At 64.0% G+C, this 53,451-nt stretch carries 60 protein-coding genes (2 of these 60 running past the window's edge); 30 read left to right on the top strand and 30 right to left on the bottom strand.

Features of this window, described 5'->3' with window-relative positions:
• From AB0N72_RS15285 to AB0N72_RS15270, 4 genes are all read left to right on the top strand, one after another.
• On the top strand, nt 1-60 hold the 3' end of the coding sequence (locus AB0N72_RS15285) for a DNA starvation/stationary phase protection protein (protein WP_014920468.1). It extends 420 nt beyond the left edge of the window; 60 of the gene's 480 nt are visible here — the last part of the coding sequence; its start codon lies beyond the left edge, outside the window; it ends in the stop codon at nt 58-60.
• A gap of 36 nt (nt 61-96) precedes the next feature.
• On the top strand, nt 97-1,059 hold the full coding sequence (locus AB0N72_RS15280) for a DNA topoisomerase IB (protein WP_363931217.1): 963 nt from the start codon (nt 97-99) through the stop codon (nt 1,057-1,059).
• 69 nt (nt 1,060-1,128) lie between these two features.
• Nucleotides 1,129-1,686, top strand: a complete 558-nt coding sequence (locus tag AB0N72_RS15275; RefSeq protein ID WP_363931215.1) for a hypothetical protein — start codon at nt 1,129-1,131, stop codon at nt 1,684-1,686.
• 5 nt (nt 1,687-1,691) lie between these two features.
• Complete coding sequence (locus AB0N72_RS15270) at nt 1,692-2,306, top strand: TetR family transcriptional regulator C-terminal domain-containing protein (RefSeq protein WP_363931214.1); 615 nt, start codon at nt 1,692-1,694, stop codon at nt 2,304-2,306.
• Nucleotides 2,307-2,363: 57 nt separating this feature from the next.
• On the opposite strand, the gene AB0N72_RS15265 is transcribed toward AB0N72_RS15270, so the two are convergent.
• The 5 genes from AB0N72_RS15265 to AB0N72_RS15245 form a co-directional block, all read right to left on the bottom strand.
• Nucleotides 2,364-2,642, bottom strand: a complete 279-nt coding sequence (locus tag AB0N72_RS15265) for an HPr family phosphocarrier protein (RefSeq protein ID WP_363931213.1) — start codon at nt 2,640-2,642, stop codon at nt 2,364-2,366.
• A 39-nt stretch (nt 2,643-2,681) separates the two neighbouring features.
• Entirely contained in the window at nt 2,682-4,730 is a 2,049-nt protein-coding gene (locus tag AB0N72_RS15260; RefSeq protein WP_363931212.1) for a fructose-specific PTS transporter subunit EIIC, read from the bottom strand.
• A gap of 2 nt (nt 4,731-4,732) precedes the next feature.
• A complete protein-coding gene (locus tag AB0N72_RS15255) occupies nt 4,733-5,719 on the bottom strand; it encodes a hexose kinase (RefSeq protein WP_363931211.1) in 987 nt (328 codons plus the stop codon).
• On the bottom strand, nt 5,716-6,507 hold the full coding sequence (locus AB0N72_RS15250) for a DeoR/GlpR family DNA-binding transcription regulator (protein WP_363931210.1): 792 nt from the start codon (nt 6,505-6,507) through the stop codon (nt 5,716-5,718). Before AB0N72_RS15250 ends, AB0N72_RS15255 begins: the two co-directional genes overlap by 4 nt.
• A gap of 717 nt (nt 6,508-7,224) precedes the next feature.
• Nucleotides 7,225-7,557, bottom strand: coding sequence for a hypothetical protein (locus AB0N72_RS15245; RefSeq protein ID WP_363931209.1), 333 nt, complete (start codon nt 7,555-7,557; stop codon nt 7,225-7,227).
• Between the two features lie 279 nt (nt 7,558-7,836).
• Here AB0N72_RS15245 and AB0N72_RS15240 point away from each other — a divergent pair, with 279 nt between their 5' ends.
• The 3 genes from AB0N72_RS15240 (at nt 7,837) to AB0N72_RS15230 (ending at nt 10,452) form a co-directional block, all read left to right on the top strand.
• A complete protein-coding gene (locus AB0N72_RS15240; protein ID WP_363931208.1) occupies nt 7,837-8,610 on the top strand; it encodes a GAF and ANTAR domain-containing protein in 774 nt (257 codons plus the stop codon).
• Nucleotides 8,611-8,826: 216 nt separating this feature from the next.
• On the top strand, nt 8,827-9,276 hold the full coding sequence (locus tag AB0N72_RS15235) for a hypothetical protein (RefSeq protein ID WP_363931207.1): 450 nt from the start codon (nt 8,827-8,829) through the stop codon (nt 9,274-9,276).
• A 33-nt stretch (nt 9,277-9,309) separates the two neighbouring features.
• Nucleotides 9,310-10,452: a glutamate--cysteine ligase gene (locus AB0N72_RS15230; protein ID WP_363931206.1), complete on the top strand. Its 1,143-nt coding sequence runs from the start codon at nt 9,310-9,312 to the stop codon at nt 10,450-10,452.
• A gap of 67 nt (nt 10,453-10,519) precedes the next feature.
• On the opposite strand, the gene AB0N72_RS15225 is transcribed toward AB0N72_RS15230, so the two are convergent.
• Entirely contained in the window at nt 10,520-10,921 is a 402-nt protein-coding gene (locus AB0N72_RS15225; protein ID WP_363931205.1) for a VOC family protein, read from the bottom strand.
• Between the two features lie 48 nt (nt 10,922-10,969).
• Complete coding sequence (locus AB0N72_RS15220; RefSeq protein ID WP_363931204.1) at nt 10,970-11,392, bottom strand: helix-turn-helix transcriptional regulator; 423 nt, start codon at nt 11,390-11,392, stop codon at nt 10,970-10,972.
• A 26-nt stretch (nt 11,393-11,418) separates the two neighbouring features.
• Between AB0N72_RS15220 and AB0N72_RS15215 the strand changes: the two genes are divergently transcribed.
• The 4 genes from AB0N72_RS15215 to AB0N72_RS15200 all read left to right on the top strand — a co-directional run bounded on the left by AB0N72_RS15215 (nt 11,419) and on the right by AB0N72_RS15200 (nt 16,372).
• Nucleotides 11,419-12,036 carry a dienelactone hydrolase family protein gene (locus tag AB0N72_RS15215; RefSeq protein ID WP_363931202.1) on the top strand — a complete coding sequence of 206 codons (618 nt, stop codon included), beginning with the start codon at nt 11,419-11,421 and terminating at the stop codon, nt 12,034-12,036.
• A gap of 205 nt (nt 12,037-12,241) precedes the next feature.
• Nucleotides 12,242-13,243, top strand: a complete 1,002-nt coding sequence (locus AB0N72_RS15210; protein ID WP_363931201.1) for a LacI family DNA-binding transcriptional regulator — start codon at nt 12,242-12,244, stop codon at nt 13,241-13,243.
• An 8-nt stretch (nt 13,244-13,251) separates the two neighbouring features.
• Entirely contained in the window at nt 13,252-13,983 is a 732-nt protein-coding gene (locus tag AB0N72_RS15205; RefSeq protein ID WP_363931200.1) for an HAD-IA family hydrolase, read from the top strand.
• Between the two features lie 31 nt (nt 13,984-14,014).
• The gene (locus AB0N72_RS15200; RefSeq protein WP_363931199.1) at nt 14,015-16,372 is read left to right on the top strand and encodes a glycosyl hydrolase family 65 protein; all 2,358 of its coding nucleotides are present in this window, start codon (nt 14,015-14,017) and stop codon (nt 16,370-16,372) included.
• A 3-nt stretch (nt 16,373-16,375) separates the two neighbouring features.
• Here the strand turns inward: AB0N72_RS15200 and AB0N72_RS15195 are convergent, their stop codons facing one another.
• The 4 genes from AB0N72_RS15195 to AB0N72_RS15180 form a co-directional block, all read right to left on the bottom strand.
• On the bottom strand, nt 16,376-16,567 hold the full coding sequence (locus AB0N72_RS15195) for a hypothetical protein (protein ID WP_363931198.1): 192 nt from the start codon (nt 16,565-16,567) through the stop codon (nt 16,376-16,378).
• A complete protein-coding gene (locus AB0N72_RS15190; RefSeq protein ID WP_363931197.1) occupies nt 16,568-16,951 on the bottom strand; it encodes a hypothetical protein in 384 nt (127 codons plus the stop codon).
• A gap of 79 nt (nt 16,952-17,030) precedes the next feature.
• A complete protein-coding gene (locus AB0N72_RS15185; RefSeq protein WP_363931250.1) occupies nt 17,031-18,464 on the bottom strand; it encodes an HNH endonuclease in 1,434 nt (477 codons plus the stop codon).
• Between the two features lie 105 nt (nt 18,465-18,569).
• Nucleotides 18,570-19,358 (bottom strand): tryptophan-rich sensory protein, encoded by a 789-nt coding sequence (locus AB0N72_RS15180; protein ID WP_363931196.1) that lies wholly within the window; start codon nt 19,356-19,358, stop codon nt 18,570-18,572.
• A 111-nt stretch (nt 19,359-19,469) separates the two neighbouring features.
• Here AB0N72_RS15180 and AB0N72_RS15175 point away from each other — a divergent pair, with 111 nt between their 5' ends.
• Nucleotides 19,470-19,991: a MarR family transcriptional regulator gene (locus AB0N72_RS15175; protein ID WP_363931195.1), complete on the top strand. Its 522-nt coding sequence runs from the start codon at nt 19,470-19,472 to the stop codon at nt 19,989-19,991.
• On the opposite strand, the gene AB0N72_RS15170 is transcribed toward AB0N72_RS15175, so the two are convergent.
• From AB0N72_RS15170 to idi, 6 genes are read right to left on the bottom strand one after another with little or no spacing between them, the layout of a single operon-like run.
• Nucleotides 19,986-21,203 carry a prenyltransferase gene (locus AB0N72_RS15170; RefSeq protein ID WP_363931194.1) on the bottom strand — a complete coding sequence of 406 codons (1,218 nt, stop codon included), beginning with the start codon at nt 21,201-21,203 and terminating at the stop codon, nt 19,986-19,988. The genes AB0N72_RS15175 and AB0N72_RS15170 overlap by 6 nt on opposite strands.
• A complete protein-coding gene (locus AB0N72_RS15165; RefSeq protein ID WP_363931193.1) occupies nt 21,200-21,550 on the bottom strand; it encodes a lycopene cyclase domain-containing protein in 351 nt (116 codons plus the stop codon). The genes AB0N72_RS15170 and AB0N72_RS15165 overlap by 4 nt, the downstream gene beginning before the upstream one ends.
• Entirely contained in the window at nt 21,550-23,202 is a 1,653-nt protein-coding gene (crtI, locus tag AB0N72_RS15160; RefSeq protein ID WP_363931192.1) for a phytoene desaturase family protein, read from the bottom strand. Before crtI ends, AB0N72_RS15165 begins: the two co-directional genes overlap by 1 nt.
• Nucleotides 23,199-24,104, bottom strand: coding sequence for a squalene/phytoene synthase family protein (locus tag AB0N72_RS15155; RefSeq protein ID WP_363931191.1), 906 nt, complete (start codon nt 24,102-24,104; stop codon nt 23,199-23,201). The genes crtI and AB0N72_RS15155 overlap by 4 nt, the downstream gene beginning before the upstream one ends.
• Entirely contained in the window at nt 24,101-25,246 is a 1,146-nt protein-coding gene (locus tag AB0N72_RS15150; RefSeq protein ID WP_363931190.1) for a polyprenyl synthetase family protein, read from the bottom strand. The genes AB0N72_RS15155 and AB0N72_RS15150 overlap by 4 nt, the downstream gene beginning before the upstream one ends.
• Nucleotides 25,243-25,797, bottom strand: coding sequence for an isopentenyl-diphosphate Delta-isomerase (idi, locus tag AB0N72_RS15145; protein WP_363931189.1), 555 nt, complete (start codon nt 25,795-25,797; stop codon nt 25,243-25,245). Before idi ends, AB0N72_RS15150 begins: the two co-directional genes overlap by 4 nt.
• Before the next feature lie 119 nt (nt 25,798-25,916).
• On the opposite strand from idi, the gene AB0N72_RS15140 reads away from it, so the two are divergent.
• Nucleotides 25,917-26,504: a MarR family transcriptional regulator gene (locus AB0N72_RS15140; protein ID WP_363931188.1), complete on the top strand. Its 588-nt coding sequence runs from the start codon at nt 25,917-25,919 to the stop codon at nt 26,502-26,504.
• A 135-nt stretch (nt 26,505-26,639) separates the two neighbouring features.
• A complete protein-coding gene (locus AB0N72_RS15135) occupies nt 26,640-27,746 on the top strand; it encodes an EAL domain-containing protein (protein ID WP_363931187.1) in 1,107 nt (368 codons plus the stop codon).
• Nucleotides 27,747-27,809: 63 nt separating this feature from the next.
• Here the strand turns inward: AB0N72_RS15135 and AB0N72_RS15130 are convergent, their stop codons facing one another.
• A complete protein-coding gene (locus AB0N72_RS15130; RefSeq protein WP_363931186.1) occupies nt 27,810-28,691 on the bottom strand; it encodes an SGNH/GDSL hydrolase family protein in 882 nt (293 codons plus the stop codon).
• 59 nt (nt 28,692-28,750) lie between these two features.
• Nucleotides 28,751-29,587 (bottom strand): helix-turn-helix transcriptional regulator, encoded by an 837-nt coding sequence (locus tag AB0N72_RS15125; protein ID WP_363931185.1) that lies wholly within the window; start codon nt 29,585-29,587, stop codon nt 28,751-28,753.
• A gap of 86 nt (nt 29,588-29,673) precedes the next feature.
• Here AB0N72_RS15125 and ilvD point away from each other — a divergent pair, with 86 nt between their 5' ends.
• Entirely contained in the window at nt 29,674-31,536 is a 1,863-nt protein-coding gene (ilvD, locus tag AB0N72_RS15120) for a dihydroxy-acid dehydratase (protein ID WP_363931184.1), read from the top strand.
• Nucleotides 31,537-31,626: 90 nt separating this feature from the next.
• On the opposite strand, the gene AB0N72_RS15115 is transcribed toward ilvD, so the two are convergent.
• From AB0N72_RS15115 to AB0N72_RS15105, 3 genes are read right to left on the bottom strand one after another with little or no spacing between them, the layout of a single operon-like run.
• Complete coding sequence (locus tag AB0N72_RS15115; RefSeq protein ID WP_363931183.1) at nt 31,627-33,438, bottom strand: thiamine pyrophosphate-requiring protein; 1,812 nt, start codon at nt 33,436-33,438, stop codon at nt 31,627-31,629.
• Complete coding sequence (locus AB0N72_RS15110) at nt 33,435-34,271, bottom strand: TIM barrel protein (protein ID WP_363931182.1); 837 nt, start codon at nt 34,269-34,271, stop codon at nt 33,435-33,437. Before AB0N72_RS15110 ends, AB0N72_RS15115 begins: the two co-directional genes overlap by 4 nt.
• A complete protein-coding gene (locus AB0N72_RS15105) occupies nt 34,268-35,419 on the bottom strand; it encodes a Gfo/Idh/MocA family oxidoreductase (protein WP_363931181.1) in 1,152 nt (383 codons plus the stop codon). Before AB0N72_RS15105 ends, AB0N72_RS15110 begins: the two co-directional genes overlap by 4 nt.
• Nucleotides 35,420-35,898: 479 nt before the next feature.
• Here AB0N72_RS15105 and AB0N72_RS15100 point away from each other — a divergent pair, with 479 nt between their 5' ends.
• The gene (locus AB0N72_RS15100; RefSeq protein WP_363931180.1) at nt 35,899-36,885 is read left to right on the top strand and encodes a LacI family DNA-binding transcriptional regulator; all 987 of its coding nucleotides are present in this window, start codon (nt 35,899-35,901) and stop codon (nt 36,883-36,885) included.
• A 15-nt stretch (nt 36,886-36,900) separates the two neighbouring features.
• Here the strand turns inward: AB0N72_RS15100 and AB0N72_RS15095 are convergent, their stop codons facing one another.
• Nucleotides 36,901-37,065 carry a hypothetical protein gene (locus tag AB0N72_RS15095; RefSeq protein WP_363931179.1) on the bottom strand — a complete coding sequence of 55 codons (165 nt, stop codon included), beginning with the start codon at nt 37,063-37,065 and terminating at the stop codon, nt 36,901-36,903.
• 133 nt (nt 37,066-37,198) lie between these two features.
• Between AB0N72_RS15095 and AB0N72_RS15090 the strand changes: the two genes are divergently transcribed.
• Genes AB0N72_RS15090 through AB0N72_RS15080 form a run of 3 tightly spaced genes read left to right on the top strand, consistent with a single transcriptional unit; the run spans nt 37,199 to nt 39,566 of the window.
• On the top strand, nt 37,199-38,017 hold the full coding sequence (locus AB0N72_RS15090) for a hypothetical protein (RefSeq protein ID WP_363931178.1): 819 nt from the start codon (nt 37,199-37,201) through the stop codon (nt 38,015-38,017).
• Nucleotides 38,001-38,750, top strand: coding sequence for a 5-oxoprolinase subunit PxpA (locus tag AB0N72_RS15085; protein WP_363931177.1), 750 nt, complete (start codon nt 38,001-38,003; stop codon nt 38,748-38,750). The genes AB0N72_RS15090 and AB0N72_RS15085 overlap by 17 nt, the downstream gene beginning before the upstream one ends.
• Before the next feature lie 39 nt (nt 38,751-38,789).
• Nucleotides 38,790-39,566: a biotin-dependent carboxyltransferase family protein gene (locus AB0N72_RS15080; RefSeq protein WP_363931176.1), complete on the top strand. Its 777-nt coding sequence runs from the start codon at nt 38,790-38,792 to the stop codon at nt 39,564-39,566.
• 12 nt (nt 39,567-39,578) lie between these two features.
• Here the strand turns inward: AB0N72_RS15080 and AB0N72_RS15075 are convergent, their stop codons facing one another.
• Entirely contained in the window at nt 39,579-40,016 is a 438-nt protein-coding gene (locus AB0N72_RS15075) for a VOC family protein (protein WP_363931175.1), read from the bottom strand.
• A 48-nt stretch (nt 40,017-40,064) separates the two neighbouring features.
• Nucleotides 40,065-41,420, bottom strand: coding sequence for a DUF445 family protein (locus AB0N72_RS15070; RefSeq protein WP_363931174.1), 1,356 nt, complete (start codon nt 41,418-41,420; stop codon nt 40,065-40,067).
• A gap of 50 nt (nt 41,421-41,470) precedes the next feature.
• Between AB0N72_RS15070 and AB0N72_RS15065 the strand changes: the two genes are divergently transcribed.
• From AB0N72_RS15065 to AB0N72_RS15050, 4 genes are read left to right on the top strand one after another with little or no spacing between them, the layout of a single operon-like run.
• Nucleotides 41,471-42,358, top strand: a complete 888-nt coding sequence (locus tag AB0N72_RS15065) for a glycerophosphodiester phosphodiesterase family protein (RefSeq protein ID WP_363931173.1) — start codon at nt 41,471-41,473, stop codon at nt 42,356-42,358.
• Between the two features lie 46 nt (nt 42,359-42,404).
• On the top strand, nt 42,405-42,836 hold the full coding sequence (locus AB0N72_RS15060; protein WP_363931172.1) for a hypothetical protein: 432 nt from the start codon (nt 42,405-42,407) through the stop codon (nt 42,834-42,836).
• Nucleotides 42,833-43,591, top strand: coding sequence for an AzlC family ABC transporter permease (locus AB0N72_RS15055; RefSeq protein ID WP_363931171.1), 759 nt, complete (start codon nt 42,833-42,835; stop codon nt 43,589-43,591). Before AB0N72_RS15060 ends, AB0N72_RS15055 begins: the two co-directional genes overlap by 4 nt.
• Nucleotides 43,588-43,899 (top strand): AzlD domain-containing protein, encoded by a 312-nt coding sequence (locus AB0N72_RS15050; protein ID WP_363931170.1) that lies wholly within the window; start codon nt 43,588-43,590, stop codon nt 43,897-43,899. The genes AB0N72_RS15055 and AB0N72_RS15050 overlap by 4 nt, the downstream gene beginning before the upstream one ends.
• 47 nt (nt 43,900-43,946) lie before the next feature.
• Here the strand turns inward: AB0N72_RS15050 and AB0N72_RS15045 are convergent, their stop codons facing one another.
• Nucleotides 43,947-44,576 (bottom strand): helix-turn-helix domain-containing protein, encoded by a 630-nt coding sequence (locus AB0N72_RS15045; RefSeq protein WP_363931169.1) that lies wholly within the window; start codon nt 44,574-44,576, stop codon nt 43,947-43,949.
• A gap of 91 nt (nt 44,577-44,667) precedes the next feature.
• Between AB0N72_RS15045 and AB0N72_RS15040 the strand changes: the two genes are divergently transcribed.
• Genes AB0N72_RS15040 through AB0N72_RS15030 form a run of 3 tightly spaced genes read left to right on the top strand, consistent with a single transcriptional unit; the run spans nt 44,668 to nt 46,216 of the window.
• Nucleotides 44,668-45,000 (top strand): thiamine-binding protein, encoded by a 333-nt coding sequence (locus tag AB0N72_RS15040; protein WP_363931168.1) that lies wholly within the window; start codon nt 44,668-44,670, stop codon nt 44,998-45,000.
• Nucleotides 45,001-45,040: 40 nt separating this feature from the next.
• On the top strand, nt 45,041-45,712 hold the full coding sequence (locus AB0N72_RS15035) for an O-methyltransferase (protein WP_363931167.1): 672 nt from the start codon (nt 45,041-45,043) through the stop codon (nt 45,710-45,712).
• A gap of 45 nt (nt 45,713-45,757) precedes the next feature.
• Nucleotides 45,758-46,216 (top strand): GNAT family N-acetyltransferase, encoded by a 459-nt coding sequence (locus AB0N72_RS15030; RefSeq protein WP_363931166.1) that lies wholly within the window; start codon nt 45,758-45,760, stop codon nt 46,214-46,216.
• 1 nt (nt 46,217) lies between these two features.
• Here AB0N72_RS15030 and AB0N72_RS15025 read toward each other — a convergent pair whose 3' ends face one another.
• Complete coding sequence (locus AB0N72_RS15025; RefSeq protein WP_363931165.1) at nt 46,218-46,370, bottom strand: hypothetical protein; 153 nt, start codon at nt 46,368-46,370, stop codon at nt 46,218-46,220.
• A 118-nt stretch (nt 46,371-46,488) separates the two neighbouring features.
• Here AB0N72_RS15025 and AB0N72_RS15020 point away from each other — a divergent pair, with 118 nt between their 5' ends.
• Nucleotides 46,489-47,367: a fused MFS/spermidine synthase gene (locus AB0N72_RS15020; RefSeq protein ID WP_363931164.1), complete on the top strand. Its 879-nt coding sequence runs from the start codon at nt 46,489-46,491 to the stop codon at nt 47,365-47,367.
• An 88-nt stretch (nt 47,368-47,455) separates the two neighbouring features.
• On the opposite strand, the gene AB0N72_RS15015 is transcribed toward AB0N72_RS15020, so the two are convergent.
• On the bottom strand, nt 47,456-48,352 hold the full coding sequence (locus tag AB0N72_RS15015; RefSeq protein WP_363931163.1) for a LysR family transcriptional regulator: 897 nt from the start codon (nt 48,350-48,352) through the stop codon (nt 47,456-47,458).
• 137 nt (nt 48,353-48,489) lie between these two features.
• Here AB0N72_RS15015 and AB0N72_RS15010 point away from each other — a divergent pair, with 137 nt between their 5' ends.
• Nucleotides 48,490-49,875 carry an MFS transporter gene (locus AB0N72_RS15010; RefSeq protein WP_363931162.1) on the top strand — a complete coding sequence of 462 codons (1,386 nt, stop codon included), beginning with the start codon at nt 48,490-48,492 and terminating at the stop codon, nt 49,873-49,875.
• A 4-nt stretch (nt 49,876-49,879) separates the two neighbouring features.
• Nucleotides 49,880-50,629, top strand: coding sequence for a 3-hydroxybutyrate dehydrogenase (locus AB0N72_RS15005; RefSeq protein WP_363931161.1), 750 nt, complete (start codon nt 49,880-49,882; stop codon nt 50,627-50,629).
• A gap of 81 nt (nt 50,630-50,710) precedes the next feature.
• Here AB0N72_RS15005 and AB0N72_RS15000 read toward each other — a convergent pair whose 3' ends face one another.
• Nucleotides 50,711-51,088 carry a helix-turn-helix domain-containing protein gene (locus tag AB0N72_RS15000; RefSeq protein WP_363931160.1) on the bottom strand — a complete coding sequence of 126 codons (378 nt, stop codon included), beginning with the start codon at nt 51,086-51,088 and terminating at the stop codon, nt 50,711-50,713.
• 105 nt (nt 51,089-51,193) lie between these two features.
• On the opposite strand from AB0N72_RS15000, the gene AB0N72_RS14995 reads away from it, so the two are divergent.
• Nucleotides 51,194-52,057: an SDR family oxidoreductase gene (locus AB0N72_RS14995; protein WP_363931159.1), complete on the top strand. Its 864-nt coding sequence runs from the start codon at nt 51,194-51,196 to the stop codon at nt 52,055-52,057.
• Nucleotides 52,058-52,135: 78 nt separating this feature from the next.
• Here the strand turns inward: AB0N72_RS14995 and AB0N72_RS14990 are convergent, their stop codons facing one another.
• Nucleotides 52,136-53,451, bottom strand: partial view of an amino acid permease gene (locus AB0N72_RS14990; RefSeq protein ID WP_363931158.1) — the 3' portion only. Its footprint extends 121 nt past the window's final position; 1,316 of the gene's 1,437 nt are visible here — the last part of the coding sequence; the start codon falls outside the window, past its right edge; its stop codon occupies nt 52,136-52,138.

The raw sequence follows: 53,451 nt of genomic DNA, 5'->3' as shown, positions 1-53,451 counted from the left end.
ATGATCAACGCCGAGATCATGAATGCCGGTGCTGCCGTGACGGACCCGGACGAGGCCTGACAGGCAACGGACCGCTGATCAGGGACAAGGCAGCCCGTGCCACGGCTGAAGAGAAGTGACCTTTCCGGTCCCGGCATCGTCCGCCGGAAGGTAGGGACGGGATTCAGCTACCGCCACCCTGACGGGAGCCTGGTCGGCAAAGAGGATCGCCAGCGCATCAATGCGCTGGCGATCCCGCCTGCGTGGACCGATGTGTGGATCAGTCCTTACGAGCACGGACACATCCTGGCTACCGGTATCGACGGCGCCGGCCGCAGCCAGTACATTTACCATCCCCGCTGGCGGGAGCGGAAGGACACTGAAAAGTTCATCCGGGCCGCCCAACTGGGCCTTGTGCTGCCCACTGTTCGCCGGAATGTGACGGTCCACCTCCAGGACCAGGCGGACCCGAAGCAACAGACCTTGGCAGCAGCGGTCCGGCTTATGGACCTGGGTGCGCTTCGCGTGGGTTCCGAGATCTACATGAAGCAAAACGGCTCTTACGGGCTGACGACCCTTAGATGCCGCCACGCCCGTGTCGAGGGGCCGGACGTATTCCTGAAGTTTCCCGGCAAGAGTGGACACCTGTGGGACATGTCCATCCATGATCCCAGCCTGGCCGCCTTCCTTGAACCGCTGGCGAAACGACCCGGCAAGGAGCGCCTGTTGGCGTACCAGGCCAATGGCACCTGGGTAAACGTGGACGCTTCGATGATCAACGAATACCTCAGGGGCATCGCCGGGGAGGCCTACACCTCCAAGGATTTCCGCACCTGGAAGGGTACTGCGGCCGCAGCCATCTGCCTCATCAAGTCAGGCCACAAGGGCACTCCAAGGCAGGCCATCACGAGGGCCATCAAGGAAGCTTCGGAACTGCTTGGAAACACTCCGTCAGTGGCTCGTTCCTCCTACGTGGATCCCCGTATCATCGAGGCCTACCTCTCGGATGACTTGAAGGAGGTGAAGCCCACCGAGGCGTCAGTGGCCGCTTACCTGAACGGGGAATTGCCGAAAGCCTAGATGCACCATGCTCTTTTATGAGTACACTCGTACTAACAAAATACAGGCGAGGCGTCTTGGGGGAAGCGCATGGTTCTGGCTGCGATTGTGGCGTGCGAAGTGGCGTTCTGGGTGGCGATTCTCAGCGGCCTGGCTGCGCGGTATCTCCTGCGGCGCCCCCGGCTTGGAGGAGCGCTCCTGATCCTGGCGCCCGTGATCGATGTGGTCTTGCTTGCCTTGGTCTCCGTCGACCTGCTTGGCGGGGGAACGGCCTCGTGGCAGCATGGGCTGGCCGCCGTCTACATCGGCATCTCTGTCGCCTACGGCAAGCGCATGGTTGCCTGGGCTGACGTCCGCTTCAAGCACCGATTTGCGGGCGGCCCCGAACCGGAACGGCTTACGGGCACTCCTTACACCCTCAAGTGTTGGCAGGATGTGCTCCGTACTGCACTGGCAATGGTTCTCGCAGCTGCGACCCTGGGGGCCATCATCGTGCTCGTCAACGATGCCGACCGCACTTCAGCCCTCTCGGACTTCTTCCCCACCCTGGGGATAATCTTCGCCATCGACTTCCTTTGGGCCGTAAGTTACACAATCTGGCCGAAAAAGGCCCGCCAAGTCCTGCCCGCCGCTACTCCTTCGCGCTGATCGACATGCCCAGGAAAATCGACTCAGAGCAACGCACCGCCGAGATTGCCAAAGCTGCTTTGCGGGTGCTCGAACGGGACGGGCTCCCAGGCCTGTCGGTACGGGGCGTTGCGGCGGAAGCAGGTATTGCTGCTGCCTCGCTGCGACGGGCGTTCACCACGCAGCATGCCCTCAGGGAGTACTGCCTCCAACTCATCGAGGACCGAGTGACAGCCAGGGTCAACGCACTGGAACTCACAGGGCGTGCGCTCGTTGATGAGTTGCTTCGGCAGTTGCTTCCCCTCGACATGGAGCGGCGCCTGGAACTGGTCGCTCAAGTCCAGCTGGGCGTTCTCTCGCTCACCGACAGCGGACTTCGTGCCGCCGCGACCAGGCTCAGCGCCGCCGTCGACCGGGCGTGTGAGGTGGCCATCCGGATACTGAAGGAGGAGGGCCACTTTCACGCCGCCCGTGATCCCGCCTATGAAGCGCAGCGGCTGCGTGCGCTCCTGGATGGAATTGCGATGCACGGACTGTGGAACGGGGAGTTGCCGGAGTCGGATCCGATGCTGGACATGCTCGGGCGCCACTTGGACGAGCTCTCCGGCGAAGCTAAGACGGACACGCAAAGAGCCTGGTGACACCCACATCCGGGTGTCACCAGGCTCTTTTGGTGGCGCTGAGGGGTTTGCGTGTCCCTACTCGGCGTCGTGGTCCGTTTCAAGGATCTTCACCAGGGTGTCCAGTGCTTCGTCCGCACCTTCACCTTCAGCGCGCAGCACCACTACGTCGCCGTGGGAAGCACCCAGGCTCATGAGGGACAGGATGCTCGCGGCATCCATGGCGTCATCGGCGGGTTCTCCCTGGCGGGCGATGGTGACATCGATGTCCAGGTCTCCAGCGGCTTCGGCGAAGATGGCAGCCGGGCGGGCGTGGAGGCCGACGCGGCTTGCGATGGTGGCTGTACGTTCAGGCATTGGTGCTCCTTTGTGGTGGTGGGTGGCTTTGTGGGAAGTCTAGACGCTGACGGTGGCCGGGGTGGCTTCTGCTTCAACCGGCTTCTTGACTGCCCAACGCTTGAGGGCGATGACGAGCAGGGCCGTAATGACTACGCCCACCGCGATGGACAGGAAGAACAGCACGAAGTTGTCGATCGCGAAGAAGACGAACAGACCTCCGTGCGGTGCCTTGGACGTAACGCCGAAGGCCATCGACAGGGCACCGGTCACTGCGCCACCCACCATGCTGGCGGGAATCACGCGAAGAGGATCGGCGGCAGCGAAGGGGATGGCGCCTTCGGAGATGAACGAAGCACCCAGGAGCCAGGCTGCCTTGCCGTTCTCGCGCTCGGCCAGGGAGAACAGCTTCTTGTCCAGCACTGTTGCCAGGGCCATGGCCAGCGGCGGAACCATGCCTGCTGCCATGACGGCGGCCATGATCTGCCAGGGTGCCTGGTTGGTGACGCTGGCAGCGCCGAGGCCTGCGACGGCGAATGCGTAGGCGACCTTGTTGACCGGACCGCCGAGGTCGAAGCACATCATGAGGCCGAGGATGATGCCGAGGACAACTGCGCCGGCGCCTGTGAGGCTGGACAGTCCTGCGTTGAGGGCGTTGGTCAGCTCCACGATCGGGCGGCCCAGGATGAGGAACATCAAGCCGGACGCCACCAAGGAGGCGAGCAACGGAATGATGACCACCGGCATGAGGCCACGGAGCCAGCGTGGGACATCGAGCTTGCCGATCTGGTAGGCGATGTAGCCGGCCAGCAGACCGCCAACGATGCCGCCGAGGAAGCCCGCACCCATGAAGCCGGAGACAGCGCCGGCTACGAAACCGGGGGCGATGCCGGGGCGGTCAGCGATGGCGTAAGCGATGTAGCCTGCCAGCGCCGGGACCAGGAATCCGAGGGACAGGGCGCCGATCTTGAACAGGACGGCACCAATGTAAGCGCCGAGCGGTCCCCAGGCGTTGTCCGGGAAGGCTGTGGGCAGGTTGAAGATGCTGTTCTCGACAACGATCTTGTCCGCAAAGCCCGTGATCAGGTAGCCGCCCATCAAGAACCCGAGGGCGATCAGCAGACCACCACCGGCCACGAACGGAATCATGTAGGAGACACCGGTGAGGAGCGCGCGCTTCAGCTTCTGGCCGATGTGCTCGCCCTTTTCCTCCTCGGCACGTTCGGCCTGCTCCTCCGCACCGAAGTGCGGGACGCGGCGTGCGTGGGGATCGTCAGCGGCAGCGAGGGCTTCCTGGACCATCTTGGTGGGCTCATCGATGCCACGCTTGACGGGCGCGTTGATGACCGGCTTGCCGGCGAAGCGCTCCTTGCCCCGAACATCGACGTCGACGGCGAAAATCACCGCGTCAGCCGCAGCAATCACTGCCGGATCCAGCGGCTTGGCGCCGGAGGAACCCTGAGTCTCGACCTGCAGGTCAACACCCATTTCCTGGGCCGCAGCAACCAGGGAGTCAGCTGCCATGTACGTGTGGGCGATGCCGGTTGGGCAAGCGGTCACTGCCACGATGCGCTTGGGTGCGGCAGCCGCCGTCGTGCTTTCCGAACCTGCCGCGGCAGGTGCGGGTGCCGCAGCAGCGGCAGAGTGGGCCGCAGGCTTGTCTGCCAAAGCACCGTCGACGAGGTCCACGATCTCCTGGTCTGAGGATGCCGCACGCAGGGCCGCCGTGAAGTCTTTCTTGATCAGCGAGCGGGCCAGCTTGGAGAGCAGCTTCAGGTGTTCCTGGTCGGCGCCGTCCGGGGCTGCGATGAAGAATATGAGGTCGGCCGGGCCGTCCTTGGCGCCGAAGTCCACCTTGTGGGACAGCCGGGCCATGGCAAGGGCGGGTTCCTTGACCGCTGCCGAACGGCAGTGCGGAATGGCAATGCCGCCGGGGACGCCGGTTGCGGTCTTCTGCTCGCGGGCGAAGGCATCAGCGAACAGGCCTTCGACCTCGGTGGCACGGCCAGCGGCGGCAACTTTGCCGGCCAGGACGCGGATGACGTCGGCGGGGGAGTCGCCCAGGTTCTGGTCGAGGGTGACCAATTGGGGTGTGATCAGCTGGGTCACTGTTAGTCCTTCTGGAGGGCCGTGATGGTTACGGCGTCGGGGGTTGTCTGGTGGACTGCCGGGACAGTGGAGCCCGGCAGTGAAGCGGCAGCGGCACCGTGTGCCACGGCTTGACGGAGGCAGTCCTGTGCGGAACCGCCCTGGGTTGCGGCCAGCAGGTAGCCGGCCAGGGAGGAATCCCCGGCGCCTACGGTGCTGACTGCCTTGATCGGCGGATGCGTGGCGAGCCACGCACCGTCTGCGGTCACCAGGACTGCGCCTTTGGACCCGAGTGTTGCTAGAACGGCACCTACACCGCTGGCGACGACGGCGGCAGCAGCTTGGGCGGCTTTGGCCGGGTCTGCTTCCAGTTCGTCAGCTGTGGAGACGTTGGCGAAACCGGCGGCGGCAGCAAGCTCTGCAAGCTCTTCCGCGTTCGGCTTGAGGAGGTCCGGTTTTCCGGCGGCGTCGCCCACCAGGGCTGCCGCAAGCGGGGCCCCGGAGGAGTCGATGGCGATGCCGGGGGCTGCCGTTCCATCCGCGTTCGACCGGAGCCGACGCGCGATTGTGGCGTAAAAGTCCGCAGGCACTCCTGGTGGGAGCGAGCCTGCGAGTACCACCCAGCTCGCGCCACGGGAGCGCTCCAGCAGCAGCCCGATCAGGGCTTCCTGCTGTTCCTCGCTCAGCTCCGGGCCGGGTTCGTTGATTTTGGTGGTGACGCCGTCCGGTTCGGTGAGCGTGACGTTGCTGCGCAGAGCCTGGCCGATGGGCATGGCCGCAAACGGCACGCCGCCGTCGTGCAGTCCGGAAAGGACGGGGTCTGAATCCGCGCCAGGAAGTACGGCCAGCGTTTCGAGGCCGGAGGCGACGAGCGCCCGCGAAACGTTGACGCCCTTTCCACCGGATTCCTGATGGACTGCGACGGCGCGCTGGACCTCGCCGCGGGCAAGGGCTCCCGGCAGTTCCACCGTGCGGTCCAGGCTGGGATTGGCGGTGAGCGTGACGATCATGCCACCACCACGTCCACGCCGGCGTCGGCCAAGGCCGCCGCGAGTTCAGCCGAAGGCTGCTGGTCGGTAATCAAGGTGTCAACATCCTTCAAAGTGGCGAACTGGACCAGGGTTTCGGCATCCAGCTTGGACGAGTCGGCAAGGGCAACAACACGGCGGGCAGACTTGACGAAGGCGGCTTTTACCGCGGCTTCCTCGGGGTCCGGCGTGCTTAGCCCGAAGACGGAGTGGATCCCGTTGGCTCCCACGAACGCGATGTCCGGGCGGAGCCTGTAGGCGGCTTCCACGGTGGACTGCCCGACGGCGGCCTGCGTCAGTCCGCGGACGCGGCCACCCAGGATTTGGAGCGCGACGCCCTGCGTTGAGGAGAGCTTGCCAGCGATCGGGATGGCGTGGGTGATCACCACGAGTTCGTCGGTGCCGTTGGCCGGCGGGGTCCGCTGGGCCAGCAGATCTGCGAGGGTCTCAGTGGTGGAGCCTGCGTCCAGGAGGATGCTGCCCGTGGTGAGTTCGGGGATCAGTGCCAAGGCTGCGTTGGCGATACGGAGTTTTTCGCCCTGGCGCTGCACCGCGCGCTCAAGGATGCTTTCCTCGCGGGTGCTGAGGCGGTCGGATGGGACGGCACCACCGTGCACCCGGCGGAGGTTTCCGGAGACCTCAAGGGCTGCGAGGTCGCGGCGGATGGTTTCAGTGGTGATGCTGAAACGATCGGCGAGGTCGGTGACGCTCACCCGTCCGCGCTCTGCGACGAGTGCGGAGATCAGTTGTTGGCGTTCTTCTGCGAACACTTACCCTCCATTGCGGTAAAGCCCAGGTTTTGGTGCAGGCACTTGCGTGACTGCTGTCACAACGATGTGGAATTGCTTGACTCTATCTTTGTTTATGTTGGTAAGTCAATAGAAACCAACATAAACACAGATCGGTCCAGTTGTGCGGACTCCGGGCACGACTAAAGGGCATGCCGCGCTCCCTGTAGCGCGACATGCCCTTCTATCGGATCCTGACTGGGGAATCTGCCAGGACCCGGTCCATGGGTGGGACCCGCCGCTACATGGGCGGCGGGTTGTCTGGCCCGGGAAGCGGTGGGATCGCTGGGCCGGGGGTGGGACTTGGGCCGGGGGTGGGCTCCGGGACGGGTGGTGGGCCCGGTTCCGGCAATGGAACGGGCTCAGGCGTGGGCCCGGGCTCCCGGGTCGGATCGGGCTGTGCTGGATCGGAGGGAACGTCGCTCATCATCGGGCGCTCTTTCTCCGGGACAAGGGGCTCGGGCGAAGGCTTTCCGGGACGCTGGAGGGATATCGGCTGGAATCCCATCCCGAGCCCGGATAGTCAATGGGCAGGTTGTCGGGGTCCGGCGGATCCGGCAGTTTGTGCTGGCCGGACTGGCCGTGCTTGCCCAGGCCCCGGCCGGCGGTTGAAAACTCCCTCTTCTGTGATTCTGCGTGCATGCTATCCCTTCCGGTAGCTCCAGAATTGCTGCTGCTCCTCATGGCTGAGCCGTCATTTCAGTCCGGAATCTCCATCCGGAAGCCGCAATGACAGCCAAGAATCCGTGTGTTGATGAGAACCTCGTACATCCGCAGCTGGCCCCCCGGTTTCAGCACCAGGGGCGCTTGTATCCTCCGGAGCTCGCAGCTGCTCGTCTTCATGGGTTCGCCGCAGTGAAGATACTGACCGCCGAACTGAAGTACGCCTTGGGAAATGCCGGGCCGGTTGAGTACCGCGGCTACCCGCTGGACAGAGGCAATCTGCTGGTAGGAATACCTGCAGACGTGGCATTCATAGGCCACATCCACCATGTTGGGTGCCGGGGGATAGTGGGACTGGATCGAGTTCACCAGGAGATGTTTGTCCGTATTGCACCGGGTACACCAAAGAGGCTCATCGGGAGGTTGGTGTGCTTCGTCCGGGACTCTGGACGCTGGCTGGGCCGGCATGGGTCTGTACCTCGGCATCAAAAAAATGCGGGTCGCCCGTCTGCATGAGCTGTAAAGCCTGGTCCCGGTAATCCGGGACTGTAGCTAGATTGTGCACATAGGTGCACCGCATATGCAAGGATTCTGTTGTCATTCCTCAAAGGGGTGACGGGGAGTGTCCCCACGATCGTAAACTAAGGCATGGACGAAATGAACGTTGGATTGGCGCTGCCCGACGCCGCCTCGGCGCCCGACGAAGTTTCGGTGCCTGAACGGCTGCAGGACCTTGTTATTGACAGCGAAGACGTAGGTGGATTCCTCGGAGATCTCGCTGTGTTTTCGGCGGCAGCCGTGTCCAAGGCGCTCGGCATGAACGTGCATTGTGGCATCACGCTGAGCCGTAGGAGGCGAACCGCCACCGTTGCGGGCAGCACCCACGAAGCGAGGCTGATCGACGAAGTCCAGCAGGCCTTCGGTGACGGTCCCTGCCTGGAAGCAATGCGGAGCCACGGCACCGTGCATGTACCTGACACGTCCACGGAAGGGCGTTGGCCCGAGTACTGCAAGGTCATCGCGGACCGCGGCCACTTTTCGGCTCTGTGCGTTCCCCTTGAATTGGACGAAGGCGCTACCGCGGCCCTCAATTTCTTCGCTCCGCAGAGGGATGCCTTTGACGAAGCCACCATCCAGAGCTGTGAGCTGTACGCCAGCCAGGCCGAACGCTCCCTGCGCCTCGCAGTCCGGATCGGCGTGAAACAGCAGCACGCCGAAGACCTCCAGGATGCCATGCAATCCCGGACCGTGATCGACCTCGCCTGCGGCATCATCATGGGGCAAAACCGCTGTAGCCAGGAGGAGGCCTTCCAAATCCTCAAAAAGGCCTCAAGTGCCAGGAACCAGAAGCTGCGCGACGTCGCAGAGACGTTGGTCAAGGGCGTGGCGAAGGAGTCGCCCGTGGCCCATTTCGAGCCGTAATCTGTTTCCTGCCTGGTGCCCGCAGCTGTCCGATGACTTGTGACGCCCGCCACTGGTGCACTACATTTTAGGTGGGTTAAGCAGATAGCCCTTGGAGCCTCATGACGTGGTGCCATCCCGGATGGTCCAAGAACTGCACTTTCAGCCGTGGCCTCTATCGGCCGGCCCGCAGCGTCAACTCATGCTGGTTCCTTGGAGTACCAAAGGAGAATGGCAATGACGCTTGGATCCCTTCCCGTCCCGAAACCTTCGCAGGAGCCGACCCCTGCCCAAGCCGAAGCGCGGCCGTGGTGCACCGTGTGTGGGACCGATTCCTACGTTTTCGTGGAGACGGTCGTGGAGGCAGAGCCACACCAATCGGAAGTCGTTGACGTCAGCTACACCTGCAGCGAATGCGATACGTTCTACGCCCACCCCGTGCGCCTGGCGACGTTGGTGCCGGAAATCCAACAGGAATTCCTTTCCACTGCTGCGGCGGGACTCTGGTTCAGCTGCACCCATTGCGGCGATCCCATGACACTGGGTCGGCCCACTGAACGTGTAATTGAGGCTCCCCGGAGCACCGAGGATCCTGAGAGCCCCAATCTTCTTGAGGTGTACTTGCAGACCCAGGTGCTGCACTGCCGTTGCGGTTTCCAAATGGAGGTCCCGCGCCACGTCGGTTAACCGCCGTCTCTGAATAAATCCATGGTGGGAGGGGTGGCTGTGCGAACGTTTGGCGTGGAGGAGGAACTTCTGATTGCCGATCCTTCGGACGGCACGCCCCTGGCTCTTGCCTCGGACATCCTGGATGTGGCGGTTGCCCACAGCGGGGAGGCGACGCCCGATGCCGCTTCACTGAAGTCGGAGTTCAAGCAGGAACAGATCGAAGTCAACTCCCGCCCCTGCCGCACAGCCGACGAGCTTCGGACGGAAATCCGCGCCGGCCGCCTTTTGTCGGACAAAGCAGCAAGGACGGTGGGCGCAAGGGTAGCCGCCCTGGCTACACCACCGGTTTTCCACGCGACACCCACCTTGGGAAACCGGCGGTACGCCGCCATGGGTACGGAATTTGGCCTGATTTCGCGCGAGCAGCTCACGTGCGGCTTCCACGTCCATGTGTCCATCGAGTCGCCGGAGGAGGGCGTCGGAGTCCTGGACCGTATGCGTCATTGGCTCCCCGTCCTGCTGGCCCTGAGTGCCAATTCTCCTTTCTGGATGGGAGCGGACACTGGTTTCGCGAGCTACCGAACGCAGATCTGGAACCGGTGGCCAACGGCAGGTCCCATGGATGTCTTTGGTTCGGCCGACGGATATCGCACGGTCCTGGAGGCTTTGCTGGGTACCGGAGTTCCGATGGACGAGGGCATGATCTACTTCGACGCCCGCCTGTCCCGGGGCCACCCAACTGTGGAGCTTCGGATCGCGGACGTTTGCCTTTACGCAGAAGACGCCCTCACCCTGGCAGTGATCGCGCGTGCCCTGGTGGAGACATCGGCGAGTGAATGGCGGCGCGGCGAGCCGCCGTCGAGCGCTTTGACGCAGGTCATTCGCATGGCCAATTGGAAAGCAAGCCGCTTTGGCATCAACCGCGAACTGCTGCACCCCCTGGAGCAAAGTCCTGCTGCCGCCCCGGAGGTTGCCGGCGCCCTGTTGCGGCACATCAAGCCCGCCCTGGCCAGGTCCGGGGACCTGGCCCTGGCCCGCGCGGGGGTGGCCACCATACTTCGCCGCGGCTCAGGCGAGCGGCTGCAGCGCCAGGCGTATGCGCGTCGCCGGCGACTGTCCGACGTCGTGGCCGCTGCCATCGCATCCACGCACCATGACGGTGAACTTTCCGATGCCGGCTTGCTAAGCCTCTGACAGCAAAAGGTTCGACGACGGCGGGCGGGGCCGTCGTCGTCGAACCTTTTGCTTGTTGTCAGGACAGTCAGCCCTGGTTGATGCGGATCATGTTGCCGGAGGGGTCGCGGAACGCGCAGTCCCGCGGTCCCCACGGCTGGTCGATGGGTTCCTGGAGCACCTCGGCGCCGGAAGCACGGAGCTTTTCGAAAGTGGTGTCGAGATCGTCCGTGCTGAACACGAGCATCGGCATGACGCCCTTGGTGAGGAGCTCCTGGATGGCGTCGCCGTCGGCCTGGGAGCGACCGGCGTGCGGCGGGGAGAGGACCAGCTCGAGGTCGGGCTGGGCGTCGCTGCCCAGGGTTACCCAGCGCTGGCCGTCGGAGCCGACATCGTTGCGGACCTCAAGGCCGAGGGCGTCGCGGTAGAAGGCGAGCGACTCATCGACATCGTTGACAGTGACGTGTGCGTACTTCAATGAAATGTTCATGAATCCCACGCTATTGGAGGCGCGGAACATGCGCTTCTCCAATCCTGCTCAGCTTGTTGTGGCCCTTGCTCCAGGGTTTCTGTCAGGGCGCGTTTGCTGTTTGGCGATGCAATTCGGCATGGCCTTGACCGCGTGATGCTCCCGGGAGCGGTACTCGCTGGGCGTGATTCCCACGATTTCGGTGAAACGGCTGCTGAAGGACCCCAAGGAGGTACAACCAACCTCCATGCAGGCATCGGTGACGCTGGTGCCAGCGCGGAGGAGCGCCATTGCCCGCTCTATCCGACGGGTCATGAGGTAGTTGTAGGGGGACTCACCGTAAGCTGCCTTGAACTGGCGGGAGAAGTGGGCCGGGGACATGAGGGCGCCGGCGGCCATGGTGGGCACATCCAAAGGACGCGCGTACTCGCGATCTATGAAGTCGCGGGCGCGCCGCAGATGGGCCAGGTTGGCCAATTCCTGCGGTGTCATGGCGTCAGTCTACTAGGCTCGTGCCCATGGATTCAGTGGTCTGGTCAAAGCCCGAAAACCAGCGAAAAGGTACACCGTTGCTGGTGATGCTCCATGGTTATGGAACCAGCGAACAGCGCATGGTGGACCTTTTTGACCACCTGCCCGCCGAATTCACGTGCGCGGCGCTCCGCGGTCCGAAGCTTATTGGGGACGACTACGGCTGGTTCCTGCTGGACTACTTCCTCACCAACGACTTCGCGGATGTGATCGCTTCCACCAATGCCGTGTTCAATTGGATCAACTCCGTGAAGGACAACCACAGCAGCGTCAGCTTGCTCGGATATTCACAGGGCATGGCCATGGCCAGCACCCTGCTGCGTTTGCGGCCCGCGTCCTTCAAGGCCACGGTCGGATTGTCAGGGTTTGTTCTGGACAACGACCTCCTGGCCCTGAGCGAATCGTTTGACACCCCGCCGCCGTTCTTCTGGGGCAGGGACAAGGCGGACCCCGTGATCAACGAGGACGCGATCGCCCACACGGAGGAGTGGTTGAACGCCAACACAGCATTGACGGCGCGGACCTACCCGGGAATGGGGCACAGGATCGAGCCCGCAGAACTGGTGGATGTCAGCGCATTCTTGAAGTACTACGTGCTGGGCTAGCGCTGGATTAGAAGGCATCAGAGCCCCGAAACCAAACCCGTCGGTGAGATTCGCGTCACATTTTTGCATTCAGCCGCACTCTATTGAATGACAAAATTGTAAGCGCTTACACTTTTGGCTGGTGTCCCGCTGCGGGACTCACGCCAAGGGCGTAAGGCGAGAGTGGAAAGGGTTGAGGCCGTGTTGCATGGTTAGGACTGACAGGGTGACAATCCACGACGTAGCAGTTCTGTCCGGATTGTCGATTTGCACGGTGTCCCGGGCATTGCGGAAGCTCCCCAATGTTTCCGAAAAAGCACAGGTGAGGGTGGCAGAAGCCGCGGGCAAGCTCGGCTACAAAGCCTCAGCTGCGGCATCCCGGTTGGCTGGTGGTATCACGGGGTCGGTAGCGATCGTGGCCCCCACCGCCACATCATGGTTCTTCGCCCAGGCCGTTGAAGCCGCAGAGGAGGTTCTCGGCGACAGCGGTTACGACACGGTCCTTGTCAGCCTCCGAAACAAGGCCACTGTCCGCAAGCAGTTCTTCGGGAACCTGGAAAACCTGGCCCAAAGGGTGGATGGGCTGCTCCTGCTCAACATTGACCTCGACGCCGGTGAAATGGAAGCGTTGGAAGCCTGCGGACTGGCGGTAGCCAGCGTGGGCATGCGAAATGTTCCGTGGGACAATGTAGGTATCGATGACGAACACGCTGCCTGGCAGGCAACCCAACACCTGCTGGGGCTGGGCCATTGGGACTTGGCCGTCCTCTCGAGCAATGAACACCCCGTTGTGACTGAGACTCCTCGGTTCCGTGGCTTCAGGCGTGCGCTGGATGAACACCACCTCACCGTCCACCCGGACCTTGTGGTGGCTGCAGGGCCGGGCATTGACGACGGGCGGCGGGCCATGGCTGAGCTCATCTCCCGTGGTGCCAAGCCCACGGCAGTGTTCGCCCACTGTGACGAGGCCGCTTTCGGTGCCGTGACGGCCCTCCGGGAGTACGGCTTGTCCGTGCCGAAGAACGTGTCTGTGATCGGGATAGACAACCACCCCATGAGTTGGTTCCTCGGCCTCAGCACTGTGGCGCAACCGGTAGCTGACCAAGGCGCCTTCGCAGCGAACCTGCTGTGTGAACGACTCCTGAATCACGAAACCCCCCAACAACCCTCCAACCACTTGCTCGATACCAAGCTCATCGAACGCAAAACCACGCGCCACAAGCGCTGAACGGAACCATGCACATGACTGATCTTCGTAATGCCTGGACAGGCGCCTCGGCACTCTTGTTCGACCTCGACGGCGTACTCACGCCCACTGCCGTAGTGCACGAGCAGGCGTGGCAGGAACTCTTTGACGGTTACCTGGCCGGAATCGGGCATCAGGAGGGCTATCAGGAGAGCGACTACTTCGACCACATCGATGGCAAGCCGCGCTTTGATGGCGTGCGGGACTTTTTGACCTCCCGCGGCATCACCCTGCCCGAAGGTCCTACGGACGATGCACCCACCAACCAGACCGTCCAGGGTCTCGGCAACCGCAAGAACGCCATCTTCAACGAGATCGTGGACTCCAGAGGGGTGGAGCCGTACGAAGGATCCGTCAAGTTCATCAACGCGGCCCTTGAACGGGGACTCAAGGTCGCGGTTGTTTCGTCGTCGCGGAATGCCCCGGCTGTCTTGAAGGCAGCAGGACTGGACCACCACTTCGAGGTGGTGGTCGACGGTCAGGTGGCTGCCGGCGTCGGACTTCCCGGGAAACCGGACCCGGCAACCTATGTGTACGCCGCGGGCCTCCTTGGCCTGCCTGTGGAGGAATGCATCGTGGTCGAAGATGCCGTGTCCGGAGTGCAGGCCGGTGCCGGAGCGAACTTCCATGCAGTGATCGGCGTGGACCGCGGTGCGGGCCGGCAAACCCTCCTGGACGCCGGCGCCACGCTCGTGGTCGATGACCTCTACGAACTTCTCTGACCCTACTTTTTTCGAAGGATTTCAACCGCCCATGGCACTCATCAGCTCCGATCGGCTGCGTTTCCCCTGCGAGCCCTGGAAGCTTGTGGAAAACATCCACGTACCCGGTGACGAGGGAACACTGGAAACCTTGTTCGCGCTCGGCAACGGCCACCTAGGCATCCGTGGCTCCCATTCAACGGCGGGGGACAGCGAGCTCCCCGGCACGTTCATCAATGGTTTCCACGAGATCTGGGACATCAAGCACGCCGAGAACGCCTATGGTTTTGCCCGGACAGGCCAGCGGATCGTGTATGTCCCGGATGCCAACAACTTCACGGTGTCCATCGACGGCGAAGCCCTGAGCCTGGCCGAGTCCACGGTGCTGGACTACCACCGCAGCGTCGACTTTTCCAGTGGCGTTTACGAGGAACGCATTGTGTGGTCCTGCCGCTCCGGCGCTACTGTGACCACGGTTGAGCGCCGCGCCGTCGGCTTCGATTCCCGCGGATGCCTTGGCCTTGAACTGTCGTTGTCAGCGGACCGTGACGTATCCGCGGACATCACCTCCGGCGTCGTGAACCGCCAGGACCAGCCTGTGGAGGACCACTCGGTCCATGACCCGCGCCGCTCCGGCCGGCACGCGGGCAGGGTCCTGCTGCCCCTGCACCTGCAGGGTGCCGATGGCTCGCTCCGCCTCGCGTGGGAAACGTCCGAATCCCGCCAGCGCGTCGCCATGGCTGTGGACCACTGGATTTCTGCCGAGGGCCAGCCGTTCGAAACGCTGGTGGCGGAGGACGAATCGTCCGTCCGGTACGTTCTGGCCATTCACGACGGCGAGACTTTCCGTCTGGAGAAGTCGGTCAGTTACGTCGTGGCAGGGTCGGCAGGGGATGCCGAGGATCGTGGCGAAAGCCTGGCCGCGGACGCGGAAGCCAACTTGGTACCTTTCTCGGAGATCGTTGCCCAGAGCAAAGCGCATTACGACGAATACTGGACCACGGCGGACGTCTCCATCGGCGGCCAGCCGGAAATGCAGCAGGCCGTGCGCTGGGGGCTCTTCCAGCTTGCCCAAGCCACCGCACGCGCCGGGGTGGCGGGGATTCCCGCGAAGGGCGTCAGCGGTTCCGGCTACGAAGGCCACTATTTCTGGGACCAGGAGGTATACCTCCTGCCGTACCTGACCTACACCAACCCCTGCGGCGCCAGGAAGGTGCTCGAATCCCGCCACGCCATGCTCCCGGACGCCCGGGTGCGTGCCAAGGAACTCAGCGTGGATGGCGCGTTGTTCCCGTGGCGAACCATCAACGGCCTTGAAGCCAGCGCCTACTATGCGGCAGGTACTGCCCAGTTCCACATTGCCGCGGCCATCGCGTTTGCCGCCAACAGGTACCAATGGGCCAGCGGCGATGACACGTTCAGCGCCGAACTGGGTGCCGACCTGCTGATCGAGACGGCCCGGATGTGGGCTTCCCTGGGCTTCTTCGGCAAGGACGGCATGTTCCACATCCACGGCGTCACCGGACCGGACGAGTACACGGCAGTGGTAAACGACAACCTGTACACCAACGTCATGGCCCGCTTTAACCTCCGAGCCGCTGCCGCGCTGGAGAACGAAGGCATCGCCGACACCGAACGCATGGTGTGGAGGCAGGCCGCCGAACGCATGTCGCTGCCGTACGACCCCCACCTTGAGGTGTTCAGCCAGGACAACGACTTCATGACCTTGGAGCCCTGGGACTGGAACACGCCCAAGTCCAAGTACCCGTTGCTGCTGAACTTCCACCCCTTGGTGATCTACCGCCACCAGGTCCTCAAGCAGGCCGATACCGTTCTGGCCATGTTCCTCCAGTGGCAGGACTTCACTGCCGAGGAAAAGCAGCGCGCATTCGACTTCTACGACCCCATCACCACTGGCGACTCCACCCTGTCCGCGTGCGTCCAGGGAATCATGGCGGCCGAGGTTGGATACGGGGACGTCGCGCTGCAGCACTTCACCGAGGCGCTGTTCATCGACCTGGACAACTCCCACGGCAACACCATCGACGGCGTCCACATTGCCTCCACCGGCGGCATTTGGAGCTCTTTGGTCTGCGGCTTCGCCGGCATGCGGGACCAGGGCGAGGTCCTGCGTTTCGATCCGCGACTCCCAGTTGAATGGGAGGGGCTGTCCTTCAGGCTCAAGGTACAGGGACGTTTGCTGGCCGTGGATTTGGAGCAGGGGTCTATCGCTCTGACACTTGTACCCGGCGAGGACTACAGCGACGAGCCGTTGCTTGTTGACGTCCGGGGCCACGCCGTCACCGTCGGGGCGGAGACCGTGAAGGTGCCGCTGGAGGACGTCCCCGTCCCGCCGCCGTCGATCTTCCCCAGCGTCTTCCCGACGGCGGGCCTTCCGATCATCCGCTAGGCGTCAGGATGCTCGCGACGTGTGGTCCTCAATGAGGCCACTCGCCGCGATCTCCCGCAGCGAATAGATGGCCTTCGCTGCCGCTGCCCTGTTCTGGAAGCAGATGGACAGAGCGAGTTCGGTTCCGTCACCATCGACGAGCCGAACCCGGCAATTTCCACCCGGTTCTTCAAACAATTCGAAGTGTCCAGCCATTTACGCTGCCCCCTGCCCGGAGGCGGGAGGCTGCGTCGCCGGACGCTGCGGGTGATGTTCGGGAGACCGACGCCGGTCCAGCTCGCTGTTGATAAGTTCCAGCAGCGCTTGGGCCGGCTCGGACAGGTGGTGGGTGTCCGGCGAGCCCAGCTGGTCGCAGTGAAGGAGGACGTGGCGGATCCGCTCCAGCTCGCGGGAGGGCACCAGCGGCCAGCGGTGAAACAGGTGCCTGACAGCTATGGCGCCCAGCAGGGCGTCGGGTTTGGTGGATGGTGCGCCGTGGATTCCTTGGGTAACTGTTGCTCTTCTTCGAGCAACGGAACCCGCGGAAGCTGCGACACCATGGGTGAGGAGAATATTGGCTTTGAGGGAATCGGGGGCCATGAGGACCTCCCCTGGTGAGAGCGAAGGAAGCCGGCTGCGTGACTCTGAAATTAGCTTACAGAATGTGAGTTATGTCATGTCAATCGTTACGCGAGGTTGCCGGGACCAGCGACGGCGTTTCTTGAGGCGACGCCGGAACTGAATGCTCCATGTAGTTGAGCCCCGCTCCGCGTTCATAGCCCGGCAGGGGCGGGGCTTTGGATTGGTAAGTGTGGCCGGTGGGGGTCTGGAGGTTGAGGGCGTCGGCGGTGCCGCGGGCGGGGTTGCCGGGGGTGGTGGTGGCTGTCCAGCCGGGGATTTCCTTGGTGTGGTTACAGGCCTCGCAGAGCCCGGCGCCGTTATCAAGGCTGGTGGTGCCGCCGGCGTGCCAGGGCACCACATGGTCGGTGTGCCGGATGGGCGCGTCGCAGTACGGGGTGCGGCAGGTATGGTCGCGGGTTTCGATGAAGCGCCGGAGCCTGGGTGGAAAGAGCCTGGCTTTGGAGTCCGTGGTGATTAGTTCCCCGCTGGTCGGGGCGGTGTACAGCCGCCGAAGCCAGACACTGTATTCCGGGTCCGGTGCGGGCGTTCCGGGTTGGGCCCGGGTTGCCGACGCAGTGGGGTTGGTCAGTTCCCGTGCCCATTGGGCGGGGACGATTCCGTAGCCGTGGAGTCTGGCAGGTTCGGAGTCGCCCTGGAACAAGGTCCGGTCTGTCATGACCAGTTGGACCTCGATTCCGTTGATTCCACCTGGTTTGCCCGTGAGACGCTCAACAAGGGTATCGGCCATGATCTGGCTTCGGCCGCGTTCTTCCCTGCTGGGACGGGACCGTGCTGTGTCCGCGGCCCTGGTCAGGGCAGCGTAGGCGGCCACGCCCTGAGCAGCGGGCAACAGTGCGGTCAGGTACGTCATGGCGTCCGCAACAGGGCGCAGGCTCACCGTCCGCGTGCTCGCTGCATGGCTGGCACGCTGGGCCATCGAGCGGGGATCCCGCCGGCACGCCGCAGCCTTGGCTGCGGCGATAATGGCCCGGTCGCCCATTCCTTCCAAGGTCCCGGTGTCGGCTGCGAGTTCTTCATCCACGGCGCAGCGGTCCTCGACGGACAAGCACGCGGTTTCCCTCACCACCAAAGTAGCCCGCCACTCGTTCAGCTGGCCTGATTCCAGGGCGGCCATCGTGTGGGGCATCTCCATAACCAGCGCCTTCGCGACGCCGAGCAGCCGGGATCCCTTGTTCGGGGATTCGCGCCGGGCCAACGCGACTTGAGGCCCGACACCCTGGCCCCGCTCGGCCACTGGGATGCCGGCCTCGGCCTGGTCCTGTCTTTGGGCGAGGTCCAAGGCCACCGCTGCCCGGGCCTGCAAGGCAGTTATGGAGGACTTCAGCTCTTCCAGTCCGCGGATCTGGTCGATCAGATCGCCGCTGACGTTGCCGAGACGGACGGTACCCAGAAGCGTGATCAGATCAGAAACCCGGGGTTCAGAGCCCGGCGGCGCCCATCCTGGCGCGGCCGGGAACGCGACTGAATCCATCACGTCCCTGCCCCGAGTCTGCTCCATCCCCCAATCCTTCCAACCCCCAGGGGGCTCCAAAAGGCAGGAACCTCCTTATGTGGAAAAGCCTGTTCCTCGAGTGATTCAGGTCGCCAACGCCACCCGGGCCCTTACCGTGATCGCAGCGCCCAAAACCAGCGCGGCGGCAACGGCGGCAGCGATCGCCGTCGGAAATGACTCGGGGGCGGAGGAACTGCGGCCAACCATGATCCACAGGAGCCCCCACGCGATGGCGGCGGCGAGGGCCAGCCGGCCGCGTCCTTTGATGGCCAATGCGACACCCACGACAGCCACAACCACCAGCACGGCCACAGACCAGACTTCCGGGCGTAATCCCAAGCCCTGAAAACCAAACGCCTTCAAAGCAGCCGCGACGTTGGCGCATACGGCGACGCTGGTCCATCCCAGATAAACCCCCAATGTCCCGTCCAAAACCACGGCTTCAACCCACGACGACGGGCGGGTCCGGCTGTAGCGGAGGAACGCCCGGACCAGGGTCACCAGCAACGCCAGGATCACCAGGACGCTGGCAAAAAGCCACCCGGCCTGGACAACCAGAATCCATGCCGCGTTGAGAATCATGGATACGGACACCAGCCACCCGAGCGCGCGTTGGCGCGAAGCAGTCCGCTGGGAGGGCAGCCATTGCCACACTGTGTAGGCAACGAGCCCCGCGTACAACACCGACCAGATGGAGAAGGCGGGCGTGGCGGGTGCGAGGAGCGTGGAGTCGGCGGCGAGAGCCCCGCCGGCGGCTTGGGCAATGGGCGTCCCACCGAAGACACCGACGCCAATCATCGAGCCAACGACGCAGACAACCAAACTGACTGTCACCGTTATCTGACGCATAAGATCCGGCCTCCGGGTTGCCATGTGCGGGACCTCTTTCCTTGTGGGATGTTCGGATTCATGCATTCACGCTGTCCGTGACTTAGTATCAAATTGCTAGCGCAGCGAGCTTTATGCTTATCGAAGGAACGTCGGATGGATTCTGAAGGCCACGCCAGGGGCTATTGGTACGGGAAAGACCCGGGGCAGAAGGCCATCGCGATCGATGTCTTGAATGCGCTGAGGGATTATCGCGCCTCCGAACAGGCGATGCGCCGCAGGACACGATCCTCCATGGGGATGGGCGAGAAGGACTTGCTGGCGCTGCGGTATCTTTTTGAAGCCGAGGCTGCCGGCAGGGTGATGAAGCCGAAGGACCTGGGGGACAAGCTCGGGATAACGTCCGCCTCCATGACCACCTTGATCGACCGTCTGGTGGAGTCCGGCCATATCCGGCGGGAGCCCCACCCCACGGACCGCCGGGCGCTGATCCTGAAGGCGACACCGGGTTCGGACCAGGAAGTCCGGCACACGCTGGGCGGTATGCACCGCAGGATGCTGGAAGCTGCTTCTGCGCTGAGCCCGGACGAGTCCCGCGTTGTGGTGGATTTCCTTCAGCACATGCGCGAAGCGATGGACACCATTGATGAAGACCCTGAGGAACCAACGCTGTCATGACGTGAGGCTCCACTGCAGAATGAAGATCAGCGTCACCAGGAATCCCGAACCGTAGTTGAGCCAGATGAACCGTCGCCACGCCGTGTTGGTGCGTGCAGCCGTCGTATCCGTCACGTTCCAGTACGGTGCGCAGTTCACGATGTAGGGCACGGCGACAATTGCCGCGAGCGGCCCGGGCCAGGGCGTAGCGAGCATCGCCAGGCCCGCTACCAGCCAAAGCACGACGGCGAGCCGCACCGTCCGGCGGGCACCGATGACTGTTGCTATGGAGCCGATGTCGGCCTGCCGGTCGGGCTCGATGTCCTGGACGGCGCCGAAGGCGTGGGCAGCCATTCCCCACAGGAAGAACGCGGCCAGCAGGATGAGGAGTCCGGGCGTCACGTTCGCGCCGGCAAGGACCAAACCGACGACGGCGGGACTCACGAAGTGCGTACTGGACGTCAGCGAGTCCAAGACCGGGCGTTCCTTGAAGCGGAGTCCGGCCGCGGAGTAGGCCACCACGGCGAATGCGCTGACTGCCAGGCTGAGCCACGCGGCCGGGCCGCCGGCGAGCGCGAGCACCAGCAGGAACGGAACGTTGGTGATCGCCGCCAGCCACAACATGGGCCGGTGCAGCCGGGGTTGGAGGAGTGCCCCTTCGATGCCGCCCTTGCGCGGGTTCTTGAGATCCGACTCGTAATCGAAGACATCGTTGATGCCGTACATCGCCAGGTTGTAGGGGATCAGGAAGTAGAACGTTCCCACGAGCAGCACCCAGTCGATTTCGCGCCTGGTGAGGAGCATGGCCGCAGCGAACGGGTAGGCAGTGTTGATCCAGCTGACGGGGCGCGATGCCAGTAGGGCCTGGGGGATGAGGCCCTTGAAGCGGTGATTTCCGTGCCGGATCTCCTCACCGCTGCGTTCCCGCCCCCGGGTCAGCCACATCCACAGCCCCGGAAGCGCCACGACGCCCGCCAGCGGATATGCGAAGTCCTCGATGGGCGCCAGGCCAATCGTGAGCCCGAGGATGTGTGAGGCGTCGTAGTGGAAGAGTTCCATGCCGATCATCACGGAGTCGAAGACGGCGGTGAGCACCGCCAGGGCAGCGAACGCGAGCGCCACGGCTTTCCAATGCCGACGGGACTCACCGCTGCGGGAACCTTGACGGGCAAAAGCCACCCCGGCCACCACCGCCGCGGCCACGAAGAGAAGCGCGAGCCACAAATACGTCATGCGTTCTCCCGCTCCCGCACCGGACGCCTCCCCGGCACCCGGGAAAGCAGCCGCCGGGCTCCGGTGTACAAAACCATGGTGCACAGCGTGAGGAAGAGCAGGAACACAGGTTCTTCAAGGGGCATCTCCGGGGCGAGCAGAATCCCCGTTGCAATGGTTCCTTCTCCGCGCAGGAAGATCCCCAACCGGATTCCGGCCGCGTCCCAGCCAAGGAAGAACAAGACCCCGACGGCGGTCACGATCGCCGCTGCTTTGGCGTCGCGCCAGAAAAACAGGCGGAATCTGTGGTCAAGCAGCAGCATGCACGTTATGCCGAGCAGCAAGGAGGCCAGGTAGAGAGCACCCATCAGGCAATCCTGATGGCTACGGGCCTCACAGTGACGGGGCCGGGGCTGTGGTCGCCGCGGATCCGTTTCAGGACCAGCTCGGCACTGATGAGGCACATGGGCACACCCACGCCGGGGGCGGTGGTGGCGCCGGCGTAGTAGAGCCCCTGCACACGCTTGGAGGCATTCTGGGCGCGGAACATGGCGCTTTGTCCCAGGGTGTGGGCAGGCCCCAGCATGCCGCCGCGCCACGAGTTGTAGTCGCGGGCGAAGTCTGCAGGTCCGACTGTTTGCCGGACCACAATTCGATCCCTAAGGTCAGGGATGTTGGCCCATTGGGCTATCTGGTCGATGGCGGCGTCCGCAGTTTGTTCTATGACGATGTCGCCGGTTCCGTCCGGGCCGCCGGCTCCCAGCGTGGGATCTGCCGGGACCGGGACCAGGACAAAGAGGTTCTCATGGTCGCTGGGGGCTACGTCTGGGTCTGTTGCGCTGGGTTTGCAGACGTAAATCGACGCCGGATCGGGGATGCTGGTTTCTTCTCCGAATATGGAAGCAAAGTTCGCTTCCCAATCGCGGGTAAAGAACAGGGAGTGGTGGGGCATCTCAGGGAGTTTGCCTTTGACTCCCAGCATCACCAGGACGGCACCCGGTCCGCTGGTACGCCGCTGCCACCACGAGGCGGGGTAGCTGCGATCCCGTACGCCCAGCAGCTGGGTTTCGGTGTGGTGCAGGTCGGCGCCGGAGACCACCAGGTCCGCCACGCTGAAATGCTCGTTTCCGGAGCTGTCACGCCATGTCACCCCGGTGACTTCCCGGCTGTCCTTGCCGGTCAGTGCGGCCGGAAACTTCACGCCGTCAAAACGGCCAACCTTCTTGGTCCGGGTGGTTTCGCGCGTAGTGATCCTGAGGGCCTCGGCGCCCGTGTGGATGCGGACGCCAGCTTGGAGTGCCAACGCTTCAAGCCGGGCCACGAGCTCCCGGAAACCACCCATCGGGTATTGCACACCGTCACCGAGGTCCAAGGCGCTCATCAGGTGATACATCGCAGGGGCGTCGGAGGGGCTGGTGCCCAGGAAGACCGCCGGGTAGCCCAGCACTTGCCGCAGGACCGGGTCCTGGAAACGCCGGGCCACATACTTGTCCAGGGGAGTCAGGAGCAGTTGCGCCAGCTTGGGCAGGCTCCGCAGTACTTCCGGTTGGAGCAGTGCTTGGAGTTTCGTGAAGGGGTTGTAGAGGAAGAAGCGTTCGGCCATCTCCGTGGTGTGGCGTGCGGATGCCAGATAGGCAGCCAGCTCTTTGGCGCTGCCGGGCTCAACCTCCTCGAACTTCTCCAAAACATGTTCTCTGCCCAAGGGGATCGTCAGCGGGCCCGGCCGCACGCCGTCGGGGTTTGGTTCACTGAAGACGCGGTACGCCGGACTCAGGGTTCGAAGGTCCAACTGTTCCGACGTGCTGGTGCCCAGGAGTTCGAAAAAGTGGTCGAATACGTCCGGCATGAGGTACCAGGAGGGGCCGGTATCGAAGCGGAAGCCGTCCCGTTCAAAGCTTCCGGCCCTGCCGCCTACCTGGTTGCGCTGCTCCAGGAGCTGCACCTCGTGTCCTTCGTGCGCGAGGAGTGTGGCGGTGGCAAGCCCAGCGATGCCACCGCCGATCACTACTGTCCGTGTCATCTGTGCAACTCCATCCAGGTTGAGGCGACTGCCCGGGCCGCTAGGCCGGCTTTCACGGCGTCCGGGACGCGGACCCGCGACCGGTAGAGCTCGTCCACAGTGGTCTGCTCGATCCTGTCCGTCAGGGCAGTAAAGAGGGAAAGGGCGCTGCGGACGGCGGCCCGGGCATCACGCGGCAGCAGCGGGATGACGGCGTTGGCGTCGGCCAGTTGGGCCCGGATGGTGCCTACCCATTCCATGCGGTCACGGTCCTCCAGGTGCTCGGACGTGCCCAGGTAGCTGCGGCCCAAGCGGGCGGTGTCGTCCGCGAGGTCACGGAGGAAGTTGATGTTCTGGAAAGCAGCGCCCAACCTGCTTGCGCCGTACTCCAGAGCCGCGGCGTCGCCGTCGTTCATGTCCTCGTCGCGCATGAAGACCCTCAGGCACATCAACCCGACCACTTCAGCCGATCCGTGGACGTAGCCTCGGTGGGCGTCGGTGTCGAAGCGCAGGGGAGCGGACGGTGCAGCCGTGCGCTCGCCGAGGTCGGTGCGCATGGAGTCGAAAAAAGGATCGATGAGGGATTGATCGATCCTGGCCGCCCGGGCCGTTTGCGCGAAGGCGTGGATGATGAGGTCGCTGCTGTAGCCGAGCTTCACGGCGCGGTGGGTCTCGTCGATGAAGTGCGCCAGCGCATCGCACTGTTCCTGGTAGCTCAGTCCTGCCTCGGCCGTAACGCCGTCCACGAGTTCATCTGCTACCCGCACCAACGCGTAGATGTTCCGGACATGTTGGCGGTGCCGGGGTCCCAGCAGTTTGCACGCCAGGCCGAATGAGGTGGAGTAGGCGGCAATGACCTGGTTGGCGGCCCGCTCCGCAGTCCGGGTGAAATGGGTGAAGGAAGTGTCCATGGCCAGGGTCATGATTGCCGTCCTTCCAGTTGCGCCGCGAGGTCCAGCAACACGGTGCGAACGCCGGGCGGGATGGCGCCGGTCAAGAGATGGTTGAAGGCCTGCAGCTGTTCTTCGATAAGCCCGTTGACGAACATCTCGGCGCCGCAGTCGGCCAATTGCCGGCGAACGTACTCGCAGTCCGCGCCGTTGAGTTCGGGCCTGCCAAAGAAGGGCTCGATGCCCGGCCAGGCCGCCGTGGTGCGGGCATGGGCGATGATGGCCGTTTCCTTGCCCTCGCGTAGGTCGGAAAAGGGATCCTTGCCGTGCCGGCGGGGATCCCCGAACGTGGACAGGAGGTCGTCCTGGAGTTGGAAGGCGAGCCCCAGATGGCGGCCGGCGGTGGCGAGCGCATTTTCGACGGCGAAATCGGCACCTGCCAGCGCGGCGGCAGCCCGCAGGGGAAGTTCGAAAGTGTAGGTTGCGGTTTTGTAGCCGCACATCACCAGGATGGTTTCGAGCTGGGGGTCGATGATGCCGTCCCCCAGGCCAACGTCCAGTTGTTCGCCGGCCACGGTTTCATTGATGGTGTGTTCCAGAAGGTCCAGCAGCCGCAGCCTCAGCTGCTGGGGAAGGTCGGCCCTGGCGAAGGCCTGGTGGGTGGCCGCCAGGAGCATGTCGCCCATGAGGATGCCGCCGGTTTGGGCCCAGTGAAGGTCGCTGCCGGCGCGGGTGCCACCGGCGTCCATGGCTCGGGGGAGGGCCTGTGCTTCTGCGAGGAGGGAACCGATGAGGTTGGGGTGCCCGCGGCGGACGAGGTCGCCGTCGATCACGTCGTCGTGGAGCAGGAAGGAGTAGTGGAGAAGCTCGATCGCGGCAGCGATGCTTATGGCGGTTTCGCGGTGGGCGGGCGCTTCGGGGCCCGTGGGCTGCAGGGCCGATTCGGACCGGCCTGCCCCGCGTTGCCGGAGGGCGTCGTAAGTCTCCATCAGCAGCAGGGGACGGACAAACTTCCCTCCCAGGACGTTGTGGCCCGCCAGTTCCCACAGTCTGGTGAAGTGTGGGCCGTACGTAGTGGCGGCGCTTGTGCGCTTGCCGATGAGCCCGCTCAGCTCGTTTTCGATCGCGGTGCAGAGGTCGGTGCGGCTGCGTAAGGCGCCGGAGGTGACGGTCATGCTTTTGCTCCGCTCCCGCGCTGGAGTGCCCGCGCCTGAACCAGCTGGGGGAACTGGAGGCCCAGCCAGGGGCTGAAGGCAGAAGGCGAACGCTTCAAGGCCTCGGCCAGGACCGCCGGGGACATCCATGCCCAGTCCGCTACTTCGGCAGGGTTTGGCTTCAGCTCGCCACTGATCCTGGCTATGTAGACCGGGCAGATCTCGTTTTCCACGATTCCCGTAGGATCAACCGCCCTGTAGCGGAAGTGGGGAAGGGCCAGTTCGATCCTGTTGGCGTCCACGCCCAATTCAAAGTGTGCACGGCGCATCACTGCGTCCACAGGATCCTCTCCCGGTCCGGGGTGTCCGCAGAAACTGTTGGTCCAGACCCCGGGCCAGGTCTTCTTCTCCGGTGAACGACGGGTCAGCAGGACCTCGCCGTCGTCATTGAGGAGGTAGCACGAGAAGGCGAGGTGGAGTGGGGTTTGCTGCGTGTGCACCCCCTCTTTGGGGGCTTCGCCGATGGGCATGCCCGTGTCGTCAAGGAGGACAACCATCTCTGTCGCGTTCATAGTGCGCCTTCCTCCTGCAACCTGGTCCTTAGAGCGAAGTCTGAAACAACAGCTCGAATATTGCTAGACAAGCTAGAAGAAAGGCTACCATGTAGAAAGTTAGGTGTAACATACTCAGCATGTCCAGTCCTGAAGAAATACCGGAGGATTCCGGCTTCCCGGCGTCAGCCGGCATGTATCAGCTGGACGCCAATGATCCCCATCAGCAGTTGGTTGACCGCTCAACGCTTTCCGAATCCGACACCCAGCAAATCAACGAACTCATGGCTGCGCTGGGACGGCTCCGTGAGGCCGAACAGCGCCTCGCCGACGCCTCGCTCCGGTACATGAAACTCAACCAATCCGACATGCGCGCGCTGCACTACCTGATCGTCTGCGCCAACCAAGGCCTCATCGCCACGCCCGGAGCGATAGCCGCCCACCTGAACATTTCGACGGCGTCAACCACCAAGCTGCTGGACCGGTTGGAACGCGCCGGCCACATCACCCGAGGTGCGCACCCCTCCGACCGACGGGCCCTGGCGATCGCCATTACCGCCGAAACGCACGATGCCGCAATGCGCACCGTGGGCAAGCAGCAGGCCGGGCGCTTCCTGGCCGCCGCACGCCTGACTCCTGATGAACGTGGGGTCGTGATGCGCTTCCTGGATGACATGTCACGGGAAATCGACGTGGCTGACGAGGCATGGGCTGCCACCCACGGTTGAACCGATCCCGTGATTCACGTGGCAAAGTGTGAGCCAGGTGACACTTTTCTCTGTAAGATTCGAGGCAAGGCCCTCATGCGGCGGGGCCGGCAGTTGTCTGGCCTGGCCAGCGGGGGATACACAAAGGAATAATTGATGGCTCAAGAAGCGGGCTCTCTTTCACCGGATAACGACGCGGAAAGCAACAACCAGGAAGGTTCTGGGGAGATGCCTTTCGCGGACGAAGTGACCATGCGGGCTCAGGTCCTGGACATCATTGAGTCCATTCTTGAGGACACTGAACCGCGCAGCGAAGCGGCCAGGAACAAGCTCCGTGAGCTCCTCGACGCGCATCCGGATGACCCCGAGGGTGCGCTGCTGCAGCATTTGCTGCTCACCCGGAAAACAGCGCAGCCGGCAGCCAGCGTCCCAGTCCAGCTTGAGCACGCCAGCCTGCACTTGGAATCGTCCGACGCCTCGCGGACCGTCCTGGTCCCCGTCAGCCACGATGTGCGTGCCGGCATCCAGGCGATCCTCGCGGACAAGCTCCTCCTGACAGCGTTCCAGCCGGTCCATTCTCTTCCCAAAGGCGAGCCGATCGGCGTCGAAGCGCTGACCAGGTTCATTGGGGAGGACGGTGCGGGTGCGGACGTATGGTTCAGCGAAGCGGCGGCGGCCGGCCTGGGGGCGGAGCTGGAGATAGCTGCGCTGCATTGCGCATTGATGGCCGCGCACGACGTCCCGGAAAACATGTTCGTTGCGCTGAACCTCACCCCGGCAACCTCACGCGATCCGCGGGTCAGGAACCTCCTGGCCGCTGCCACCCTGGCGCCGGAAAGAATCATTGTTGAACTGACGGGCAGTCTGGAATCCATCACGGCCCAAGCTGATGGCGAAGGCCTTGATCGATTGCGCGACCTGGGGCTCCGTGTGGCGATCAGTGCCTCGGGCGCCGCGTTGGTGTCCCTGGACAGCATTGAGCAACTGCGCCCTGACATCATCAAGCTGGACCGTCACTTGATCGAAGGAATTGCCGGCAATGATGGCCAGAAGCTCCGGGCCCGGGCCATTGTGGAATTGGCCCGCGGGATCGGCGCGGACGTCCACGCACAGGGCATCGAAACGGCCGAAGAACTCGACGAAGTCACCGCATTGAATGTCACCGCGGCCCAGGGATACCTGCTGGGGCGCCCCTCGGTGCACCCGCTGGACTGGTCGGCTTGGAGCGTCCGGACCCAAGCGGAACCGCAGCCTGCCGGCTGACTTTCGCTGAATGCACGACGCCGGCCCGCGCCCAGGGTGCGGATCAGCCCCTTTCGCGCCGCTTCAGTCGGTCATGCGCCGGGGATCGTTGCCCACATAGCTCCCGGGCGCCATGGGTGCCCCAAAAACCGGACCCGGCAGGGGGCGCTTGGGGTGGTGTCCGTTCTCGGTGTTCCGTTGGGTCAGCCTCCGCACGACCCACGGGAACAGATGCTCCCGTGCCCAGACGATGTCATCCGCGCGGGCTTCACGCCACCGGCGCTCCGGAAGGGGCCTCGGGGCCAGGGGCTCAAGGGAATGCGGCACATTGAGGGTATCCAGGACCATGATGGCGATGGTGTGCTGGCCCAGCGGGGAGAAGTGAAGCCTGTCCGGATCCCACATCCGGGGATCGGTGAGTTGCCGTAAAGCCCATAGGTCGGCGATCAAGGCATCGTGGCGCGCAGCGATCACGCGCATGTTTTCGTTGAAGATCGCCACTTTGCCCCGTGTCCTGCCCAGCACCGGGGTGGCGCCCCAGTCCGGGCCGGTGAACAGGACGATGGTTGCACCTGTTGAGGCCAGTCCTTCTACGCCATGGTCCAGCTCGAGCGCCAGTTTGTCGGGATCGCTCCTGTGGAAGAGGAGATCGTTACCGCCCGCGTTGAGGGTAATGAGATCGGGTTTAAGGGCCAGTGCCGGACCAAGCTGTTCCTCCAGGATCTGGTGGAGCAGCTTCCCGCTGACGGCCAGGTTGGCGTAGGCGAAATCCTCATGGCCCGCGCTCAACTCTTCGGCAACACGGTCGGCCCAGCCGCGGAGTCCCCCAGGGCTGCGGGGTTCGGGATCGCCCAGGCCCTCGGTGAATGAGTCTCCCAAAGCCACATAGCGGCTCCACGGGTGCAGGCCAGACCGGAAACTACCGGAACCACCCTGCGCCGGACCCTGTGCGCCGGGAGCGTTCATGACTCCATAGTGCGCTTAAGGGACGGGCTGCGCCATGGGTTTGCGCGGGGCAGCTTCCGTCAGCCCCGCGTTGTCTCCATCAAGCGTTCCATCTGCTCGCCGGCGTCGCTCCCGGGTGCGGGGGTGTACACCACGATGTGCAGGTCCGGCCGGTCCGACGGCGATACCTGGTGGTGCTCAAGCTGCAGCACCCCTACGGCCGGGTGGTGGAAGAGGCGCTCGCGGGATTCGAAACCCAGGATGTCGTAACGGTCCCAGCTTTCCTGGAACTCAGGGCTGGCCTCCCTCAGCCGTTCCACCTGGTACGCGACGTCCGGGTCGCCCAGTCGCTGTCCAGTTTCGGCGCGGAACTCGGCGAGGAACCTCTTGCTGGTGACGTCCCAGTCCGGGAGCAGGTCGCGGACGTAGGGGTCGGTAAAGACGAGCCACAAAAGGTTCCTGTCGGCGGCGTCGAAAGTTCCGATATTTGGATACAGGGCCTCGTAGGCGCGGTTCCATCCGGCGACTCCCCAGTCCGGGGACAATGCGTACGCGGGATTGGGATCCAGGGCCTCCAACAGTCGTTGCACATGCGCGGGGGCATCGGCGGCCACCGGACCCTTGGGGATGGCAGAGGAGTATCCACCGAGGGACAGCACGTACCCAAGCCCGGTGTCCGAAAGGTGCAGCGCCCTGGCGATGGATTCAAGGACCTGCCGCGAAGGACTGATGTCCCGCCCCTGTTCCAGCCAGGTGTACCAAGTGACGCTCACCCCGGAGAGGAACGCGATCTCCTCCCTGCGCAGCCCGCGCTCGCGGGAACGGCCGACCGGGGGCAGCCCATAGTCGGAGCGCAGGGCCTGGGTCCGGCGGGTCCTGAGATACAGTCCAAGTTCCTTGCGCCTCTCATCTTTCACACTGACAACACTATTACTCTGGTACTTTTACTACTAGTAGCAACACCGTCTTCCGGGTGCTGGAGAACAGCAGCAGGATGGTATTCATGCCTGCACTTCGCTCTAAAACTGTCACCCATGGCCGCAACATGGCCGGCGCCCGCGCACTGCTGCGCGCCTCCGGCGTCGCCAACGAGGACATCGGCAAGCCGATCATCGCCGTTGCCAACTCCTTCACCGAGTTCGTCCCGGGCCACACCCACCTCGCGCCCGTGGGCCGGATCGTCTCCGACGCAATCCTTGCCGCCGGCGCTGTGCCCCGCGAATTCAACACCATTGCCGTGGACGACGGCATTGCGATGGGCCACTCCGGCATGCTCTATTCCCTGCCTTCCCGGGACCTGATCGCCGACTCGGTTGAGTACATGGTCAACGCGCACTGCGCCGATGCCCTGGTCTGCATTTCCAACTGCGACAAGATCACCCCGGGCATGCTCATGGCCGCACTGCGCCTGAACATCCCAGTGGTGTTTGTCTCCGGCGGTCCGATGGAAGCCGGCCGTGTGACGTTGACCGACGGCTCGGTGCGTTCCCTGGACCTGGTGAACGCGATCGCCGACGCCGTGGACGAATCCATCTCCGATGCCGACATCAACCTCATCGAAGAAAACGCCTGCCCCACCTGCGGTTCCTGCTCCGGCATGTTCACCGCCAACTCCATGAACTGCCTCGCCGAGGCCATCGGCCTGGCACTGCCGGGCAACGGTTCCGTGCTCGCCACCCACACCGCCCGCAAGGCGCTGTACGAGAAGGCGGGCTCCACGATCGTCGATCTCGTGAAGCGCTACTACGACGGCGACGACGACTCCGTTCTGCCGCGCTCGATCGCCACCGCCGAGGCCTTTGACAATGCCATGGCACTGGACATCTCCATGGGCGGATCCACCAACACGATCCTGCACCTGCTTGCCGCGGCCCAGGAAGCAGGCGTTGAGTACGGCCTGGCCGAGATGGACGCCAAGTCCCGCCAGGTGCCCTGCCTGGCAAAGGTGGCCCCGAACGTTGCCGGGAACAAGACCTACTACATGGAAGACGTCCACCGCGCAGGAGGCATCCCCGCCCTGTTGGGTGAGCTGAACCGTGGCGGGCTCCTGCACAAGAACGTCCATTCCGTGCACTCCACGGACTTGGATGGATGGCTGGACGATTGGGACATCCGCGGCGGAAAGGCTACCGAAGAGGCCCAGGCACTGTGGCATGCGGCTCCCGGTGGCGTCCGCTCCTCCACCGCGTTCTCGCAGTCGAACGTCTGGACTTCACTGGACACCGACGCCGAGGGCGGCTGCATCCGATCGGTGGAGCACGCGTTCTCCAAGGATGGCGGCTTGGCTGTGCTGCGCGGAAACGTCGCAGTGGACGGCGCCGTGGTGAAGACCGCAGGCGTCGATGAGTCCATCTGGATCTTCGAAGGCCCGGCAGTTGTGTGCGAGTCCCAGGACGAAGCCGTGGAAATGATCCTGAACAAGACGGTCAAGGAAGGCGACGTGGTGGTTATCCGCTACGAGGGCCCCCGTGGCGGTCCCGGCATGCAGGAAATGCTCTACCCGACGTCGTTCCTCAAGGGCCGCGGCCTCGGCAAGAAGTGCGCCCTCATCACGGACGGCCGCTTCTCCGGCGGCACCTCCGGGCTTTCCATCGGCCACATCTCCCCTGAAGCAGCCTCCGGTGGAGCGATCGCCCTGGTGGAGAACGGCGACATCATCAGCATCGACATCACCAAGCGCTCGCTCGAGTTGAAGGTCTCCGACGAGATCCTCGCCGAACGCCGCGAAAAACTGCTGGTCAATGGCGGCTATAAGCCCAAGAACCGCGACCGCCACGTATCCCCGGCCCTCCGCGCATACGCCGCGATGGCCCTCTCCGCAGACAAGGGCGCCGTTCGCGACGTCTCACTGGTGGAGAACCTCTAACCGGACGATCCGTGCTGTAGCCGCTTGCCGCCGTCGTGCTTCATGTGAAGCACGACGGCGGTAGGCGGCTTTTGCCGTTAAGGGCGGCGGTTACTTGCCCCTCAACTCCGCTTCGCCCTCCGCGTACGTGTCCAGCAGCCGGCGCGCATGCCCGCCCGCGGAACCTTCCTGCGTCAAGGCGGACCGCATGCCCTCGAGCTTCTGTTCGCCGGCAGGGAAGGGCGGGAGGAGCGGAATGCCAGGATCGGTCAAAACCTCAAGGACCACAGGACGGTCCATGGAAAGGGCATTATCCCAGGCCTCGCCGAGCTTGGTTGGGTCCTCCACGCGCACTCCTGCCAGCCCGAGGAGCTCCGCGTAGGCCGCAAAGGGGAAGTCCGGGAGTTCCTGGCTTGCGGGGAAGCGGGGCTCGGCCTCGGTTTCGCGCTGCTCCCATGAGACCTCGGCGAGGTCCCGGTTGTTGAAGACGCAGACCACGAACCGTGGATCTGCCCAGCCGCGCCAGCGGTGTGCCACCGTGATGAGCTCGGCGACCCCGAGCATCTGCATTCCGCCGTCCCCGGCCAACGCCAACACGGGCCGTTCGGGATGGGCCAGCTTCGCGGCGAGCCCGTAGGGAATGGCGCATCCCATGCTGGCGAGCGTGCCGCTGAGGTGGGCGGGGACTCCTGGCGGAAGGACCAATTGGCGCGCGTACCAGTAAACGCAACTGCCGACGTCGACACTCAGTTGTGCGTTGCCCGGAAGCCGGCCGGTAAGCTCGCGGACCACCAACTCCGGATTAACCGGCTCGGCCGGTACGTTGGCGCGGTCCTCGGAGAGTTGGCGCCAGGCACGGACCTGGTGCTCGACGTCGGAACGCCACTGGCTGCGCTGGGCTTCCTTTTCCTGCTGCCTGGCATCGAGGCGGACCGCCAGCTGGCGCAGGGTTTCTGCGGCGTCCCCCACCAGTCCCACCTCCACTGGGTAACGGTTGGCAATCTTGCGGCCGTCGATATCGATTTGAACGGCCCGCGCCTGCCCCGGCTTGGGGTAGAACTCGGTCCATGGGTCGTTGGAACCGATGATGAGCAGGGTGTCGCAGTTCTCCAGGAGGTGCGCGCTGGCGGTTGTGCCGAGGTGGCCCATGGTTCCTGTGGCGAAGGGGAGGGTTTCGTCCACGTAGGGTTTGCCCAGGAGGCTGGTGGTGATGCCCGCGTTGAGCTTCCCGGCCAGCTGCACCACCTCTTCCTGCGCGTTGCGGGCCCCTTGTCCCACGAATAACGCGATCCGCTCACCTTGGGACAGGATCTCCGTTGCGGCGTCGAGTTCTTCGTCGCGGGGCATCACGCGGGCGGGGTGCCAGACGGGGGCGGTGACCACAATGCCGTGTTCGGGCTCGAGCGCTGGTGCCTCGGCGGTCTGCAGGTCGTGCGGGACGATGACTACGCAAGGAGTTCGCGTTTCGAGGGCAGTGCGGAAGGCCCGGTCGATCAGCATGGGAACCTGCTCGGGGGAACTGGCGAGTTGTGCGAACTGGGCAGCTACGTCTTTGAAGAGCGTGAGGAGGTCGATTTCCTGCATGTAGGCCGAACCCAGCACGGTCCGGCTCTGTTGCCCGATGATCGCGACTACTGGAACCCCGTCCATCTTCGCGTCGTAGAGTCCGTTTAGCAGGTGGACCGCGCCCGGGCCCTGGGTGGAGGTGACCACGCCAACGCCGCCGGTGTATTTCCCGTGGCCCACTGCCATGAATGCTGCAGCTTCCTCGTGCCGGGCTTGGACGAACTCCATCTCGCCTTCAGTTCGGCGCAGCGCTCCCATGAAGCCGTTGATGCCATCGCCGCTGTAGCCGAATACTCTGTCAACGCCCCATGCCTTGAGCCGTTCCACGATCAGATCCGAAACCGTTCGCTGAGTCATGAACCCATAGTAAGCATACTGATGGATCTTGTGGCAGGGCGCGTAGGTGAGAATGCTGCGCGGAAGGCGGCGAGGGCGGCATCGCCCGCTTCGATGCCCTGGCCGCCGATCGCACCGGCTTCCATCCCGATCACGCCTTCATATCCGGCACTGCGCAGGGCCGCCGCGATCCCCGGATAATTGATCTCTCCGGTGCCGGGTTCGAAGCGGCCCGGAACATCGGCTACCTGGATTTCGCCGGTGTATGGTTGGGCCGCGCGGAGCAGTTCGATCAGGTTTCCTTCGCCGATTTGGGCGTGATAGAGATCCAGCATCATCTTCACGTTGGGGTGGTCCACGGCTTGCACCAAAGCCAGTGTGTCCTTGGCGCGGGCAAGGGGTGTCCCCGGATGGTCCAGGATGGTGTTCAGGTTCTCCAAGGCGAACGTGATGCCATGCTTCGAACCCAAGGCGCCAAGCTTTTCCAATGTGCGCAGGCCGGTCAGCCACATCCCGCCCGTTGAACGGTAAGTGGGCCTTACCGCACGGCCGCCCTCACCGAGTTCGGCGGGGTGCACCACCATCCGCTCCACCCCCAGCTCCAACGCTGTGGGTATCAACTTTTCGGCCGAGGCCAGGACGTCGTGCGCGTTCAAGGGGTCGATCACGCTGCCACCAAAGTAACCGCTCATGGAGGAAAACCTCGCCCCTGTACGGGCCAGCGCGGTGATGTCCCGCCCGCGGGTGTCCCAGAGTTCAACCTCGAAGCCGTGCCCGTGAATCCGGCGAACCCGGTCAATCAGCGGCAGCTCCCCGTAGACCATTTCGGCGCAGACGGCCAGGCGGAAACTCATGCGGAAGCCCCGGCGTGTGCAAACTTCACGGCCGACCCGGCAGGCTGCAGCTCTGCAATCTCCGAAATCGCGACAGGCAAACCTGTATCCGCCGATTTGAACGCGGCAAGTGCCACGGCCAACGCATTCCGCGCGTCAACTCCACCCGGCGCCGCCACGGCGGCAGGCGAGTGGGCCGCCGTCGAACGCTTCCCAGAGTAGCCGCGCCGCGCCGCGACGTCGTCCGCGAAGTGGGCCAGCTCCGCGGTGTAGGCGTCGTGGAAGAGGTGGATGTTCAGGCGTGAAGTCTCGGAGGCAATGCCCGCGGCGGTGTAGCTGGTGGCGTTGGTGGCCTGCGGCGTGCCGGCGGTGACCATGCCTGCGGAGCCGAAAACCTCGCCGCGGACGTCGTACCCATAAAGCGCGTTGAAGTTCGCCTCGGCAACCGCGATGGCGCCGTTGCTGTAGGTGACGGTCACGACGGCGGTATCCAGCAGGCCGCCCGCTTTCGCCTCTGGTGCCACCAGGGCATCGGCGACGGCGTGGACCTTGACCGGAACTGCGCGTGGGTTGAGCCAATTAAGTGTGTCGAAGTCATGGATGAGGGTTTCCAGGAAGATGGTGCCGGGGGCGATGCGCTCCGGATTGCTGATCCCGGCCTCGGTCCCGGGATCACGGGTGAGGGAGCGGAGCAATTGCGGGGTGCCCACGGCGCCGTTATCGATCAACGCGCGGGCCGCCGCGAAGTCTCGGGAGTAGCGCCGGTTGAAGCCAAAGCGGAGAACGACGCCGGCACTCGCCGCGGCGTCGATGGCGGCGTCCAGTTCATCCAGGGTCCGCCCGCCGGGCTTTTCGCAGAAGACGTCCTTGCCTGCCTTCGCGGCGGCCGTGATCAGCTCGGAGTGGAACCGCATGGGTGAGGAGATGAGGACGGCATCTACGTCAGGGTCGGCCAGGACGTCGGCCACATCGGTGCTGATTTTGGCCACGCCGAGCTTGTCTGCAAGTTCTTCGACGGCGCGAAGAACCGGATCGGCGATGGCTTCGAGGCGGGCATTCGGGACGCGGCGGGCGATGGATTCGGCATGGAACTTGCCGATCCAGCCTGCGCCGATGACCGCGATGCGGACGGGCTGGTCTTCCTGGACCGGGTGCGGGAGATACGTCATTGGGTGCTCCTCGTGAGGTTCTCTAGATCGTTCTAGTTGCTCCATGTTTGCACGAACGGGACGGGTTCGTCTAGATCGTTCTAGTAGGCACCGAAAAAATGGGCGCATCCCTCATTACTCCGTTGGCCTGTTCGGAAAACCATCCAACGGGCGCGTGCCAAGCGGAGATTTTTCGCCCAGAGATCCCCGCCGGAAAATATTCTTCGAAACTCCGCGTCATGTTTTCCGAGGTCAGAGTACATATCCAGTGCCCATGTCATTGACCGCGTACAGCGCCGTTGCCCTTTTCGGCTGCGTCGCGCGTCATCGGCACAGTAAGCAGCGATGGGTGTGGCGGGTTCTGGGGCCCGCCCGGGGCGCCATCGCTGCGTGAACGGGCTAGTGCGGTCGGTCGTCTGAGTCGCGACCGGCCGCACGATCCGTTATGGGTCGGGGCCGGTAGATCGTTCTATAGACTGGCTCCCGAGCAGAGGAGAGCCATGACGGGCAAACGGCCTACCTTGATGGACGTCGCGGAAGCGGCAGGTGTGTCCCGCGCCTTGGTTTCCATCGTCATGCGTGATGCTCCAGGCGCGTCGGACGCTACCCGGCTCAAGGTGCAGGAAGCCGCCCGCGCCCTTGGCTACAGGCCGGACAGCCGTGCCCGCCTCCTCCGAAGCAACCGGACCAGGCTCCTCGGCGTCAGCTTCTCCACGGCTCAGGCCTTCCACTCCGAAATCGTGGACGCCGCTTATGCCGGCGCCGCCTTGCGGGGTTACGACATCGCGCTGAGCGCAGTGGCCAACGGCCGTTCCGAAGAACGCGCAGTGGAGTCGCTGCTGGACCTCGGATGCGAAGCCCTCATCATGATCTCCCCGGCCCTCGGAGAGCAGGAATTGGCCGGATACGCCGCTCGATTGCCGGTGGTCAGCCTCCTCCGGGACGACGTTGGCGAAGCCCTGGATTCCGTGAGCAGCGACGACCAAGCCGGCATCCGCATCGCAATCGAGCACCTCACCTCGCTGGGCCATCGCCGTATTGCCCACGTGGACGGTGGCGGGGCGGTCTCCGGACCGCAGCGCAGGCAGGCCTTCCGTGATGAAGTTGCGCGCCTCGGACTGGACGGGCGGGTGGTCCCCGGCGGCCCGACCGAAGAAGACGGCCTGCGCGCCGGCCGCGAGCTGCAGGAAGACCTGCCCACCGCCGTCGTAGCTTTCAACGACCGCTGCGCCCTGGGCGTCTGGGAGAGCTTCCGCGCGGCCGGACTCCGCGTGCCGGAGGACGTGTCAGTCCTTGGGTACGACGACAGCCAGTTCGCGCGCCTCAGCTACGTCCAGTTGTCCTCGATCAGCCAGGACGCGCCTCTGCTTGCCCACGCTGCGGTGGACCGCGCAGTGGATCGCTTGGAGGGCACGACGCCAGCCACCCACCTGGTGCGGACACCGCACCTGGTGGCGCGTCGCACCACCGGTCCGGCGCCATCGTGAACCGGATGCGTCAGCTCAGGAAGCGCCCTTTGCCGGGGCGTCGTCATCGATGTCCGGGCCTTCCGCAGGATCCTGGCTGTGCAAGCCGGTATCGTGTGGAACCCAGCCCTCGGTCTCACCCTCAGCTGGCGCGTCGGTGTGGTGCCGGATGACGTGTTCGTTCTTGTCCGGGGTGTTCATGACCGCAACTCCCTGTCCTTGCTGGACCGCTTTCGTAAGTAGCCTTAGTCTACGCCGGGCAAGGCGTGGCATAGGCTGAAACCATCAGTTCCCTGAATATTCATTTAGCTGCCAAGGACTAGGAGAGGTGAACATGCCAAAGCGCCCCAACCCTGCGGTAAAAATCGCGCAAGAGACAGCTCACAACGCGGTCTTCGATGCCGAAGGCAACACCAAGCCAGGAGTCCACAACGTGCTCCTGAAGGCTGTGGAAGTCCAACGCCCGCTGGTCCTGGCAAACCTTCGCAGGCTGCAGCGGCGATACCCCAACGACTCCCCGGCGCAGCTCGCCGCCAAACTGGAGCGCCACTACCTGTTCGCCATCTCAGGCGGAGGCGCAGCGGTAGGCGCCACCGCCGTCGTGCCTGGAATCGGAACGGCAGCGTCGCTGGGACTTTCGGCCCTCGCAACGGTTGGCTTCCTGGAAACCACGGCGCTTTACGCGTCTTCTCTGGCCGAACTCCACGGCATCCGGCTCACTGATCCTGTACGGGCACAGACCATGGTCATGGCCATCATGCTGGGTGAGGAGGGCACGTCCCTGCTCGGCGCGCTCAGTGGACAGTCGCTTGGACGCGGCAAGGGTGTCACCAACGCGTGGGGCAAGACGCTGACCAAGAAAATCCCGGGCAGCGGCTTCGGGGTCATCCGCGACACCATCCAGCGGGCGTTCCTCAAGAGCCTTATAAAGCGGCAAGGCTCCGCATTCCTCGGCCGCGCACTGCCGTTCGGCGTGGGCGCAGTGGTGGGCGGCGCAGGCAATATGATGATGGGTCGGGCCGTGGTATCCACAGCCAAGGAAGCGTTCGGACCCCTTCCGGACACCATTCCGGGTGAGCTGCTTCCCAACGCACCCAAAAATGTTCTCGAGACCCCAACACTGGAAGGCGACAACAGTGGATTTGAACGCTGATCTGGGGGAGTCCTTCGGCTCCTGGACCATGGGCGACGACGCCTCGATGTTCCGCATCGTTAGCAGCGCCAACGTGGCCTGCGGATTCCATGCCGGGGACCCCCTGACCATGCTGGACAGCTGCCGTGCCGCGTTCGAACTCGATGTGCGCGTTGGTGCGCACGTGGGATACCGGGACCTTGCGGGCTTTGGCCGTCGCTCCTTGGACATGACGTTCGACGAACTGTTCGGCGACGTGCTCTACCAACTGGGAGCCTTGGACGGGATGGCCCACGCGGTGGGAGCCTCGGTGGACTACGTGAAGCCGCACGGCGCGCTCTACAACAGGATCGTCCGGGATGCCGAGCAAGCCGAAGCTGTGGTTGCGGCCGTCCACGCGTACGATCCCGGCCTCCCGGTGCTGGGCCTGCCGGGTTCTGCCTGGCTCACCTTGGCCGAGGAAGCCGGCCACCCCGTCTTCCGGGAAGCGTTCGTGGACCGTGCCTACCTGCCGGACGGAACGCTGGTTCCCCGCACCCAGGACGGCGCCGTGCTGCACGACCCCGACGCCGTGGTGGCGCAGGCCGTGCGACTGGCCACCCGTAAGGAAGTACTCGCCATTGACGGCACCGTTGTGCCTGTTCAAGCCGATTCCTTGTGCATCCACGGTGATACACCTGGAGCCGTAGCAATGGCCGCCGCTGTCCGCGAAGGCCTTGAGCAGGCCGGCGTGGACATTGAGGCCTTCGCCTGATTTTGCAGGGACGGCAGGATCCGTGAGCAGGGAGGCCCTATGGGCGCAGTAGTGGTGGACCCAGGGACGTCCAGCCTGGTCCTTGACCCGGGGCACGTCCTCGATCGTGGCTCCATGAACCTGGCCAACGCGCTGCTGGGCAACTCCGATACCGCGCCGGGCCTTGAGGTGCTGGTGGGAGGGTTGAAGCTCCGCTTTGTCACCGGCTCGGCTGTTGCTGTGACAGGTGCCGAGGGAGTGGTGACCCTCAACGGCGACGAACTTCCATTGAACAAACCCGTCCGCGTGGCTCCCGGAGCGGTGCTGGCTTTTGGCCCGGCGATGTTCGGGATCCGTTATTACGTCGCCGTGCAGGGCGGATTCTCCGGGCCGGCCGGTAGGCTCCAGGCTGGCTCGGCTGTGGCATTCGGGAAGGCGCAGGGCCACGGCTTTCCCCACATCAACCAGACAGCCCGCCGGGCCTTGGACCCGGAACGGCCGGTGGTTGCCCGGATTACGCGCGGTCCGCACCTGCCCAATTACGACGCCGGGATGTGGCTTCGCCTGACCACGGAACCTTGGGTTCTCTCGCCGGAGTCAGACCGGGTGGGTGCCCGGCTGGCGGGCCGCCCGCTTCAGGTGCCCACGGCTCCAGCACCCCAGCCCCAACCGTTGGCCGTGGGCGCGGTGGTGTTGCCGGCGTCGGGCCTTCCGGTCATCGCCCTCGCGGACCGGCCCGCCACCGCTAAGTCGCCCGTGGTGGCTCTGGTGCGGGACGAGGATTTGGACCTGATCGGCCAAGCCAGGCCGGGGCAGATGGTGCATCTCCTGGGCTGACTATCTCAGCCTTCAGTCCTTTTGCAGTTCCTGCGCCAGCATGACCAGGATGCCGCTGGGTCCGCGAAGGTACGTCAGCTTGTAGATGTCCTGATAGTTCGCCACACCGCGCAAGGGCGTGCAGCCGTGCTTGGCAGCGATCTCCAAAGCGGCGTCGATGTCGTCCACTGAGAAGGCAACGCGGTGCATCCCGATTTCGTTGGGGAGGGTCGGGTTCGTTTCGATCGCGTCCGGGTGGAGGTACTCGAAGAGCTCCAGTTGGCCGTGGCCGTCCGGGGTTTGGAGTACGGCAATCTTGGCGTGGTTCCCATCGAGTCCCACCGCAGTGTCTGCCCACTCGCCGCTCACGGTGTCCCTGCCCAGCACCGTCAGGCCCAGATCGGTGAAGAAGGCGATTGTTTCTTGAAGATCCCGGACCGCGATCCCGACGTTCTCAAGTTTGATAGGCATGCGTTGAACGTACCAAGGCCCGCTGGATAGCTCCAGAGCACGGGCGCCTCACCCAAAGAGCAGATGCGCCACCGTGAAAATAGCCAACCCTGCCAACGCCCCAACGACCGTTCCGTTGATGCGGATGTACTGAAGGTCCTTGCCCACCTGGAGTTCGATTTTTTGCGAGGTTTCCTCGGCATCCCAGCGCGCAACGGTGTCAGAGATGACCCCGGCAATGTCTGAGCGATACGTGTTCACGAGATACCCGGCGGCATCGCCGATCCAGGTGTTGACTTTGCCTGCCAATTCCTCGTCGTTGACCAGGCGCGTACCGAAGTCGCGCACGGCGCTCTTGAAGCGCTGGCTCAGTTCGCTGTCGGGATCGTCGACGGCGTTGAGCAGCGCGGTTTTGACCGTTCCCCACGTGCGGGAGGCCAGTTCGCGGACCTCCGGGTCGCCGAGGATCTGCGCCTTGATGCTTTCCGCCCGCTCGATCATGGCCGGATCGTGTTGCAGGTCCTGGGCGAGGTCGGTGAGGTAGGCGTCGATTGATTGGCGGACCTGGTGGTTCTGGTCGGCCTGGACGGCGCGGACAAATTTGGACAGTTCCACGTGCACGCGGTCTCCCACCAGCCCGTCGACGAACGTCGGCACCCATAGTGGGGAGCGGTCCGAAACCAGCCGGTTCACCGTTGCATGGTTGGCGTCCACCCAGTCGGCGGCGCGGTCCACCAACAAGTCCACCAGCCTGTGATGATGACCGTCGGCGAAGATCCGTTCGGCCATCCTTCCTACGGGCGGCCCCCACGGCGGGGTGACTAGGTGCTTGCGGACCATGCCCTCGATGACTGCCTGCACGTCGTCGTCGTTCAGGACCGTAAACGCGCCGCGGATCACGGCACCGCCCTCTTTGGCTACGCGTTCAGCGCCCCCGCGACCTGAGAGCCAGTGCCCGGCCTTGCGGGCAATGTCGATGCTCGCCAACTTCTCCTGCACAACTTCCTGGGAGAGGAAGTTGCTCTCCACGAACTCACTCAAGGACTCGCCGATCTGGTCCTTTCGCCGCGGAATGATGGCTGTGTGCGGAATCTTCAATCCCATGGGGTACTTGAACAGGGCCGTCACGGCGAACCAGTCCGCCAAGGCACCCACCATGCCTCCCTCGGCGGCCGCGCGGACATATTCCAGCCACGGATACTGCTTCTGGAATGCGAAGGCCACCGTGAAAATCACCGCCATGGCAATGAGGAGTCCCAGCGCCAAACGCTTCATGCGCAGGAGCGCCGCGGCCTTGTCCCGCTCACTGGCAGAAAGATCGACGACGGCGGCACGGCCCCGCGCGCTGGCCGAACCTGCCTGCGGGGGTACTGGGCCCGTTGTGGTGACGTCTTCAGTTGGGATTCGCTCAGAGTTCACCTGCATTAGCCCAGCGTAGTCCCCGTTGATACCGTGGCGTGGGCTACCGTGTCTGCATGACTAGCGACGACTTTGCCCCCGCACGGCCCAAGGTCTACGCCCATCGCGGTGCCAGCGCCGCCTTCGCCGAGCACACCCGTGCTGCGTACCTGAAGGCAATCGCCGATGGCGCCGACGGTGTGGAGTGCGACGTCCATCTGACTCGTGACCAACATGTTGTCCTGCTTCACGATGCCAACCTGGACCGCACGTCCACGGGCACGGGGCCTGTCTCCGAACACACTTTGGAGCAGCTCCGGTCCCTGGACTTCTCGTCGTGGAAGGGCGCGCGCATTCCAGACGCCTATGGGGGAGTGGCCGACCAGTTCCTTACCTTGCCGGAACTGTTGGACATCCTCCGGGGAGCAGGCAGGGACATTGGCCTGGCGATCGAACTCAAGCATCCGAGCCCCTACGGCCTCAAGCTCGAAGACCGGCTGCTGGCCCTCCTGGAGGATGAGGGCTGGTCCGCTGAAGAATCGCGGTTGGAGAATATACAGATCTCGTTCATGAGCTTCGATTCGGACTCCATCCAACGCTTGCTGGAGTCTGTTCCCGGGCGTCACATCTGCCAGTTGGTGGATGATTTCAGCGTTCAGGAAATCCGTCAGGAGCTTGGCTTGGGCTTCCTCACCGGTGGTGCGGTAGCGAACGTCATGAAGGCAGCGCAGGAGGACGCCGAGCGTGTCCTGGACGAAGGACAGGTGGGCATCGCCGGACCGGGCATCGACTACGTGCGGGAACATGCCCGGAACGTCCAGCGCTGGTTGGAAGCGGGCCGCATCTTCCGGGTGTGGACCGTGGACTCCGAGAAGGACGTGGCGCTGTGCCAAGGGCTCGGCGTCCAGGAGATCACTACCAACAGGCCCGCGCAGGTGCTCGCCCAGCTGATGGTGTCCAGCTAAGCGGTCCTGGCTTTGGGGGCCACTCTGCTTGTGATTGAGTGGTCTCATGCCTTTTCGCTGGTCAGCCCAAGCAACCCGTACCACCTCTTCAGTAGCCCTGAGTGCCTTGCTCCTGGCCAGCGCCGCGAAGCACTTCCGCACGCCGTCGTTCTACAACCAGGTGGTGCCGGATTACTTGTGCCGCAAGGATGAAGCGGGAGCCTCGAACGGTCCTTTGGCCGTCATGTCCCGGGAGGAATGGATTGCGTCCTCGGGCCTGCTGGAGGCCGCGGCCGCCGTCGGTCTCCTGGTCCCCGGCACACGCAAGGCTGCCGCGAACGCAACCACCACCATGTTCATTGCATTCCTTGCCGGGCATATTGATGCCTTGCGTCGTGCCTACGGGCCGGAGGGTTCGGAAAAAGCGCGCCGCGTCCACACAGTCCGCCTGCCTTTGCAGCTTCCACTGATCCTGTGGTCCTGGAGCCTTCGCAAATGAGCAGCGGTTCGGTTCCCGTGAAGTTGAAGGAGTCGCCGGCCTTCAAGATTGCCCTGTCCCTGAGCATCGCCACGGGGCTGTATGGCGTTTCTTTCGGTGCTCTGTCCGTGGCCTCCGGGTTCGATTTCTGGCAGACCATGGTGCTGAGCCTCCTGCTGTTCAGCGGGGGATCCCAGTTCGCGTTTATTGGGGTGGTGGCCGGAGGAGGGTCCGGTGTCGCCGCCATGACGGCCAGCGCACTGCTGGGTTTGCGCAACGGAATTTATGGAATGCAGATCAATGCCATGCTCCGTCCCGGGGGCTGGAAGCGCTACGTCTCTGCCCACGTCACCATCGACGAATCGACGGCAACCGCTTCCGGCCAGTCCGATCCCGCTGAGCAGGCCCGCGGCTTCTGGACGGCAGGAATAGGAATATTCATCTTGTGGAATATCTTCACTGCCGTCGGCGCATTGGCCGGCGATGCCATGGGTAATCCCAAACAGTGGGGTCTGGATGGGGCAGCCGTGGCCGCCTTCCTTGCCCTGTTGTGGCCGCGGCTTAAGGGCCGCCAGCCCTGGGCTATCGCAGCAGCCTGCGCCCTGGCCACCGTTCTGGCTGTCCCGTTTGTCCCCTCGGGGGTTCCGATCCTGGTGGCGGCTTTGGTGGCCGGGGTGATCGGTTGGTTCAGCCATGCGCGCCTGGATGAGGGACTCGAACCGGATCTGGACCCGTACGCGGAAAAGCACCGGCACGGACACGGGGGTACGAAGTGAATCTTTGGCTCTGGATCCTCATTGCTTGCGCGCTGGCGTATCTGACCAAGTTGGTTGGCTACTTCGTGCCTGCCAAGCTGCTGGACAACCCCCGCATCATGCACGTTGCCGGGACCATGACCATTGGCCTGCTGGCATCCCTGACAGTGGTTAACGCCGCGGCTTCGGGACAGGGATTGGTTCTCGACGCCCGAGTCGGCGCCCTGGTGGCTGCCGCCGTCGCACTATTGCTCCGCGCGCCGTTCCTGGTGGTAGTCATCTCGGGCGCAGCAGCCGCAGCATTGCTGCGTCTGCTGGGCTGGGGCTAGCGGTACTGCGGAAGCGGAGGTGGCCATAGCCCCTGGGGTGATCGGACTCAGAGGCCCTCGGTCAGCGTCACTCCGGGAATTGCCGACTGTTCGGGCAAAGGCCTGGACGGGCGTTCGGTACGGATGGCGTCCTCGATCAATGCCACTGGGCGCTTCCAGGCTTCCGAGCCCGGCTCCATGGTGTCCACTGCGCCGATGAGCATCGCCACCAATCGGACCATGTCCTCGATGGTGATGTCGCGGCGAAGGGAACCTTGGCCCTGTCCACGCTCCAAAAGGGTGGCCATGGACCCGATGAGCCCACCGGTAATGCCCATGAGGAGTCCTCGGCGTCCAGCCACCGCATCCAGGAGGTTGGCGTCTTCGCTGGCCACCCGCATCACGGCGTCAATGACATTGATAAGGCCCTCGGCGGCGTCCATGCCGTCGGCAGCGGCGGCAGCCACGGGGTCGACGTGCTGGCGCAATTGCCGCGACAGTGCGGCCAGGACCAGTTGTTCTTTGTCCGAGAAATTGCGGAACAGTGTTGCCGGACCGACTCCGGCCGTAGCGGCAATCGTCTGCAGGGGTACGTCCGGGCCGTGTTCCCGGAAGCACTGCCGCGCGGCGGTGATGATCTTGTCCACATTGCGTGCGGCGTCTGCCCTGAGGGGCTTGCGTTCAGAGGGCTGTTCCATGGTTGCCAGCGTAGCAACGCTGGCGTACTGGCCCGTTGTTACGCGGGAGTACGTTGCTATATGACAAACCAGCACATGAAACACTGGATTCATGTTGCTTGCATTCTCAGTTGCCCCTTCGGGCCAGCCCGCGTCCGCCGTCAACGGGGGGCCTGCCCCCGATGCCTCCGTCCACGACGCTGTTGCCGCCGCCGTCAAGATCGTCCGTGAGTCGGGTTTGCCCAATCAGACCGACTCGATGTTCACCACCATCGAAGGCGAGTGGGATGAGGTTTTCGACGTCGTCAAGCGCGCCACCGAGGCGGTTGGGCGCTACGGAAGCCGCGTCTCGCTGGTCATCAAGGCAGACATCCGCCCCGGGTACAGCGGTGAGCTGACCGGCAAGGTGGAGCGCCTCGAAGACGCCATCTCCGCCACGGAGTAGGTGCTTTCCCCGGCGCGCCGTGAGTGCAAGACTGGGGCCCATGATTGAACACGTGGCCGAACCGGGCTGGGTTGACGTCGAGCGTTACCTGACAGACGTCGTCGTGCATCCTGAACCTGCCCACCAGCGCGCGGTGTCTTCAGCCGTTGAGGCAGGGATGCCCGCCATCGAGGTAGCTCCCAACGCGGGCAAGCTCCTGCGGATGCTGGTGCAGCTCTCCGGTGCCCGGCGCGTTCTGGAGATAGGCACGTTGGCCGGTTTCAGTAGTATGTGGATGGCCCAGGGACTGCCCGACGACGGCAGGATCGTCACGTGCGAATACCTCCAGAAACACGCGGACGTGGCCCGTGCCAACCTGGACGCCGCCGGGGTGGGTCACAAGGTGGACATCCGGGTGGGCGCCGCCTTGGATACGTTGCCCACGCTGGCGGGCCAGGAATCGTTCGACTTTGTCTTCATTGACGCCGACAAGGAAAACGATGCCAATTACCTTGATTGGGCCATCAGGCTGGGCCACCCGGGAACGGTAATCGTGGTGGACAACGTCATTTGGGACGGGGCCATCCTGGAGCCCGGGCGGGACGAGGACAATGCGCCGGGGATTGTGAAGGCCCTGGAAATGATGGGCCAGGACCCACGCCTTGATGCCACAGCCATCCAGACCGTCGGCAGCAAGGGCTGGGACGGCTTCGCGATCGCGCGGGTCCGCTAGGTGGATTTCACGTTTCGCCGAGCAACGGTTGAGGATGCCGGGGCCATGGCCACCATGCACCTCCAGTCCTGGCGGGAGAGCTACGGGCGCCTGCTGCCCCAGGAGTTCTTCGACAAGCAGGAAGCCGGATTGAACGAGCGCGTCACGAAATACAGGGAGTCCATCGCCGCAGGCCACGCCCGGATGCTGGCGTTCGGTCCGGAGGGTGATCTTGTGGGCCTAGGCGCGGCGGGTCAGGGCCGGGATGAAGACCGCCCCTGTGAGACTGAACTTTTCATGCTTTACACGCTGGAACGGATCCACGGCCGGGGAGTGGGGCAGGCGTTGGTGGATGCCTTGATTGGCGACGGTCCCGCGTACCTGTGGGTTCTCGACGACAACCCACGGGCGCAGGCTTTCTATCGTCGGAACGGATTCGTCCCCGACGGCACGCGCCAATTGTGCGACCCGTCCTGGTACTCACTGCCGGAACACCGGATGGTGCGTCCCGGCGTCGGGCCCTGAATCAGGGCTCGCTGTTTTCGGGCTGGTCCGCATCCAGTGGCGGGTCGAGCAGGCTGGGTGGCTTGGGCACTCGCGCAAGCAGCAGGGAGACAACCGTCAGCCATGCCACTGCTGCCGTCAATACCTCCGCCCACACTGATGCTCCAAGGTTCATGAAGCGATCATAGGGCCGAATCCGCCAAAATGCTAAGTATCCTTACTACCATATTGGCTGAACCTCTTCCCTAGCGCTCCACTAGGCTGGGAACCATGAATCAGGCAGGGCGGAAATAGTGGGAAAACGCGGAAAAAGGTCGACGGCGGGAGTCGTCGAAGTGCCCTCCGGCACCCGACCTGCGGGTCCAGTTGAGGGCGTCTACTACATCGACACCGGGGACTGCGAACTGCTCCAGGACCAGGACAACTCCAACGGCTGGCTGCTGAAGATCAACGGTGTGATGAGCTCGCACATCGACCTCGCGGACCCGCTTTTCCTGGACTTTGAGTACATGCGCTGGATAGCTGCCTTGGTGGAATCCCGGTGGCCCCCGGAGCGTAAGCCCAAGCTGCGTGCTCTTCATCTGGGCGGGGGAGCGTGCTCCATGGCGCGATACTTCCACTCTGCCTACCCGGAAGCGCGGCAGGTCGTAGTGGAGCTCGATGGCAAGCTGGCCGACTATGTCCGCGGTTGGTTCGACTTGCCCAAAGCCCCTTTGCTGCGGATCCGCGTGGGCGAAGCCCGTGAGGTCACCGAATCCCTCACCCCCGATACCCGCGACCTCATCATCCGTGACGTCTTCGCCGGAGCCTTCACTCCGCGCGCCCTTACCACCCGGGAGTTCACGGCCCACGCGGATGCTGTGCTGGCAGCCGATGGACTGTATGTGGTCAACTCGGGCGACGCGCCGGACCTGAAGAATGCACGGGCCGACGCCGCGACCATCGCCGATACATTCGAGCACACCATGATCATCGCCGATCCTGCCATGCTCAAGGGCCGGCGCTACGGGAACATGATCATGGCCGGCAGCCACGTTCCTTTTGGCGACGACCCCACCCTTGCCCGCAGGTTGCTGGGCGGCGGCGTGCCGGCCCATATTTGGGACGACGCCAAGGTGCGGGCCTTCGCCGCAGGAACCCCGGTCCGGCACGATCCCACCCCCGCCGGTTGAGCCATCATCCCGCCCCCGGTTGAGTTTTTGTACAGATAACGCCCTTATGGGCGGCTTTTAAGGCCATTATGTGTACAAAAACTCCGGGCTAGGGGCGGCCCAGCAACTCCTCCCGACGCCGTTCGGTCTCCTCCCGCAGGGCCTGGACGACGGCGGCTACCGCGGGGCGCCGCATCGAATCAGGGCGCAGGACCATCCAGTAGGGGAGCAGTTCCGCGAAGTCCGATGGCAGCAACCGCACCAGATCCGCGTGCCTGTCAGCCATGAAACACGGCAGGAAACCGACCCCCGCCCCGGCGCGCGTTGCTTCCACGTGCACGAACACATTGGTTGAGCTCAGCCCGTCCCGCATGCTGGGGACCAGCCGGCGCGGAGCGTCGAGGTCGTCCACCTGCAGCATGGAGTCCACAAAATAGACCAGCTGGTGCTGCGTCAACTCCTCGATGCTCCCGGGTGTTCCGTGGTCCTCCAGATAGGCGCGGGAGGCGTACATTCCCAGCCGGTAATCGCCCAGCCTTATGGCCTCGGCGCGGTGAACCTGCGGCGTCCCCACCACCACCTCAATGTCCAGCCCGGACCGCTGCTGCAAGGCCCTGCGCGTCACCGTCACGATTTCCACGCTCAAGCCGGGATGCTCGCGCCGCAACCGGGCCACTGCCGGGGCCGCGATATACGCGCTGAAACCATCAGTCGCGGTCATGCGTACGACGCCGGTGATGGGGTCTGGTGCCCGGTCGCTGGCTCCCAGCGCGCTCACCGCAGCCTCGATCCGCTCGGCGACCAGGACCACCTCCGCGCCCAAGTCGGTTACCTCCCAGCCGCCGGCCGCACGCGCGAGGACCCGGCCGCCGAGCGACTTCTCCAGCGCGGCTATCCTGCGCGAAACGGTGGTGTGGTTCAGGCCCAAGGCCTGGGCCGCCGTCGTGAATTTTCCTGATCGGGACACGGCCAGAAAGATGAGGAGGTCGTGCGGGTTGGGATTCATATCTGCAATTCTGCACACCTAAGGTGCCTTATTGGTCATTGAGGCATAACAAATCTGCGGCAATACTCAGTGGAGCTATTCGTGTTGTGGATCACAACACGTTCAAAAGGGTCAAAGAGGACACTGAGGAGATGGATATGAGCGTAGAGCAGCGCTCCGCATCAAGAGCCGGTAAGGGCGCCGGCAAAGGCTCCGGCCTGAAGAAGATCGTCGCAGCTTCCATGGTGGGCACCGTGGTGGAGTGGTACGAGTTCTTCCTGTACGCCACCGCCGCCACCTTGGTGTTCGGCAAGTACTTCTTCCCAAGCACCGGTAATGAACTGGACGGCATCATCCAGGCGTTCATCACCTACGCTGTGGGCTTCGTGGCCCGGCCGCTGGGCGGGATCGTGTTCGGCCAGATCGGCGACAAACTCGGCCGCAAGCCCACCCTGCAGCTGACCATCGTCATCGTGGGCGTCTCCACCTTCCTCATGGGCTGCCTCCCCGGCTTCGTGGACATCGGCTACTGGGCGCCGGCATTGCTGGTGGCCCTGCGCTTCATCCAGGGCTTTGCGCTGGGCGGCGAGTGGGGTGGAGCGGTGTTGCTGGTTGCCGAGCACAGCCCCAACAAGTCCCGCGGCTTCTGGTCTTCGTGGCCGCAGGCAGCAGTTCCGGTAGGCAACCTCCTGGCCACGCTGGTCCTGTTCGTCATGTCCACCACCCTGAGCAGCGAGGCCTTCCTTGGCTGGGGTTGGCGCGTAGCGTTCTGGCTGTCCGCAGTGATCGTGTTCGTGGGCTACTACATCCGCACCCACGTCACCGAAGCCCCGATCTTCCTCGAGGCCAAAGCGCAGGTCGAGGAGTCCAAGGCCATCAGCTACGGCGTCGGTGAGGTCATCCGCAAGTACCCGAAGGGCATCCTGCAGGCCATGGGCCTCCGCTTCGCCGAGAACATCATGTACTACCTCGTGGTGAGCTTCGCGATCGTGTACCTCAAGAGCGTCCACAAGTACGACACGTCCTCGCTCCTGCTGGCACTGCTGATCGCCCACGTCATCCACTTCCTCGTGATCCCGCAGATCGGCCGGTTGGTTGACTCCTGGGGCCGCAAGCCCGTCTACCTCATCGGCGCAATCACCGGCGCCACGTGGCCGTTCTTCGCCTTCCCCATGTTCGACACCAAGAACGCCGTGGTCATCGTGCTCGCCGTGACGATCGGCCTCTGCCTGCACGCGTTCATGTACGCCGGGCAACCAGCCATCATGTCCGAGCTCTTCCCCACCCGTATGCGCTACTCCGGCGTCTCGCTGGGCTCTCAGGTCACCTCGATCTTCGCCGGCTCACTGGCCCCGCTGCTGGCCACCCAGTGGCTCAAGGACACCGGCTCCTGGCTCCCCACCGCGATCTACCTGGTGGTCGCCTGCGCAATCACCGCCGTCGCCGTCGTTTCTTTGAAGGAGACCAAGGGCATTGCCCTCGAATCCGTGGACGAAGCAGACGCCGTGCGTCATGGGCTGACAACCGCAACCTCGAAGGGCTGAGCCGATGGACAACTCCCTGAACGGCCGCAAAGCACTGGTGACTGGCGGCGCAAGCGGGATCGGGGCCGCCTGTGCCCGGGCGCTCGCCGCGCGCGGGGCGAAAGTAGTAGTGGCCGACGTCGATGCCTCCGGAGCTGCGGCCCTCGCCGACGAACTAGGTGGCACTGCCTGGACTGTGGATTTGCTGGACGTGGACGCGCTGTCTGCGCTGAGCCTGGACTGCGACATCCTGGTCAACAATGCCGGCATCCAGAAGGTCGCGCCGATTGAGGAGTTCGATCCCGCGGAGTTCCGTCGGATTCTTGCCCTGATGCTTGAGGCGCCCTTCCTCCTCATCAGGGCCGCGCTGCCGCACATGTACGCCAACGGGTTCGGCCGGATCATCAACATTTCCTCGGTCCACGGGCTCCGGGCTTCGGCCTACAAGAGCGCTTACGTCTCCGCCAAGCACGGGCTCGAGGGGCTCAGCAAGGTCACGGCTTTGGAGGGTGGCGAGCACGGGGTCACCTCCAACTGCATCAACCCCGGGTACGTCCGGACGCCGTTGGTGGAGAAGCAGATCGCCGATCAAGCCCGGCTCCATGGCATCCCCGAAGCCGAAGTCCTGGCCAAAGTGATGCTTACGGAGTCCGCGGTGAAGCGGCTGGTGGAACCAGAGGAAGTTGCTTCGTTGGCAGCTTGGCTGGCCTCCGACGACGCCGGCATGGTCACCGGCGCGAGCTACACCATGGACGGTGGGTGGTCGGCCCGGTAGCTGGTCCTTCCACCCCCGCGAGATGACAGTTAATGCCAATGTTCGACGCGAACATTGGCATTAACTGTCATCTCGGTGCTGCTACCTCTGGCCGTTGATGATCTCGTCGGCATTGTCGAATGCCCACGTCACCAGGGGAATGAGTAAGACTGTGAGTTCGCGGCCACGCTCGGTCAGGCTGTAGTCCACTCTCGGCGGGATGACCGCCTGGGCCTCGCGGCGGACCAGGCCGTCTTTTTCGAGCGTCTTGAGAGTCTGGGCCAGCATTTTCTCGCTGATGCCCTCTGCCCGGCGTCGCAATTCGCTCCATCGCTGATCGCCCTCTGAAAGCGAAAGCAGGATCAGGACGCCCCATTTGCTGGTGATGTGATCCAGGACCGTCCGGCTGGGGCAGCCGGCCGGGAAGACGCCGTCGGCAACAGTGGCTGGCAGCGGTGCTGGAAGGGCACTTACTTTCATATCAGTACCTTACCTTAAAGTGCGTACTCTCTATTGGGAAGTTCTTCGGAAGCCTGTGGGTTGACCTCAGTGACCGGATACAACATTCCTCGAAAGGAAGCACTAATGAGCATCGTCATCACCGGAGCAACAGGCCAGTTGGGCCGCCACGTCATTGAGGCACTCCTGGAGCGCGGCGTCCCCGCTGACAGCATTGTTGCCGCCGGCCGCTCCCTTGAAAAGCTGTCCGATTTCGTTGCACGGGGCGTCCGCACCGTTGCCATGGATTACGACGACGCCGCCTCGGTTGCCGAAGCGCTTCGTGGTGCCACCAAGGTTCTGCTCATTTCGGGCAGCGCCGTGGGCCAGCGCGTCGAGCAGCACCGCAACGTGATCGAGGCGGCAAAAGCTGAAGGCGTCGAGCTTCTGGCCTACACCAGCGTTGCCAACGCTGACACAACCGGCATGAAGCTGGCCGCCGAGCACCAGGCAACGGAGGCCATCCTCAAGGAATCCGGCGTTCCCTTCGCCCTCCTTCGCAACAGCTGGTACCTGGAGAACTACACCGAGCAGTTGCCTGGAACGTTGGCGCAGGGAGCTTTGGCGGGCAGCGCCGGGAATGGCCGGGTCAGCGGAGCCTCCCGGGCGGATTACGCTCACGCTGCAGCCGCTGTCCTGCTGGCCGAGGACCAAGGCGGCAAGATCTACGAACTCGGCGGGGACGAGGCGTTCACCCTCGATGAGCTTGCCGCCGAAATCAGCGCCGCGTCCGGCAAGGCCATCGAATACAAGGACCTCCCGGTAGATCAGTACGCTGCTCTGCTGACGAGCGCAGGCATTCCGGAGGGCTTCGCGCAGATCCTTGCCGACACCGATCTGGGCATTGCGCGCGGTGACCTGCTGGTCACCAGCGGCGACCTCGGGAAGCTGATCGGCCGCCCGTCGACGTCGTTGTCGGAAGCCGTGCGCTCGGCCGCGGCCTCCCTCTGACCCCAAGCCCGCGAGTTGACAGTTAATGCCAATGTTCCGCGGGAACATTGGCATTAACTGTCACTTCGGCGAAGGGTGTCAGGCCGTTTCGTCCACCAGTTCCGCCCGGCGCAGGCCACCACCACGGACCCACAATTTGTAGGCCACAAACAGCAGGACCAGCCAGGTACCGCCCACGTACAGTGCAACGCGGGTGTCCTCGAAGATGCCCAGGATCACGATGACCATCGCCATGAACGCCATGGTCAGAATCGAAGCGGCAGGCCACAGGGGAGAACCAAACTCCGACGCCGGCAACCCCTTGAGCTTGATCTCCCGCTTCATTGCAACGTGCGAAGCCAGGATCATCACCCAAACCCACACTGTGGCGAAAGTGGCGATGGACGCAATGAGAACAAACACGTCTTCTGGAATCACCGCATTGAGAACCACGCCCACCAGCAGGATGCAGCCCATCATCACCACGGTCATCCACGGAACGCCGTGCCGCGAGATCTTGCCAAAGCTCTTGGGTGCATGGCCCTGCTGGGCCAATCCGAACAGGATGCGCCCGGCTCCGAAGATGTCGCTGTTGATCGCCGAAAGCGCTGCCGTAATCACCACGGCGTTGAGGATGTGTGGTGCGGCGGGAATCCCCAAGCCGTCAAAGATCTGAACAAACGGACTGCCGCTGCTGCCGATCTCGTTCCACGGGAAGATGCTCATCAGCACGCCCAGGGTCAGCACGTAGAACAGGAGTACGCGCACGGGCACAGTGTTGACTGCCTGGGGGATGACCTTCTTGGGGTCGGCGGCTTCGCCTGCGGTGATACCGATCGTTTCGATCCCGCCAAAGGCAAACATCACGACGGCGAACGCGGCCAAAAGCCCTTCGAAACCGTTGGAGAACAAACCGCCGTGGTTCACCAGGTTCCCGAGTCCCGGTGCCACGCCACCGCCGTCGCCCGTCTGGAAACCGAACACGACAATCGCTGCGCCACCGACGATCATGGCGATAATCGCCACTACCTTGATCAGTGAGAACCAGAACTCCAGTTCACCGAAAACCTTCACACTGAGCAGGTTCATTGCACCCAGGAACAGGATGATCGCGAGCACCCAGATCCATCTGTCCACCTGGGGGAACCAGAAACCCATGTAAATACTGAACGCTGTGACGTCGGCAATGGCCACGATCGCCATCTCGAATACATAGGTCCACCCGGTCACAAAGCCCGCAAACGGTCCCAAGTACCTGCTCGCGTATTGGCCGAAGGACCCGGACACTGGGTGTCGCACGGCCATTTCGCCGAGGGCGCGCATCACCATGAACACGGCAGCGCCGCCGATGATGTACGCCAGCAGGACTGCCGGACCTGCTTTTTGGATAGCGGAGGCGGAGCCGTAGAAGAGGC

The sequence above is a fragment of the Paenarthrobacter sp. NPDC089307 genome (assembly GCF_040685055.1).
Classification (GTDB): Bacteria; Actinomycetota; Actinomycetes; order Actinomycetales; family Micrococcaceae; genus Arthrobacter.
Note: the sequence above shows the minus strand (reverse complement) of the source record. Positions and strands in the feature narration are given on the sequence as shown.

Coding starts and splice junctions, on each gene's coding strand:
- AB0N72_RS15105 (WP_363931181.1), bottom strand. CDS start 35,419: ATGACGTATCTCCCGCACCCGGTCCAGGAAGACCAGCCCGTCCGCATC.
- AB0N72_RS15070 (WP_363931174.1), bottom strand. CDS start 41,420: ATGCAGGTGAACTCTGAGCGAATCCCAACTGAAGACGTCACCACAACG.
- AB0N72_RS15215 (WP_363931202.1), top strand. CDS start 11,419: ATGGATTCAGTGGTCTGGTCAAAGCCCGAAAACCAGCGAAAAGGTACA.
- AB0N72_RS15010 (WP_363931162.1), top strand. CDS start 48,490: ATGAGCGTAGAGCAGCGCTCCGCATCAAGAGCCGGTAAGGGCGCCGGC.
- AB0N72_RS15130 (WP_363931186.1), bottom strand. CDS start 28,691: ATGAACGCTCCCGGCGCACAGGGTCCGGCGCAGGGTGGTTCCGGTAGT.
- AB0N72_RS15100 (WP_363931180.1), top strand. CDS start 35,899: ATGACGGGCAAACGGCCTACCTTGATGGACGTCGCGGAAGCGGCAGGT.
- AB0N72_RS15195 (WP_363931198.1), bottom strand. CDS start 16,567: ATGGCTGGACACTTCGAATTGTTTGAAGAACCGGGTGGAAATTGCCGG.
- AB0N72_RS15155 (WP_363931191.1), bottom strand. CDS start 24,104: ATGACCCTGGCCATGGACACTTCCTTCACCCATTTCACCCGGACTGCG.
- AB0N72_RS15025 (WP_363931165.1), bottom strand. CDS start 46,370: ATGAACCTTGGAGCATCAGTGTGGGCGGAGGTATTGACGGCAGCAGTG.
- AB0N72_RS15035 (WP_363931167.1), top strand. CDS start 45,041: ATGATTGAACACGTGGCCGAACCGGGCTGGGTTGACGTCGAGCGTTAC.
- AB0N72_RS15030 (WP_363931166.1), top strand. CDS start 45,758: ATGGCCACCATGCACCTCCAGTCCTGGCGGGAGAGCTACGGGCGCCTG.
- AB0N72_RS15015 (WP_363931163.1), bottom strand. CDS start 48,352: ATGAATCCCAACCCGCACGACCTCCTCATCTTTCTGGCCGTGTCCCGA.
- AB0N72_RS15175 (WP_363931195.1), top strand. CDS start 19,470: ATGGATTCTGAAGGCCACGCCAGGGGCTATTGGTACGGGAAAGACCCG.
- AB0N72_RS15095 (WP_363931179.1), bottom strand. CDS start 37,065: ATGAACACCCCGGACAAGAACGAACACGTCATCCGGCACCACACCGAC.
- AB0N72_RS15140 (WP_363931188.1), top strand. CDS start 25,917: ATGTCCAGTCCTGAAGAAATACCGGAGGATTCCGGCTTCCCGGCGTCA.
- AB0N72_RS15065 (WP_363931173.1), top strand. CDS start 41,471: ATGACTAGCGACGACTTTGCCCCCGCACGGCCCAAGGTCTACGCCCAT.
- AB0N72_RS15180 (WP_363931196.1), bottom strand. CDS start 19,358: ATGGCAACCCGGAGGCCGGATCTTATGCGTCAGATAACGGTGACAGTC.
- idi (WP_363931189.1), bottom strand. CDS start 25,797: ATGAACGCGACAGAGATGGTTGTCCTCCTTGACGACACGGGCATGCCC.
- AB0N72_RS15200 (WP_363931199.1), top strand. CDS start 14,015: ATGGCACTCATCAGCTCCGATCGGCTGCGTTTCCCCTGCGAGCCCTGG.
- ilvD (WP_363931184.1), top strand. CDS start 29,674: ATGCCTGCACTTCGCTCTAAAACTGTCACCCATGGCCGCAACATGGCC.
- AB0N72_RS15220 (WP_363931204.1), bottom strand. CDS start 11,392: ATGACACCGCAGGAATTGGCCAACCTGGCCCATCTGCGGCGCGCCCGC.
- AB0N72_RS15075 (WP_363931175.1), bottom strand. CDS start 40,016: ATGCCTATCAAACTTGAGAACGTCGGGATCGCGGTCCGGGATCTTCAA.
- AB0N72_RS15185 (WP_363931250.1), bottom strand. CDS start 18,464: ATGGATTCAGTCGCGTTCCCGGCCGCGCCAGGATGGGCGCCGCCGGGC.
- AB0N72_RS15040 (WP_363931168.1), top strand. CDS start 44,668: ATGTTGCTTGCATTCTCAGTTGCCCCTTCGGGCCAGCCCGCGTCCGCC.
- AB0N72_RS15270 (WP_363931214.1), top strand. CDS start 1,692: ATGCCCAGGAAAATCGACTCAGAGCAACGCACCGCCGAGATTGCCAAA.
- AB0N72_RS15205 (WP_363931200.1), top strand. CDS start 13,252: ATGCACATGACTGATCTTCGTAATGCCTGGACAGGCGCCTCGGCACTC.
- AB0N72_RS15170 (WP_363931194.1), bottom strand. CDS start 21,203: ATGACGTATTTGTGGCTCGCGCTTCTCTTCGTGGCCGCGGCGGTGGTG.
- AB0N72_RS15235 (WP_363931207.1), top strand. CDS start 8,827: ATGACGCTTGGATCCCTTCCCGTCCCGAAACCTTCGCAGGAGCCGACC.
- AB0N72_RS15115 (WP_363931183.1), bottom strand. CDS start 33,438: ATGACTCAGCGAACGGTTTCGGATCTGATCGTGGAACGGCTCAAGGCA.
- AB0N72_RS15045 (WP_363931169.1), bottom strand. CDS start 44,576: ATGGAACAGCCCTCTGAACGCAAGCCCCTCAGGGCAGACGCCGCACGC.
- AB0N72_RS15190 (WP_363931197.1), bottom strand. CDS start 16,951: ATGGCCCCCGATTCCCTCAAAGCCAATATTCTCCTCACCCATGGTGTC.
- AB0N72_RS15060 (WP_363931172.1), top strand. CDS start 42,405: ATGCCTTTTCGCTGGTCAGCCCAAGCAACCCGTACCACCTCTTCAGTA.
- AB0N72_RS15165 (WP_363931193.1), bottom strand. CDS start 21,550: ATGGGTGCTCTCTACCTGGCCTCCTTGCTGCTCGGCATAACGTGCATG.
- AB0N72_RS15275 (WP_363931215.1), top strand. CDS start 1,129: ATGGTTCTGGCTGCGATTGTGGCGTGCGAAGTGGCGTTCTGGGTGGCG.
- AB0N72_RS15110 (WP_363931182.1), bottom strand. CDS start 34,271: ATGAGTTTCCGCCTGGCCGTCTGCGCCGAAATGGTCTACGGGGAGCTG.
- AB0N72_RS15000 (WP_363931160.1), bottom strand. CDS start 51,088: ATGAAAGTAAGTGCCCTTCCAGCACCGCTGCCAGCCACTGTTGCCGAC.
- AB0N72_RS15255 (WP_363931211.1), bottom strand. CDS start 5,719: ATGATCGTCACGCTCACCGCCAATCCCAGCCTGGACCGCACGGTGGAA.
- AB0N72_RS15265 (WP_363931213.1), bottom strand. CDS start 2,642: ATGCCTGAACGTACAGCCACCATCGCAAGCCGCGTCGGCCTCCACGCC.
- AB0N72_RS15090 (WP_363931178.1), top strand. CDS start 37,199: ATGCCAAAGCGCCCCAACCCTGCGGTAAAAATCGCGCAAGAGACAGCT.
- AB0N72_RS15135 (WP_363931187.1), top strand. CDS start 26,640: ATGGCTCAAGAAGCGGGCTCTCTTTCACCGGATAACGACGCGGAAAGC.
- AB0N72_RS15005 (WP_363931161.1), top strand. CDS start 49,880: ATGGACAACTCCCTGAACGGCCGCAAAGCACTGGTGACTGGCGGCGCA.
- crtI (WP_363931192.1), bottom strand. CDS start 23,202: ATGACACGGACAGTAGTGATCGGCGGTGGCATCGCTGGGCTTGCCACC.
- AB0N72_RS15080 (WP_363931176.1), top strand. CDS start 38,790: ATGGGCGCAGTAGTGGTGGACCCAGGGACGTCCAGCCTGGTCCTTGAC.
- AB0N72_RS15150 (WP_363931190.1), bottom strand. CDS start 25,246: ATGACCGTCACCTCCGGCGCCTTACGCAGCCGCACCGACCTCTGCACC.
- AB0N72_RS15055 (WP_363931171.1), top strand. CDS start 42,833: ATGAGCAGCGGTTCGGTTCCCGTGAAGTTGAAGGAGTCGCCGGCCTTC.
- AB0N72_RS14995 (WP_363931159.1), top strand. CDS start 51,194: ATGAGCATCGTCATCACCGGAGCAACAGGCCAGTTGGGCCGCCACGTC.
- AB0N72_RS15240 (WP_363931208.1), top strand. CDS start 7,837: ATGGACGAAATGAACGTTGGATTGGCGCTGCCCGACGCCGCCTCGGCG.
- AB0N72_RS15225 (WP_363931205.1), bottom strand. CDS start 10,921: ATGAACATTTCATTGAAGTACGCACACGTCACTGTCAACGATGTCGAT.